Annotated in this window: 50 protein-coding genes and 1 pseudogene (1 of these 51 running past the window's edge); 19 read left to right on the forward strand and 32 right to left on the reverse strand. The window is 60.1% G+C overall.

Annotation, left to right across the window (positions count from 1 at the left end; all coding sequences use genetic code 11):
- Window positions 1–681: 681 nt before the first annotated feature.
- The 11 genes from QVF59_RS17790 to QVF59_RS17840 form a co-directional block, all read right to left on the reverse strand.
- The gene (locus tag QVF59_RS17790; RefSeq protein WP_287881563.1) at window positions 682–1,620 is read right to left on the reverse strand and encodes a choline ABC transporter substrate-binding protein; all 939 of its coding nucleotides are present in this window, start codon (window positions 1,618–1,620) and stop codon (window positions 682–684) included.
- A gap of 257 nt (window positions 1,621–1,877) precedes the next feature.
- Window positions 1,878–2,864, reverse strand: a complete 987-nt coding sequence (locus tag QVF59_RS17795) for a GlxA family transcriptional regulator (RefSeq protein ID WP_159875007.1) — start codon at window positions 2,862–2,864, stop codon at window positions 1,878–1,880.
- 96 nt (window positions 2,865–2,960) lie between these two features.
- Window positions 2,961–3,827, reverse strand: coding sequence for an ABC transporter permease (locus QVF59_RS17800; protein WP_287881565.1), 867 nt, complete (start codon window positions 3,825–3,827; stop codon window positions 2,961–2,963).
- Between the two features lie 80 nt (window positions 3,828–3,907).
- Window positions 3,908–4,957: a quaternary amine ABC transporter ATP-binding protein gene (locus QVF59_RS17805; protein WP_159875006.1), complete on the reverse strand. Its 1,050-nt coding sequence runs from the start codon at window positions 4,955–4,957 to the stop codon at window positions 3,908–3,910.
- 701 nt (window positions 4,958–5,658) lie between these two features.
- Window positions 5,659–6,768: an FAD-binding oxidoreductase gene (locus tag QVF59_RS17810; RefSeq protein WP_287881567.1), complete on the reverse strand. Its 1,110-nt coding sequence runs from the start codon at window positions 6,766–6,768 to the stop codon at window positions 5,659–5,661.
- A 174-nt stretch (window positions 6,769–6,942) separates the two neighbouring features.
- Entirely contained in the window at window positions 6,943–8,208 is a 1,266-nt protein-coding gene (locus QVF59_RS17815; protein ID WP_287881569.1) for an aromatic ring-hydroxylating oxygenase subunit alpha, read from the reverse strand.
- An 84-nt stretch (window positions 8,209–8,292) separates the two neighbouring features.
- Window positions 8,293–9,039: an electron transfer flavoprotein subunit beta gene (locus QVF59_RS17820; protein ID WP_287881571.1), complete on the reverse strand. Its 747-nt coding sequence runs from the start codon at window positions 9,037–9,039 to the stop codon at window positions 8,293–8,295.
- Window positions 9,036–10,142 carry an electron transfer flavoprotein subunit alpha/FixB family protein gene (locus QVF59_RS17825; protein ID WP_287881573.1) on the reverse strand — a complete coding sequence of 369 codons (1,107 nt, stop codon included), beginning with the start codon at window positions 10,140–10,142 and terminating at the stop codon, window positions 9,036–9,038. The genes QVF59_RS17820 and QVF59_RS17825 overlap by 4 nt, the downstream gene beginning before the upstream one ends.
- Before the next feature lie 61 nt (window positions 10,143–10,203).
- Window positions 10,204–12,093 (reverse strand): DUF3483 domain-containing protein, encoded by a 1,890-nt coding sequence (locus tag QVF59_RS17830; protein ID WP_287881575.1) that lies wholly within the window; start codon window positions 12,091–12,093, stop codon window positions 10,204–10,206.
- A gap of 1 nt (window position 12,094) precedes the next feature.
- Window positions 12,095–14,155 (reverse strand): NADH:flavin oxidoreductase, encoded by a 2,061-nt coding sequence (locus QVF59_RS17835; protein ID WP_287881577.1) that lies wholly within the window; start codon window positions 14,153–14,155, stop codon window positions 12,095–12,097.
- 15 nt (window positions 14,156–14,170) lie between these two features.
- Window positions 14,171–14,704, reverse strand: a complete 534-nt coding sequence (locus QVF59_RS17840) for a DUF5943 domain-containing protein (RefSeq protein WP_287881579.1) — start codon at window positions 14,702–14,704, stop codon at window positions 14,171–14,173.
- Between the two features lie 325 nt (window positions 14,705–15,029).
- Between QVF59_RS17840 and QVF59_RS17845 the strand changes: the two genes are divergently transcribed.
- Window positions 15,030–15,665: a LysE family translocator gene (locus QVF59_RS17845; RefSeq protein WP_287881581.1), complete on the forward strand. Its 636-nt coding sequence runs from the start codon at window positions 15,030–15,032 to the stop codon at window positions 15,663–15,665.
- Window positions 15,666–15,669: 4 nt separating this feature from the next.
- Entirely contained in the window at window positions 15,670–16,740 is a 1,071-nt protein-coding gene (locus tag QVF59_RS17850) for an alpha/beta fold hydrolase (protein WP_287881583.1), read from the forward strand.
- Between the two features lie 71 nt (window positions 16,741–16,811).
- On the opposite strand, the gene QVF59_RS17855 is transcribed toward QVF59_RS17850, so the two are convergent.
- The 7 genes from QVF59_RS17855 to QVF59_RS17885 all read right to left on the reverse strand — a co-directional run bounded on the left by QVF59_RS17855 (window position 16,812) and on the right by QVF59_RS17885 (window position 25,734).
- Window positions 16,812–17,657: a glycine betaine ABC transporter substrate-binding protein gene (locus QVF59_RS17855; protein WP_287881585.1), complete on the reverse strand. Its 846-nt coding sequence runs from the start codon at window positions 17,655–17,657 to the stop codon at window positions 16,812–16,814.
- A gap of 217 nt (window positions 17,658–17,874) precedes the next feature.
- A complete protein-coding gene (locus QVF59_RS17860) occupies window positions 17,875–18,846 on the reverse strand; it encodes a dipeptidase (RefSeq protein WP_287881586.1) in 972 nt (323 codons plus the stop codon).
- 40 nt (window positions 18,847–18,886) lie between these two features.
- A complete protein-coding gene (locus tag QVF59_RS17865) occupies window positions 18,887–20,176 on the reverse strand; it encodes an MFS transporter (RefSeq protein WP_287881588.1) in 1,290 nt (429 codons plus the stop codon).
- Between the two features lie 310 nt (window positions 20,177–20,486).
- The gene (locus tag QVF59_RS17870) at window positions 20,487–21,143 is read right to left on the reverse strand and encodes a sarcosine oxidase subunit gamma (RefSeq protein ID WP_287881590.1); all 657 of its coding nucleotides are present in this window, start codon (window positions 21,141–21,143) and stop codon (window positions 20,487–20,489) included.
- A 19-nt stretch (window positions 21,144–21,162) separates the two neighbouring features.
- Window positions 21,163–24,180, reverse strand: a complete 3,018-nt coding sequence (locus tag QVF59_RS17875; protein WP_287881591.1) for a sarcosine oxidase subunit alpha family protein — start codon at window positions 24,178–24,180, stop codon at window positions 21,163–21,165.
- Complete coding sequence (locus tag QVF59_RS17880; RefSeq protein ID WP_287881593.1) at window positions 24,177–24,470, reverse strand: sarcosine oxidase subunit delta; 294 nt, start codon at window positions 24,468–24,470, stop codon at window positions 24,177–24,179. Before QVF59_RS17880 ends, QVF59_RS17875 begins: the two co-directional genes overlap by 4 nt.
- Before the next feature lie 10 nt (window positions 24,471–24,480).
- Window positions 24,481–25,734 carry a sarcosine oxidase subunit beta family protein gene (locus QVF59_RS17885; protein WP_089085813.1) on the reverse strand — a complete coding sequence of 418 codons (1,254 nt, stop codon included), beginning with the start codon at window positions 25,732–25,734 and terminating at the stop codon, window positions 24,481–24,483.
- Window positions 25,735–25,964: 230 nt separating this feature from the next.
- Between QVF59_RS17885 and purU the strand changes: the two genes are divergently transcribed.
- The 4 genes from purU (at window position 25,965) to QVF59_RS17905 (ending at window position 28,439) form a co-directional block, all read left to right on the forward strand.
- Window positions 25,965–26,831 carry a formyltetrahydrofolate deformylase gene (purU, locus tag QVF59_RS17890; protein ID WP_287881595.1) on the forward strand — a complete coding sequence of 289 codons (867 nt, stop codon included), beginning with the start codon at window positions 25,965–25,967 and terminating at the stop codon, window positions 26,829–26,831.
- Window positions 26,832–27,138: 307 nt separating this feature from the next.
- Window positions 27,139–27,522, forward strand: coding sequence for a hypothetical protein (locus QVF59_RS17895; protein WP_287881596.1), 384 nt, complete (start codon window positions 27,139–27,141; stop codon window positions 27,520–27,522).
- A 53-nt stretch (window positions 27,523–27,575) separates the two neighbouring features.
- Window positions 27,576–27,950: a c-type cytochrome gene (locus tag QVF59_RS17900; protein ID WP_287881598.1), complete on the forward strand. Its 375-nt coding sequence runs from the start codon at window positions 27,576–27,578 to the stop codon at window positions 27,948–27,950.
- 63 nt (window positions 27,951–28,013) lie between these two features.
- On the forward strand, window positions 28,014–28,439 hold the full coding sequence (locus QVF59_RS17905) for a GFA family protein (RefSeq protein WP_287881600.1): 426 nt from the start codon (window positions 28,014–28,016) through the stop codon (window positions 28,437–28,439).
- Between the two features lie 259 nt (window positions 28,440–28,698).
- Here the strand turns inward: QVF59_RS17905 and QVF59_RS17910 are convergent, their stop codons facing one another.
- Window positions 28,699–29,019 (reverse strand): type II toxin-antitoxin system PemK/MazF family toxin, encoded by a 321-nt coding sequence (locus QVF59_RS17910; RefSeq protein ID WP_287881602.1) that lies wholly within the window; start codon window positions 29,017–29,019, stop codon window positions 28,699–28,701.
- Complete coding sequence (locus QVF59_RS17915) at window positions 29,013–29,261, reverse strand: AbrB/MazE/SpoVT family DNA-binding domain-containing protein (RefSeq protein ID WP_287881604.1); 249 nt, start codon at window positions 29,259–29,261, stop codon at window positions 29,013–29,015. Before QVF59_RS17915 ends, QVF59_RS17910 begins: the two co-directional genes overlap by 7 nt.
- 872 nt (window positions 29,262–30,133) lie before the next feature.
- Between QVF59_RS17915 and QVF59_RS17920 the strand changes: the two genes are divergently transcribed.
- A complete protein-coding gene (locus tag QVF59_RS17920; RefSeq protein ID WP_287881605.1) occupies window positions 30,134–30,838 on the forward strand; it encodes a hypothetical protein in 705 nt (234 codons plus the stop codon).
- A 200-nt stretch (window positions 30,839–31,038) separates the two neighbouring features.
- Here the strand turns inward: QVF59_RS17920 and QVF59_RS17925 are convergent, their stop codons facing one another.
- Both QVF59_RS17925 and QVF59_RS17930 read right to left on the reverse strand, forming a co-directional pair.
- Window positions 31,039–32,103, reverse strand: a complete 1,065-nt coding sequence (locus QVF59_RS17925; protein WP_287881607.1) for a fimbrial protein — start codon at window positions 32,101–32,103, stop codon at window positions 31,039–31,041.
- 48 nt (window positions 32,104–32,151) lie between these two features.
- Window positions 32,152–32,343, reverse strand: coding sequence for a hypothetical protein (locus QVF59_RS17930; RefSeq protein ID WP_287881609.1), 192 nt, complete (start codon window positions 32,341–32,343; stop codon window positions 32,152–32,154).
- A gap of 94 nt (window positions 32,344–32,437) precedes the next feature.
- Between QVF59_RS17930 and betB the strand changes: the two genes are divergently transcribed.
- The 3 genes from betB (at window position 32,438) to QVF59_RS17945 (ending at window position 36,355) form a co-directional block, all read left to right on the forward strand.
- The gene (gene betB / locus QVF59_RS17935) at window positions 32,438–33,931 is read left to right on the forward strand and encodes a betaine-aldehyde dehydrogenase (protein ID WP_287881611.1); all 1,494 of its coding nucleotides are present in this window, start codon (window positions 32,438–32,440) and stop codon (window positions 33,929–33,931) included.
- A gap of 153 nt (window positions 33,932–34,084) precedes the next feature.
- A complete protein-coding gene (gene betA, locus QVF59_RS17940; protein ID WP_287881613.1) occupies window positions 34,085–35,800 on the forward strand; it encodes a choline dehydrogenase in 1,716 nt (571 codons plus the stop codon).
- 285 nt (window positions 35,801–36,085) lie between these two features.
- Window positions 36,086–36,355, forward strand: coding sequence for a hypothetical protein (locus tag QVF59_RS17945; RefSeq protein WP_287881614.1), 270 nt, complete (start codon window positions 36,086–36,088; stop codon window positions 36,353–36,355).
- On the opposite strand, the gene QVF59_RS17950 is transcribed toward QVF59_RS17945, so the two are convergent.
- Window positions 36,356–38,305: a methyl-accepting chemotaxis protein gene (locus QVF59_RS17950; RefSeq protein ID WP_287881616.1), complete on the reverse strand. Its 1,950-nt coding sequence runs from the start codon at window positions 38,303–38,305 to the stop codon at window positions 36,356–36,358.
- Window positions 38,306–38,555: 250 nt separating this feature from the next.
- Here QVF59_RS17950 and hmpA point away from each other — a divergent pair, with 250 nt between their 5' ends.
- Together hmpA and QVF59_RS17960 are read left to right on the forward strand one after the other, a co-directional pair.
- On the forward strand, window positions 38,556–39,779 hold the full coding sequence (gene hmpA / locus QVF59_RS17955; RefSeq protein ID WP_159874984.1) for an NO-inducible flavohemoprotein: 1,224 nt from the start codon (window positions 38,556–38,558) through the stop codon (window positions 39,777–39,779).
- 148 nt (window positions 39,780–39,927) lie between these two features.
- The gene (locus tag QVF59_RS17960; RefSeq protein WP_287881618.1) at window positions 39,928–40,413 is read left to right on the forward strand and encodes an RrF2 family transcriptional regulator; all 486 of its coding nucleotides are present in this window, start codon (window positions 39,928–39,930) and stop codon (window positions 40,411–40,413) included.
- Between the two features lie 104 nt (window positions 40,414–40,517).
- On the opposite strand, the gene hemN is transcribed toward QVF59_RS17960, so the two are convergent.
- A complete protein-coding gene (gene hemN / locus QVF59_RS17965; RefSeq protein ID WP_159874982.1) occupies window positions 40,518–41,924 on the reverse strand; it encodes an oxygen-independent coproporphyrinogen III oxidase in 1,407 nt (468 codons plus the stop codon).
- Window positions 41,925–42,036: 112 nt separating this feature from the next.
- Here hemN and fnr point away from each other — a divergent pair, with 112 nt between their 5' ends.
- Entirely contained in the window at window positions 42,037–42,783 is a 747-nt protein-coding gene (fnr, locus tag QVF59_RS17970) for a fumarate/nitrate reduction transcriptional regulator Fnr (protein ID WP_159874981.1), read from the forward strand.
- A gap of 132 nt (window positions 42,784–42,915) precedes the next feature.
- Here fnr and QVF59_RS17975 read toward each other — a convergent pair whose 3' ends face one another.
- From QVF59_RS17975 to QVF59_RS17985, 3 genes are read right to left on the reverse strand one after another with little or no spacing between them, the layout of a single operon-like run.
- Entirely contained in the window at window positions 42,916–43,374 is a 459-nt protein-coding gene (locus tag QVF59_RS17975; RefSeq protein ID WP_287881620.1) for a flavodoxin family protein, read from the reverse strand.
- Window positions 43,371–44,303 carry a DUF1853 family protein gene (locus QVF59_RS17980; RefSeq protein WP_287881622.1) on the reverse strand — a complete coding sequence of 311 codons (933 nt, stop codon included), beginning with the start codon at window positions 44,301–44,303 and terminating at the stop codon, window positions 43,371–43,373. Before QVF59_RS17980 ends, QVF59_RS17975 begins: the two co-directional genes overlap by 4 nt.
- Window positions 44,281–45,045 (reverse strand): RNA methyltransferase, encoded by a 765-nt coding sequence (locus QVF59_RS17985; RefSeq protein WP_287881624.1) that lies wholly within the window; start codon window positions 45,043–45,045, stop codon window positions 44,281–44,283. Before QVF59_RS17985 ends, QVF59_RS17980 begins: the two co-directional genes overlap by 23 nt.
- A 142-nt stretch (window positions 45,046–45,187) precedes the next feature.
- On the opposite strand from QVF59_RS17985, the gene QVF59_RS17990 reads away from it, so the two are divergent.
- The gene (locus QVF59_RS17990; RefSeq protein WP_159874977.1) at window positions 45,188–45,979 is read left to right on the forward strand and encodes an inositol monophosphatase family protein; all 792 of its coding nucleotides are present in this window, start codon (window positions 45,188–45,190) and stop codon (window positions 45,977–45,979) included.
- Window positions 45,980–46,045: 66 nt separating this feature from the next.
- Here the strand turns inward: QVF59_RS17990 and QVF59_RS17995 are convergent, their stop codons facing one another.
- Window positions 46,046–47,263 (reverse strand): MBL fold metallo-hydrolase, encoded by a 1,218-nt coding sequence (locus QVF59_RS17995; protein ID WP_287881626.1) that lies wholly within the window; start codon window positions 47,261–47,263, stop codon window positions 46,046–46,048.
- Between the two features lie 489 nt (window positions 47,264–47,752).
- Here QVF59_RS17995 and QVF59_RS18000 point away from each other — a divergent pair, with 489 nt between their 5' ends.
- Window positions 47,753–48,538 (forward strand): substrate-binding periplasmic protein, encoded by a 786-nt coding sequence (locus tag QVF59_RS18000; protein ID WP_159874975.1) that lies wholly within the window; start codon window positions 47,753–47,755, stop codon window positions 48,536–48,538.
- On the opposite strand, the gene QVF59_RS18005 is transcribed toward QVF59_RS18000, so the two are convergent.
- Both QVF59_RS18005 and ugpQ read right to left on the reverse strand, forming a co-directional pair.
- Window positions 48,535–48,837, reverse strand: a complete 303-nt coding sequence (locus QVF59_RS18005; protein ID WP_159874974.1) for a SemiSWEET family sugar transporter — start codon at window positions 48,835–48,837, stop codon at window positions 48,535–48,537. The two genes, QVF59_RS18000 and QVF59_RS18005, sit on opposite strands and share 4 nt — an antisense overlap.
- Window positions 48,838–48,843: 6 nt before the next feature.
- Window positions 48,844–49,611 (reverse strand): glycerophosphodiester phosphodiesterase, encoded by a 768-nt coding sequence (ugpQ, locus tag QVF59_RS18010; RefSeq protein WP_205677480.1) that lies wholly within the window; start codon window positions 49,609–49,611, stop codon window positions 48,844–48,846.
- Between the two features lie 413 nt (window positions 49,612–50,024).
- On the opposite strand from ugpQ, the gene mutS reads away from it, so the two are divergent.
- From mutS to QVF59_RS18025, 3 genes are all read left to right on the forward strand, one after another.
- Window positions 50,025–52,574 carry a DNA mismatch repair protein MutS gene (mutS, locus tag QVF59_RS18015; protein ID WP_287881629.1) on the forward strand — a complete coding sequence of 850 codons (2,550 nt, stop codon included), beginning with the start codon at window positions 50,025–50,027 and terminating at the stop codon, window positions 52,572–52,574.
- A gap of 101 nt (window positions 52,575–52,675) precedes the next feature.
- Window positions 52,676–53,080, forward strand: coding sequence for a hypothetical protein (locus QVF59_RS18020; protein WP_287881631.1), 405 nt, complete (start codon window positions 52,676–52,678; stop codon window positions 53,078–53,080).
- Between the two features lie 194 nt (window positions 53,081–53,274).
- The gene (locus tag QVF59_RS18025; RefSeq protein ID WP_159874971.1) at window positions 53,275–53,715 is read left to right on the forward strand and encodes a hypothetical protein; all 441 of its coding nucleotides are present in this window, start codon (window positions 53,275–53,277) and stop codon (window positions 53,713–53,715) included.
- 109 nt (window positions 53,716–53,824) lie between these two features.
- Here the strand turns inward: QVF59_RS18025 and aceK are convergent, their stop codons facing one another.
- Together aceK and QVF59_RS18035 are read right to left on the reverse strand one after the other, a co-directional pair.
- Window positions 53,825–55,591: a bifunctional isocitrate dehydrogenase kinase/phosphatase gene (gene aceK, locus QVF59_RS18030; RefSeq protein ID WP_287881633.1), complete on the reverse strand. Its 1,767-nt coding sequence runs from the start codon at window positions 55,589–55,591 to the stop codon at window positions 53,825–53,827.
- Between the two features lie 227 nt (window positions 55,592–55,818).
- Window positions 55,819–56,337, reverse strand: a pseudogene (locus tag QVF59_RS18035) (pseudouridine synthase); the annotation flags it as partial.
- Between the two features lie 456 nt (window positions 56,338–56,793).
- Between QVF59_RS18035 and QVF59_RS18040 the strand changes: the two are divergent.
- The coding region annotated (locus QVF59_RS18040; RefSeq protein ID WP_287881635.1) for an NADP-dependent isocitrate dehydrogenase crosses the window boundary (this coding region is incomplete at its 3' end): on the forward strand, window positions 56,794–56,969 show 176 of its 1,430 nt. Its footprint extends 1,254 nt past the window's final position.

Consider the following 56,969-nt stretch of genomic DNA (forward strand, 5'->3'; position numbering starts at 1 on the left):
GAGTTCAGCCGCGCCTTGGGTGGTGCGGCTGGGGCGGGAATTCGACGCGCTGCGGGTCGCCTTTTCTTTGGGTACTTTCTTTTGGCGAAGCAAAAGTAAAGTACCTCGACGGCGGGGCGAGACCCGCGAAGTTAAACGCAGCGGTTCAATACGGCAGTCCGATTGCAGCTACGTAGTAAATACAGGGTTGTATCCGCTAACGCGGATGATGGTTTGGATGCCGCTTCCGCGCGGCGGACGGGAAAGGGATCTTTGCTTGGCCAAAGATCCCCACTACGGGAAAAGCTAGCCGCATCGTATGGCCTGCGGCTGCCCGACAGGCCCCGCCCGGTGCGAGGCGCGCCTGAACTCGCGATTTGCTAACGTCAAATCGCTCAGACATTGCAGGCGCTTAAAACCTCACCCCGGCCACCCGTCGGCATGCTTGATGGGGCCGGTGGGCGCGTCGGTGCGGTAGTTATTTGACGGGAGAAATAGGTTTATTCGGGAACGTTGCGCGGTGGATCGCCCCTTCGGGGCATCCACCCTACGGGGTCGGCGCGTAGGGCGGAAGCCCCAGCCTTACCGGGGCGTTCCGCCGCCGTGCATCCATGCCATCACACCAAGGTGAGCTGCACTCCAGCCCCCAAAGCGAAAGCCCCGACCGTGGCCGGGGCCTTTAAAGATGAGCTACCGATTAAATCAGTGGCCCAGTGCCTTGTTCACTGCAGCCAGGCCCGGCTTGCCATCCAGCGTGGTGACACCGGCCAGCCAGGTTTTCAGGATGTCCGGGTTCTTTTTCAGGTAGTCACGCGCGGCGGTTTCCGGCTTTACCTTGTCCATGATGGGGCCCATCACGCGGTTTTCCACCGTGGTGGTGAAGTGCAGGTTATGCAGCAGCTTGCCCACGTTGGGACAGCGGGTTTCATAATCCGGGCTGATGGCGGTGAATACCTTGGCCTCGCCCAGATTGGGGCCGAATACATCGTCGCCACCGGTCAGGTAGGCCATCTTGTATTTCACGTTCATCGGATGCGGCTCCCAGCCCAGGAACACCACCCACTTTTTCTGGCGGATGGAGCGCTCCACCTCGGCCAGCATGCCGGCTTCACTGGACTCCACCATCTTGAAACCGGCCAGGTTGAACTGGTTTTTCTTGATCATGCCGTCAATCAGCAAATTGCCGTCATTACCCGGTTCGATGCCGTAGATCTTGCCATCCAGCTTGTCCTTGAATTTGGCAATGTCCTTGAAATCCTTCAGGCCACCGGCGGCCACATAGTCCGGCACTGCCAACGTGTACTTGGCACCCACCAGGTTGGGGGTATCCAGCACCTTGATCTGGCCTGCCTTGACGAAGGGCTCGATCACCGGGGTCATGGACGGGTTCCAGTAGCCCAGGAACACGTCGATCTGCTTGCTCTTGATGCCGGAAAAGGTGATGGGCACCGAGGCGATGGTGGTGGTCGGCTTGTAGCCCAGCCCTTCCAGTACCACGCTGGCCATGCCGGTGGTGGCGGCGATGTCAGTCCAGCCTACATCGGCGAAACGGACATTGCGGCATTGCGCCGGGTCATTGGCCAGCGCACTGCCACAGGCAGCCAGCAATATCGTGCCCAGCATCAGCTTGCGAATTTTCATTACACCACTCCCGTATAAATATTTTGATGAAGCCATCGACAGGATTGCCGCGCCGTGCCGCAGGCAGAACGGCCATGAATGTGTGGATAACCAGGATCTGACACATGGCAAGAGTGCCATGAAGCCGTAACAGGACTTGCGCCAGCACGACCGCGATTTGCGAGAAAACGCCGTAGAAAAAAAGCCAGCACTGCAAGGAGTAACAGTACTGGCCGACATGGCCGGCTGCCGGTTTTGCCGCCCGGCAGCCACCAGGCTCAGGCGATGACGGCAGAATCAACCAGATACTGCTGGCGCTCACGGCTGGGCGGATAGCCGAACAGGCCGCGGTAGGATTTGGAAAAGTGCGATGAGGACAGGAAACCACAGGCCACGGTGACTTCCATCACGCTCATATTGGTTTGCAGCAGCAATTCGCGCGCGCGGCGCAGACGCAGGTCCAGGTAGTACTGCGCCGGGGTGGTGTTGAGATAACGCTTGAACAGCCGCTCCAGATGGCGCAAGGACACGCCCAGTTCGTCGGCCAGGTTTTCCAGCGAGCGCGGGTTTTCGATATTGCTTTCCATCGACAGCGCGGCGTCCACCAGCGTTTCGTGGCCGGTGCCGATACGCGCCAGCAGCGGGATGTGCTGCCGGTCGCCATTGTCGCGCAGGCGGTCGACGATGAACTGCTCGGACACATCCGCCGCCAGGCTCTTGCCGCCCTTGTGGCGGATCAGGTGACACATGAAGTCCAGCGGCGCAGTGCCGCCACTACAGGTGAAGCGGTCGCGGTCCAGCACGAACAGGTCGGAGGTGAACTTGGTCTTGGGGAATTCCTCGCTGATGGACAGCAGGTTTTCCCAGTGGATGGCACAGCGGTAGCCATTGAGCACGCCGGCCTTGGCCAGCGCGAAGGTACCGGTACAGATGGCACCCAGCGGCACGCCCTGGGCGGCAAAGCGGCGGATGATGGACAACACCTTGTCGTCCACCGCGTCACGCACCTGCCAGCCGCCACAGACAATCAGCATGTCGTATTGCTGCGGGGCTTCGGGGGAGGTGATGGGCGACAGTTCCAGCCCGTTACTGGCGGCCACCGGTTGGCCATCGGCCGACAGCAGGCTCCAGCGGTAGAGTTTTTTGCGCGACAGGTAATTGGCCATGCGCAGCGGTTCCACGGCGTTGGAAAACGCGATCATGGAAAACTTGTCCAGCAGCAGGAAACCAATATGCGACAACGATGCGATTTGTTGCGGACCCATGGTGACCTCGGTAGGTGATGTGTGATGGATGGTTTTTGTGTTGTCTTGCATCGGCCGGATGATGGTTGCCATCCGGCCTGCTGATACCGGCAGGGTCTAGCTGCCCTGCTCTGCCGCACGCGTGGTGGGCGTGTGGCCAAAACTCTCGGTGATACGGTCCAGAATGATGGCCAGCAGCACCACCGCCAGCCCGCTTTCAAAACCCAGGCCTACATCCAGGCGCTGGATACTGGCCAGTACATCGTTGCCCAGACCACCCGCCCCCACCATGGAGGCGATGATCACCATCGACAGCGCCATCATGATGGTCTGGTTGACCCCGGCCATGATGGACGGCAGCGCGATGGGCAGCTGCACCTTGAACAACAGCTGCCAGGAGGTACAGCCAAAGGCATTGCCAGCTTCTACCTGTTCCTTGTTCACCATGCGGATGCCCAGGCTGGTCAGGCGCACGGCCGGCGGTACGGCAAACACCACGGTGGCCAGAATCCCCGGCACCCGGCCCAGGCCAAAGAACATGGCAGCCGGAATCAGGTAAACAAAGGCCGGCATGGTTTGCATGAAGTCCAGCACCGGGCGCACCAGCATGCCCACCAGCTTGTTGCGCGCACACCAGATGCCCACCGGCACCCCCAACATCAGGCTGACGCAGGTGGCGGACAGCGTCAGCGCCAGGGTGGCGATGGTCTGGCCCCAAAAGCCGGTAGCCCAGATCAAGCCCAGCGCGGCACAGACAAACAGGGCAAATTTCCAGCCCAGCCGCCAGAAGCCTACACAAGCAAAAATCGCGCCCATCACCAGCGGCGGAATGCCCAGCAACAGGAATTCCACCATGGTGGCAAACCAGTCGATGGTGTTGCCGATGGCGTCAAAGGCCCCGGCGTTGTGGTCCAGCATGAAATGAATGACCTGATTGACCCAGTCGCCAATCGGCAACATGTCTTGCGTGCTGATATCAGCCATGACGGCGTACTCCTTCGCTGCGGCTCACGCACCATCCCGGCACTGCGGCCCGGGGACGGCACGGTCTGCCTTTGTCCGGTTCAGTTGGTGGCGGTGCTCTGCAGGCGGTGCTGTGAGATCTTGCTCAGCACGCTGCTGGGCGTGATCAGGCCCAGGCACTGGCCCTGATCGTCGCGTACCTGCAAGGGTTCGGTCTGGCCCAGCAACTGCTGCAATACATCCGGCAGGCTGCAGGACGGCGGCACATGCAGGCCGGGGCGGCCCGAATGCGGCGGGTTGGCCACTTCGATCAGGTCCTTGGCTTGCAGATAACGCGAGGTATCCACGCTCTTGAAGAAGTTGCGCACGTAATCGTCCGCCGGGTTTTCGATGATTTCCTGCGGCGTGCCCACCTGTACCAGGCGGCCGCCTTCCATGATGGCAATGCGGGTGCCGATGCGCAGCGCCTCTTCCAGATCGTGCGACACAAAGAAGATGGTGCGACGCTGCTCGCGCTGCAGCTTGAGCAGGATGTCCTGCATTTCCGAACGCTTGAGCGGGTCCAGCGCCGAGAAGGCTTCGTCCATCAGCATCAGCGAGGGATTGACCGCCAGCGCCCGCACCAGGCCGACACGCTGCTGCATGCCGCCGGACAGCTCGTGCGGGTATTTGTGGGCAAACGGTGCCAGCCCCACCTGTTCCAGCACTTCCATGCCGCGGGCTTCGCGGCTTTTGCGATCCACGCCAGCAATTTCCAGGCCAAAGGCGGCGTTGTCCAGCACCGAACGGTGCGGCATCAGGGCAAAGCTCTGAAACACCATGCTCATGTCGCGGCGGCGCAAATCCACCAGCTGCTTGTGATTGAGCTTGGTGATGTCCTGCCCGTCCAGGATGATCTGACCGTCGGTGGGATCCATCAGGCGATTGATCAGGCGGATCAGCGTGGATTTGCCGGAACCGGACAGGCCCATCAGTACGAAGATTTCACCCTCCTGCACTGAAAACGACACATCGTTCACGCCGACCACACTGCCGGTCTGCTTGAAGATTTCATCTTTATGCGCGCCGGACTTCAGCATGCGCATGACATCCGAGGACTTGCCTCCAAAAACCTTGTAGAGGTTCTTCACCACTATCTTGGCCGACTGCATTGTCTCTTCTCCTTCGTAGCGATCGCACGCTGGACCAATCCTGTCGCCTGCTTCATTCACTGCGCTGTCCGGCAGTGCTGAAATCTTGTGCGGCTGGCTGTCTTCCATCGTGTCCGGTCTGGCAGCCATGCTGCCGGGCCGGGACTGTGGTCTACCCGGATACGACGTGCTTTGTTCCGGGACATCTAAACATGCGTGCCAGGCATCGCTGGCAGACTGCGGTCATCTATTCCCCATGGCCGTTGCCCACCGGTCCGGACGTGGCAGACAGCACGCTGCGCTGCAACAACAACCACCCGTTTCACCGCCAACGCTTTCGAAGAATATTTAATGTAAATCAAGGATCACGATAGGGAGTTAGTGGTATTGAAAATAACTACATTCCGACGCCAAGCTGTCTTGAAACGACATCCGGTCGAAAAATGACAATTCTTCATCCCCCCCAGTAAAATCAGACCTTTAGCCGCCCCTTGCGACAGCCTGAGCGCCATCCATAGCTGTCGTAAAAAAACAGCAATAAACAATCAGTCAATTCTGTTAATGCAGTGTATTTTCCTGACGCAGCGCACCAATGGCATAAGCGTAGGCATTTCCTCTATCCAAAAGATATAAAGCAAGAAAAATGCCTGTTGCCGAAACGACAAGCAGGCATCAAGGGAGCCACACGAGAAGCCTGCCGGGGGAAGCAGGCCGGGGAAAAATCAGCGGTCCACCACCAGATCGCTCAGCGGCTTGCTACAGCAAGGCAGGAAGAAACCCTGGTCCACCTCGCGCTGGCGGATGCCGCCTTCGTGCTGCATGTCCACCTTGCCTTCCAGCAACTTGGTCTTGCAGGTGCCGCACACGCCACGGGTGCAGGAAGCCGGCAGGCGCATGCCCTTGGCCAGGGCTGCGGCCAGCACGGTCTGGCCCGGTGCCACAGACAGGTCATCCCCCATCTTGGCAAAATGCACATTGAAGCCGCCGCCTTCGCAGCTGGCTGATATTTCGTCCACCTCGGCGTCCGGCGGCGCGGCACTCAGCTCGGCAAAGTTGAAGCTCTCTTCGTGGTAGTGCTGCATGTCAAAGCCGCAGTCCTGCAGCATCTGCCGTACCGAGGCCATGTAGGGGGCCGGGCCGCAGCAGAACACCTGGCGGGCCATCAGGTCGGGCACCATGTGCAGCAGGCGCGCGGCGTCCAGCCGGCCGGTAAAACCGGGCCATTCCGGCTCGCCCTGCCGGTTTTCACAGACAATCGCCTGGCTGAAGGTGGCATGGCTGCTGGCAAGCTGGGTCAGCTCCTTGCGGAAAATGATGTCGCGCGGTGAGCGCGCGCTGTGGACAAATACGATGTCTGCGCCACTGGCCAGGTCGGTCAGCGCCCGGCTCATCGACATCAGCGGGGTTATACCGCTGCCGGCGGACAAGAACAGATACGGCGTGCTGGCGTGGCGCACATAGCTGAATTCACCGGACGGCCCCAACACGTTCAGCTGCATGCCGGGACGCAGTGTGTCATGCAACCAGCCGGACACCACGCCGCCGGGAATGCGCTTGACCGTGATGCTGACGCGGTCTGGCCGGGTGGGGCTGGAGGACAGGGTGTAGCAGCGGTTGACGCTTTCACCGTTGATGTCCAGCTCCAGCGTGATGAACTGGCCGGGCTGGTAATGAAAGCGGCGCGGCGGTTCGGCACGGAACACAAAGGTTTTGACGTCGTGGGTTTCCTCACGCACCTGCACGCATTGCAGCGTGCTGTCTTCGCCCGGCTGCCACCAGGGCAGGTCGGCGGCTTGAGGAAGGGTGTCCGGATGGGTGTTGACGCTGCTCATGGCGATTCCTTTGCAGACTGGCTGATCGCCCGTTGGCGGGCTGTTGCTGTAAGACCCGATAACAAACCCCCCGCGCCCTGGGTTCTCTACGCGGTTTTGTTAGCGCTTCCAAGAGTGGCAGGCCGCGCCAGGCAGCCTGCCGTTTGCTACGTTTTTACTGTGCTAAAAACTGGATCAACCCTGTTCCAGACCTGCCCCCAGGCGGCCGATATACCAGTTGGTGAATTTCTCCACCAGCTCTTCGGTATACGGCGAATACGGGCCGGGACGGTAGGCGCTGCTGTTAACGCCCACTTGCGATTCTTCCACCAGATGGCGGTCCTGGCCGTTGGTGGCATTCCACACGCGGGTGAGGTTGGCCACGTCATAATCCACGCCTTCCACCGCGTCCTTGTGCACCAGCCACTTGGTGCGCACCAGGGTGGTGTCCGGGGTCAGCGGCAGCACGGTAAAGGTAACGATGTGGTCGGCCATGAAATGGTGCCAGGAGTTGGGCTGCGTCCAGAAGGACAGGCCACCGGCGTCGGCGTCCTTGATGTCGCCCAGCAGCTTCTTGCAGGCCGAGCCGGTGTCCATGGTTTGCGACTGGCCCTTGCGGTCCAGCGGCATGCGCATGGTGCGGAAGCCGGACACGTCGGACAGCTTTTCGATTTCCGCCGACGGCAGGCCACAGGCCTCCCAGCGTTCATGGCTGTCCTTGACGATGTTTTCGTAGTTGGCCAGGCCCGCGGCCAGCTCGGCCTTGGGCGCAAAGCCGTAGCTGTAGGCATACAGCGAAATGGTCAGCTCCGGATGGTTGCCGGTGCAGTGATAGCACTCGCGGTTGTTTTCCATCGTCAGCTTCCAGTTGCCGGCTTCGATGATGTCGATCTGGGCGGCCACCTTGGTGTTTTCAATCTGGTGCGGGGCGATATAGGGGCCCATCTGCTCCAGCATCTGGTCGATGTCAGCCGGCGGCTCATCGGCCAGACAGACAAACAGCAGACCTTCCAGATTCTTCAGATGCACCGGCTTGAGGCTGTGATGCGACAGGTCGAAGCCTTCTGGCATGTGGTCGGCAAAAATCAGCTTGCCGGCCAGGTTGTAGGTCCACTGGTGATAAGGACAGACCAGATTGCCCACCGAGCCTTTTTCATCGGCACACAGGCGCGAGCCACGGTGGCGGCAGACATTGTGGAAGGCCTTGATCTGCATGTCGTCGTCACGCAGGATCAGAATGGGTTCCTTGCCGATTTCCACGGTGACATAGTCGCCCGGCTCCGGGATTTCCGCTGCCACGGCCACGTAAACCCAGTGCCGCTGGAAGATGTATTTGAGGTCGGCATCAAACACTTCCTGCGAATTGTAGAACGGGGCCTCCAGGCTATGCCCCGGCTGACGGCGGGCAACCAGCTCACGCAGTTTGTGTACCGGCTGGAAGCTAATGGCGCTCTCTTGCATTTCACTCATCTCCAAAACAAGTTTTTGCTCAGGCATCCTGCTAGCCGGTGGGTGGGGTGCTGGTCGGATGCTGCGGGGTTGTTGTCAGAAATCGACGAGCTGATGTTGCCTGAGGTAATCCAGCACAACTTGCGCTTTCTCGACAGAATCACCCTGTTTTACGACCACCCCGGCAGCCTTGCCATCACCCCCGGCAATCGCACCCTGCATGCGGGCATGACCGCTGACCTTGCTGGCGGCCACCAGCGCGCGCGCGCGGCGGGCAGGCTCCAGCACCACCGGGGCCAAAGCCGCGCCAGTGGCGGCTTTGCGCTGGATCTTGCCCTGCTGCAGCCGGGCATAACTCCAGCCCGGCGCGGTGGCCGCACGCGGATTGACACTGGCCAGCAGCGGCAGGCTGGCCTTGAGCGTACGCCGCACGCCCTTGGGCAGGGCCTGCACCGCCTGCCACTGCCGGTCGGATTTGGACAAGTCCAGCACATCCGGCAGCAAGGCCGCGCCCAGTTGCTCGGCCAGCTGATAAGGCAGCAGACCGGAGCCGTCACCGCCTTCGGCGCGAGCACCACACAGCACCATGTCGACACCCTGCAAGACCGTGCCCAGCGCGGCGAGCACATCGCTGTCCGGGCTCAGGCTCAGGCTGTGGATATTGTCCGCACCACGAGCCAGATAATCGGCCAGCGCGGCATCGTCGGCGGCACCGGCATACCAGACTTGCAGCTCACCGGGCAGGCGCTGTGCCAGCGCCAGTGCGGCCAGATCGGCCTCGCCGGCACAGGGACGGCCGCTGACCGGGTGGACGGCGGGGGAAACCAGGACGGCTATTTTCATGCTTGCTTCTCCTTGCGCTCACGCCGTACCAACGCCTCGAATGCGCTGATGAAGGACTGGCAGTCATCGATGATGCTGAGGTCGGCACGCTTGATCATGGGGGCGGCGGCATCCAGGTTCACCGCAATCACATGGCGGCAGGACTTGATGCCTTGCAGATGCTGTACCGCACCGGATATGCCCAGCGCGATATAGGCGCTGGCCTGCACCGTCTTGCCGGTGGCACCTACTTGCTTGTCGCGGGTGAAGCGGCCATCGTCCACCGCCACGCGGGACGCACCCACGGCGGCACCCAGTGCTTCGGCCAGCGCCAGAAAGCCCGGCACATTGCTGACGCCATTACCGGCGGACACAATCAGGTCGGCCTCTTCCAGCGCCAGCTCGGAGGCCGGGCTGGCGGCACTGCCCAGGTCCTGCACCTGCTCGCTGACGGCTGGCAGGGCAGTGGTTTCCAGCCGCTCGCCCTTGCCGACAAAGGGCAGTTTGGCTTCGGCCACGCCGCGTGCCAGCAACAGTAGCTGTGCGCGGTCACGCAGGCTGAAACCGGCACCGGGCTGGCGGCGGCGCACGCCATCGGCGGCGATTTCCACCACATCGGTCACCACCGACAGCCGGGCGCGACAGGCCAGGCGGCGGCCCAGGTCGGCGTCTTCGCCACGGTCGGCAAACAGCACGGTATGCGGGCTTTCCTGCTGCAGCAGTTGTTGCAGCAAGGCCAGTTTCTGTTCCGGCGCATAACCGGGGTCGGCCACGGTCAGGGCGCGGTCCACGGCCAGTTCGGCCAGCGCTTCCGGCGCGGCGTCTTCCATGCCGTACAGCAAGGCCAGTACTTCGCCATCCTTGCCCGCCAGAATGGCCGCGGCGGCAATGGCTTCGCGCGCCGCATCGTCCAGCTGGCCGCGTTCGGCGTGTGCCACCACCAGCAGACGCTGGCTGAACGGCCCCTTGCTGCGCAGCGGCTTGTGGGCCGGGCCGTGGGCCAGCATGGCGGCATCGCGGCTGCCGCTGTCATCGCCCAGCACAATGCGCTTGAGGCCGCTGGGCCCCAGCACCCACGGGCGACGCGGGTCGATGCGCGGAATGGCCTGGGTAGAAAAATCCATCACTTTCTCCTTGTAAGCAGCAGCGGACGGAGCGAAGTCTGTGCTTCTGCCCCGGCTCGCCTCAGGCCAGGCGTTCGGCCACCAGTTCGGCCAGTTCGATCACGTCTGCCCGCTCACCCACCACGCCTTCCAGCATGGCCGTGCAATTGGGGCAGGCCACCGCTACCCGGCCGGTGCCGGTTTCGCGGATGTCGTCCATGCGCATGTCGGGGATACGACGCTGACCGGGAATATCGGTAAAGGCCGCGCCACCACCCCAGCCGCAGCAGCGGGCGTCGCGCCCGGAGCGCTGCATATCGACAACTTTGATACCAATGCCCTTGAGCACATTGCGCGGCGCATTGAAGCCATCGTTGTAACGGCCCAGATAGCAGGGGTCGTGAAAGGTGAGCGGCGGCAGCGGCGTGGCATCGGCCTTCAGCGGAATGGCACGGCGCGCCAGCAGGTGTTCCAGCAGCTTGCTGTGGTGCCATACGTCAAACTGGCCGCCCAGCGCCGGGTATTCATTGGCCAGGCAATGGAATACGTGCGGGTCCGGCGTGACGATGTGGGCAAAGCGGTATTGCGCCAGCGTGGCGATATTGGCCTTGGCCAGCCGCTGGAAACCGGCTTCGTCGCCCAGACGGCGCGCCACGTCGCCGCAGTCGCGCTCGGCTTCGCCCAGTACCGCCACCTTCACCCCGGCGGCCTTCAGTACTTTCACCAGCGCGCGCAATGCACGCTGGTAACGCATATCGAAAGCGCCCTCACCGGCCAGCAGCAGCCATTCGGTGTGTTCGCCCGGCTGCAGCACCGGCAGGTCCAGGTCAATCGCCCAGTGGTAACGCACCGCCAGCGGGTAACCGCCCACGGTGTCGGTATTGCGCAGATTGGCCAGCGCCTCGCTGCCCTTGCCCGGCACTTCGCCACGGCTGAGGGTGACGTGACGACGCAGGTTGACCACGGTGTCCACATGCTCGATCAGCATCGGGCAGTTTTCCACGCAGGCGCGGCAAGTGGTGCAGGACCACAGCGTTTCCGCCGCCAGCACACTGCCGACGATGTCCTCGCCCGGCTTCACCACCACGGCGGCCTCGCGGCCCGGATGCGGGTTGCCGGCATAGGCCGGGTCGGTGCCACGGCTTTGCGCCGCCACCATGTCCTGGATCAGCTTTTTCGGGTTGAGCGGCTGCCCGGCGGCATAGGCCGGACAGGCGGCTTCACACTTGCCGCACTGCACGCAGGCATCAAAGGACAGCAGGCGGTTCCAGGCGAAGTCCTCCACCTTGGCCACACCCAGCTCGCCCGCGGCCAGATTCAGCGGCTTGAGGTCGGAGGATTTACCGGCAAAGCGTTCGGCACGCGGGTGAAAGGCCAGATGCAGCAAACCGGCCACCGCATGTTTCATCGGCCAGCCCAGGCCAATGCCCAGCGCCAGTTCGGCACCGCCCAAGGCCAGCATCAGCAGCGCCACCACGGCAATCAGCTGCCCGGCCATGCCCAGCTGCGGCCCGGCAAACAGCAGGCCGGCGGCCAGCAGGCTGCCCAGCGCAAACAGGCGCAGGCGGGCGGGCAATACTTGCCAGCGGCCCTGCGACAGGCGCGGCGGGGCTTGCAGGCGACGGGCCTGCATCATGCGTGCGCCCAGCAGCATCACCGCGGCCATCAGCACCAGCAGCACGTCCAGCCAGCCCTGGTACAGCATCAGGCCGTAGTTGAGCGCCGACAGCAGCAGGATGGCCACGCCGCCACCGGCTGCCGCCACGTGGGCGCGGGCCACGGCGGGCTCGCGCGCCACCACGTGGTGGATATCGACAAAATAGCGCTTGGGCATGGCCAGAAGGCCAAGCCAGGACACACTGGCGCTGCGCCCCTGCTGCCACAGGCTGGCACGTCTGGCCAGGCCACCCAGCAGCAGGAGAGCACCCAGCCAGAACAGTCCGGTCAGGGCATGGGCAAGGGAGAAGCTCATGTCAGAAATCCTTCACCAGACGCAGGGCGTCGTAGATGGCACCGTGGATGTTGTGCATGGAAATGCAGTCACCCACGCGGAACAGCAAAAACTCACCCGCCGCCAACGGCTGCGACAGGGAAGGCTGCGGCTGCGAAGCAAACAGGGTGTGGACATCGGTCTGACCCTGGTTCTTCGACAATTCCTTCATCTCCCAGTACAGGCTGTCATTGGGCAGAATGCCGTTTTCGATCACCACCTGATCCACCGCCCGCTCTTCCAGCGCCTCGGTGTATTCATTGCGCAGCACGGCGATTTTCTTGTCGCCTTCGGCATACACCTTGTCCAGCCAGAAATTGGGGGTGGGGATGATGCCCTGTGCGTACAGGCGACGGTAGAAAATGGGGAAAGTGGTCCCGCCGGTGTCGTCGCCCACTTTCACGTCCGGGGTGACGATTTCCACCGTGCTGCCACGGCTGGACAGGAAGTCGGCCACGCCGAAACCGGCCTGGGTGCTGACGGCGTCATACACCAGCACGTTCTTGCCCGGTTCCACCTTGCCGGACAGGATGTCCCAGCTGCTGACGGCAATGCCTTCATCCACGCCCCAGTCCGGCACCTGGCTGGTATAGGGAATACCGCCGGTGGCCAGCACCACGATGTCCGGTTTTTCCGCCAGGATCATCGCCTTGTCGGCGGCCACGCCCAGACGGCGATCCACCCCCAGACGCTGGGTTTCCATGTCCAGCCAGCGCACGATGCCGGCCATCTGTTCGCGCTGCGGGGCCTTGGCGGCGAGTACGATCTGCCCGCCTACCTGCGGCTGTTTCTCGAACAGCACCACTTCATGGCCACGCTCGCGTGCCACGCGGGCGGCTTCCAGCCCGGCCGGGCCGGCACCTACCACCACCACCTTGCGCAGCTTGTCGGCCTTGGCAATGTCGTGCGGCATGGTGGCTTCGCGGCTGGTGGCGGCATTCTGGATGCACAACACGTCCTGACCGTGATACTGGCGGTCGATGCAGTAGTTGGCGCCCACGCACTGGCGGATCTGGTCTTCCTTGCCATCGCGGATCTTGATCACCAGATGCGGGTCGGCAATATGGGCGCGGGTCATGCCCACCATGTCCACCATGCCGCTGGCCAGAATGCGTTCGGCCTGTACCGGGTCGCGAATGCTTTGCGCGTGCATCACCGGCACCTTGGACACCGACTTGATGCCGGCAGCCAGATGCACAAACGGCTCCGGCGGCAAGGCCATCGGCGGCATGCAGTTGGCCAGGGTGTTGTGGGTATCAGCCCCGGAACCCACCACCGACAGGTAGTCGATCAGGCCGGTTTCCGACATCGCGGCGGCAATGTCCTTCAGCATGTCGTGGCTCAGGCCGTCTTCATGGAATTCGTCACCGCACATGCGCAGGCCGACGCAGAAATCCGGGCCTACTTCGGCCCGTACCGCATTGAGCACTTCCACGCCAAAGCGCAGGCGGTTTTCAAAGCTGCCGCCCCATTCGTCGGTGCGGAAGTTGGTGCGCGGGCTCCAGAACTGGTCGATCAGATGCTGGTGGGCGGCGGAAATCTCGATGCCGTCCATGCCGGCAGCCTTCACCCGGCGCGCAGCCTGGGCAAAGTCGGCAATGATACGGCGGATTTCATGCTGCTCGATCACCTTGGCGTTGCCACGGTGTACCGGTTCGCGAATGCCGGACGGGCTGACCAGATGCGGCCAGTGCTCGCCGTAATAGCTGGAGCGGCGGCCCATGTGGGTGGCCTGGATCATGATCTTGGCGCCGTGGCGGTGCATGGCCTCGGCCAGCCGCGCCAGTGGGTCGATGATGGCGTCGGTGGCTAGGTTCACCGACTTCCACCAGCTTTGCGGGCTGTCGATGGACACCGGGCTGGAGCCGCCACAAATAGCCAGACCCAGGCCGCCCTTGGCCTTTTCTTCGTAATAGCGGATGTAACGGTCGCCGGGCAGGCCGCCCGGTTCGGCATACACCTCGGCATGCGCGGTGCTCACCACGCGGTTGCGCAGCGTCAGCTTGTTCAGGGTAATGGGCGCAAACAGGTGCGGATAGCGCATGGGACGACTCCCGGCTTACAAGGGATGAACGGTGAAAATGCAGTAGTCGGCCCCCAGGCCGGCACACTGGCTTTCGCGGCTGACGGTGCGGTAGTCATGGCCCAGGTTTTCGCCCACCCAGTCCATGGCACCGGCAAACCAGCCGGCAAACAGATAGCAGGCCATGTGTTCGCTCTGCGGTGCACCGGCCACGCCCTGGGCCAGCACGAAACAGGAGTTGTCCAGGCGGATGCTGGCATTGCCGGTAAGCTCATCGGCCTCGATGAAGCTGAACTGGCCCCAGCCGCGCTGCGACAGGCGGGACAGATAGTGTTCAAACACTTCCATGCCCTTCAGGCCATGGGTTTGCGCTTCGCTGCCGCACCAGAAGTGGGCGGAACGGTAACCGGCTTCGTACAGCGAATCGGCATACACGCGACGGCCCAGTGCCGCCTCGATGGCCAGATGGTTGTTGATGAAGAAATGCCGCGGCACATACAGCATGGGCAGGCCGTTGGTACTCCAGACGCCGGTGTCGGCATCCACGTCGATGGGAAGTTGAGGTTGCATGCCACTCTCCTGAGCAAGATGGGCGAGTCTGTCCGCCATTGCATGCATGGTGCCGGAGCGCATGCTGGCGCTGTTCAGCGCTTGCGACAGGTATTTGCCCCATACCGACCAGGCGGTCGCTTACGGGCAAAGCACAACCGTCGTGGTCGCAAGCACACACACCACCCATTCCAAATGACAGGAGAGTAGAAAACACGACCTGAGATGGCTTGCCTGCTGGTAGGCAAGACCTGACAGTTGCCGAACATCTTGCTTCGGCAGATACGGTTGCCAGGTTTGCAAGACGCCCTCACCGCTGGAAATTCACTTGTTCAGGAGACCCGACATGGACAGTACAACGCTCTTGCTTTACGTCATTGCCGCCACCGCAGCCACCATCACCCCCGGACCAACCATGCTGCTGGCACTGCACAATGGTGCCAACAGCGGCATGCGTGTAGCCGCCTGCGGCATTGCCGGTGCCGCGTTGTCCGACGTTATCCTGATCACTGCGGTTGGCTGTGGGCTTGGCAGCCTGCTATTGGCATCTGAACAGTTGTTTACGCTACTCAAGTGGGTGGGATGCATATATCTGCTCTATCTGGCATGGCAGCTGTGGCAGGCAGCACCCACACTTTCCAGCACTGCCTCAACAAGGGATAACAACAATGGGCAAGGCCGGGCTGCCTTTCGCCGCTCATTGCTGATTGCCTTGTCCAACCCCAAAGGGCTGCTATTTTTCTCTGCCTTTCTGCCGCAATTCATCCAGCCACAGGCCAGTCTGGCCGGCCAGTACGCCACGCTTGCTCTGGTCACTGCGCTGATCGATATCGTCGCCATGAGCGCCTACGCTGCCGGAGGCCATCACAGCATGCGTATTTTGACTCGCAGTGCCCTACGGCGAATCAATCGCAGTTGTGCCGCCATCCTGGCCGGTCTGGCCATTGCACTCAGTCTGTATCGCCGCAGCGCTTCGCAGTGAGCAGGTGAACTTCTCCAACACCAGCAAATTCGGCCAGTCCAAGCGCGCTATCAATCCGGGCATATTCAACGGTCATGTCACCGGCCCGGCCAGTGATGCCTCCCCACCTCCACTTTCCGACAGGTTTTTGACCATGCATACGCTTACCGACGACGGTACCCGCCTGTTCCTCAGCCGCATGGGCGATAGGGGTAGCCCGCCCCTGATCCTGGCCCACGGCACATTTACCAATCAGCGCAGTTGCGCCCCGCTGGCCAGCCACCTGGCCGCACGCGGCTGGCAATGCTGGTTGTTTGACTGGCGCGGACACGGCTACAGCGACCAGCCCCGTGCCTCTTTCAATTTTGAAACCCTGGCCAGGCAGGATGTCCCTGCCGTGCTGCGGGTGGTGGAGGAAAACTGTGGGCCGCTGCGCCCCTTCTGGCTGGGGCATTCAGCCGGTGCGGTGATTGCCGCCATGTGGCTGGCCAGACAAGCGCCAGCCTGCACCCGGCTGGCCGGTTTGCAGATGCTGGCCGCCCAGGCCACCAGTCGGCAGCGCAGTTGGGCGATGCAGAAAAAGATTCGCCTGATTTCCTGGCTGCTGCCCTTGCGCCGGCAAATTGCCAGCCACTGGATGCCACTGGCTACCGAGGCGGAAAGCAGCCACCTGCTGCGTCAATGGTGTCAGTGGAGCCTGCGTGGTCACATGCAGGGCAAGGATGGCTTTGACTACCTTGCTGCACTGGGCAGACAGCAACTGCCAGTGCTGTCATTGGCCGGGGGCGGCGATGACTTCATCTCGCCGCCGGATGGTTGCCAGCGCCTGCTGGAAAGCTTTGGCAGCGCCAGCAAGCGCTATGTGCTGTGCAGCCAGGCGCAGGGGTTTGTGGAGGATTACAGCCACGAGCGGCTGCTGATATCAAAAAATGCCAAGAACGAAATCTGGCCCTTGCTGGAAAACTGGCTGCACCAGTATGCCCATCAGTCCCAGCCGCCGGCACCAGATCAGGAAGCCGCTTTTCTGTTGCCATCAAGCGCTCCACCACCAGTGCACGCCAGCGCTGATGACATTGATTTGCAACAGCAGCTGTAATAGCAGAGCAAAAGCAAACAGCCCGCCGCCATCATCAAGGGCTGCGGGCTGTAACAAGGGTTAAAGCGCTATCAGTGCGTCCACTCGTTTACCTTGCCGGCGTTGGCCTTCACCCAGCTATCCGCCGCGGCTGCCGGTTTGGCACCGTTTTCCACATCCAGCATCACCTTGCCGATTTCCTCCGGCTTCCAGCGGAATTTCTTGAAGAAGGCCACCACTTCCGGAGCCTTGGCAGTGAGACCGGGGTTGATCACGCTATCCACATGCTCGGCATCGCCGTATACCTTCTGCGGGTCTTCCAGGAAGCGCAGTTTCCATTTGGCAAACATCCAGTGCGGAATCCAGCCGGTGACGGCAATGGCTTTCTTGCTGTTGATGGAGCGGGCCAGTTCGGCCGCCATGCCGGTACCGGAGCTGGGCAGCAGGGTGTAGTCCAGCTGGTATTTCTTGATGGCTTCTTCGGTTTTCTTCATCACGCCGGCACCGGCGTCGATACCGACAATACGGCCCTGGAAGGCGGCCTTGTTGGCGTTGAGGTCGGCAATGGAATGCGCAGCCACATAATCAGGCACGATCAGGCCGATCTTGGCACCCGGGTAGTTCACCGCCACATCCACCACCTTGTCCTTGAACTGGCTGTAATACGCCTCGTGGGTGGTGGGCAGCCAGGCCGACAGCGTGGCATCCAGATCGCCACGGGCCACACCCTGCCACATGATGCCGGCGGCCACCGGCACGATTTCCACCGGATAACCCAGCTTGTTGCGGATGATGTTGGCCGCCACATTGGTGGTGGCCACACTGTCCGACCAGCCTTCTACATAGCCGATCTTGATGGTGGGCTTGTCAGCCGCATGGCTACAGAATGGCAGGGCCACACCGGCCAGCAGCAGGGCAAGAAATTGGCGTTTCAGCATTGCGTTCTCCAAAGATAGACAGGTTGAATCAAGGATGAACATCACAGAGCGGGTGCGGCATCATGAAAGTGCCGTGTTGTCAGCCCGCTTCCGTTACAGCACCGCACCAGAGTCTGCCTAAGGCAGCCCGGCGTTCTTGTTGTAAACGGCAGCCCGCTGATGACGGGCACAGTGGCAAGCGAATAAAAAAGCGGGGTCTTGCGACCCCGCTCAAGGCTCAACTACCCCAGACGTCTGCAAATACACGCAGCCAGTTTTCACCCAGCACCTTGCGGATCTTGCTCTCGGACCAGCCCGCCTTTTCCATGGCCGCGGTCAGATTCGGCGTTTCGCCGATGGTGCGGATGCCTTCCGGATTCAGGATGGTGCCAAAGTTGGTGAGGCGGCGATGACGGCCCTTGTCGTGGGTGATCCAGTCAAAGAAGCCCTTGTCATAGCCCTGGGTGAAGTCGGTGCCGTAGCCCACGCAGTCCTCACCCACCAGGTTGATGATGTAGTCCATGGCTTCGACATAGTCGTCCACCGTGGCCTCGATGCCGCGCTTGAGGAAAGGCGGGAACATGGTGACGCCGATGAAACCGCCATGGTCGGCAATGAAGCGCAGTTCTTCATCGCTCTTGTTGCGCGGGTGTTCTTTCAGGCCGGACGGCAGGCAGTGCGAGTAGCACACCGGTTTTTTGGATTCCAGAATGGCCTCGCGCGAGGTGTTGCCACCCACATGGGACAGATCCACCATGATGCCCACGCGGTTCATCTCGTTGATCACTTCGCGGCCAAAGCCGGACAGGCCGCCGTCACGCTCGTAGCAGCCGGTGCCCACCAGGTTTTGCGTGTTGTAGCACAGCTGCACCACGCGCACGCCCATGTCGGCAAAGGCTTCGATATAACCCAGGTTGTCTTCAAAGGCGTGGGCGTTCTGGAAACCCAGGATGATGCCGGTCTTACCCTCGGCCTTGGCGCGGCGCACGTCATCCGTGGTGCGCACCAGGATGAGGATGTCGCTGTAATCGCGAATCTGCTTTTTCATCTCCGCAATATTGCCCACGGTATCCTGGAAACCTTCCCACACCGACACGGTACAGTTGGCGGCAGACAGGCCACCGCGGCGCATGTCGTCAAATACCTCGCGGCTCCATTTGGCAATGATCAGCCCGTCAATCACCAGCGCATCCTGATGCAGCGTCGTCATACAGATACTCCCGAACAAAAAAGGTGGAACAACAAGCGGCTCAGGACACCTCGGCCAGCCGCACATGAACGGTTTCCGGCAGGCGCAAGCCGCCTGCCAGGGCAAACAGGGCCACCAGCAGCAGATAAACAGCGGGAGCCAGATGGCTGCCGGACACATCAATCAGCCAGGTGGCCATCAGCGGCGCAGTGCCGCCAAAGATGGTGTAAGCCAGGTTGTAGCTGATGGCACCTGCGGTATAGCGGATGCGGGTGGGAAAGCTTTCCGACAGCAAGGGGGCCGTCACCACGCCGGACAACACCGCGGGCAAGGCCTGCAACATGCCGCCCAGCACCGCCAGCCCCAGCTGGCCGCTTTGCGCCAGCCAGAACGAGGGAAAGATGGTGAGCACGATCAGCACGCATACCGTGGCCATGCTGCGCCGCCGCCCTACCCGGTCGGAATAGCGCCCGGCCAGCGGGCACAACAGCGCAGCAAACAGCAGGGACAGCACCGACACCAGCAGGGCATTGCCACGGCTCATGCCCGCCACCTGCTGCAAGTAAGTACTCAGATAAGTGGTGAAGGTATAAAACGACAGCGCCGTCACCGAGATGAAGGCCGACAGCCAGGCAATGGGCCGGCCATGGCTGGCAAAGGCTTGGCGCAGCGGCGCGTGCTCGGTTTGCTGGCGCTGCTCCAGCGCGCGAAAGGCCGGGGTTTCCGCCAGACGGTTACGCAGATACCAGCCCACCAGCCCCAGCGGCGCGGCAATCAGGAAAGGCAGGCGCCAGCCCCAGTCGGCCAGCGCCTGCGGGCTGAGCCACTGGTTGAGGGCAAACACCAGCACCGCCGCACAGGCAAAGGCGGAAAAAGTGGAAACCGGCAGAAAACTGCCATAGCGCGCCCGGTGATGGCTGGGCGCGTGTTCCATCACATAGGCGCAGGCCCCGGCGTATTCGCCACCGGCAGAAAAACCCTGCACGCAACGCGCCAGCGTCAGCAGCACGGGAGCGGCCAGACCGATGCTGGCGTAGTCCGGCAACAGGCCGATCAGCGTGGTGGCACCGGCCATCAGCAAGATGGTGATGGCCAGCGTGCGCTTGCGGCCGATACGGTCGCCCAGCATGCCGAATACCACACCACCGAGCGGGCGGAAGGCAAAGGCCACCGCGAATACGGCAAAGGTTTTCAGCAAGCTGATGTCGGCACTGCTGCCCGGAAAGAAATGCTGGGCAATCACCGTGGCCAGGAAACCATAGACGGCAAAGTCGAACCATTCGACGAAATTGCCGACCGAGGCGGCCAGAATCACCTTGAACAACACTTGCTGCTCGGCGCGATCAGTCATGCTGGCTCCCGATAAAGCCGGATCGACATCGATGGAAGTTGAGGCTCACGCTACTCTCCTGAGCAAAATGGCCGAGTCTGTCCGCCATTGCATGCATGGTGCCGGAGACTAAACCGCTGCTGTTCAGCGCTGGCGACAGGTATTTGCCCCATACCGACCAGCCGGTCGAAGCAGGACAAACACCGCCGCCGTACTGAGCAGGCAAAGATGCCTGACGGGAACACAAAGATGGGGACCGGACGACAGCGGGATGGGGGAGACGGTCGACAACAAAAATCGGCCCTGCCAATGGCAGGGCCGCGGAGCGGTTTCAGGCAAGGATCAGGCTGGGCCTGGGCGCAGCCAGCTGGGCAAACAGCGGATGGTCACTACGCGCTTCCAGCTGGCACACGGCAAAGCCGTAGGGCTGGGCGGCGCGGCGCAGCAGACGCCACACATAGTCGGCAAAGCTGCGGCGGAACACCACGAACACGCCGTCGCTATCCAGGCGGATTACCTGCACGGTGGCCTTGCCCAGCACGGTGCTCACCATATGGCCCAGCGGGATGGCTTCGAAGTCGTACACCCCCAGATGACGCAGTACGGTGATGTGCTCGGCCCCGCCCAGCCAGGCCAGGGTGAGGCCGCCGCTGGAATCCACCGTCTGGGCAAACAGCTGTTGCGCGGCAAAGCCGGCATCCAGCTGCGCCGTCCAGTCGGCCAGGCGCTGGCGATGGCTCACCAGCAGCCATTCATCCGGCGAAGTCCACATCAGCACGCCTTGCGGGCCTTTGCTGACCACCCCGGCCTTCAGCGGCAGGGCAAGACCGGTGACTTGCTGCACCAGCTCGGCAAAGCCGGCTTCGGCGGTGTCACCACGCAGCACGGCATAGCCCAGGTGCGGCAGTTCGTTGCACCAGATGCGGCCATCGGCACGGCGCGGCTGCGCCTCGGCATCCAGCTTGAAGTGTTGGAGCGGCGACTCCATGAATGGTTGGAAACCTTGCTTAGGCATGTTGACGCACCCCTTCCTTGTCCACGAACACTGACGACACCACCTGCGCCGGCACACTCTTGCCATGCGCCCAGACGAACACCGTGTCGCCCTCACGCTTGCTGCCATCCTTCAGCACGGCCATGGCAATGGAGCGGCCAAGGAAGGCACTGTGATAACTGGAGGTGACATGGCCCTGCATGGCAGCCGGCACCGTGTCATCGGTATTGCTGAGAATCTGCGCGCCTTCGGCCAGCACCACTTTCGGGTCCAGCGGCAGCAGGCCCACCAGCTGCTTGCGGCCTTCACCCGCGGTGTGCGAACGCAGCAGCGAACGCTTGCCGAGGAAGCTGAACGGCTTTTTCATGCCCACTGCCCAGCTCATGGCCAGATCGTTCGGGCTCATCGAGCCGTCGGTATCCTGACCGACGATGATGAAGCCCTTCTCGGCCCGCAACACGTGCATGGTTTCGGTGCCGTAGGGGGTGATGTCGAACTCGGCACCCGCCTTCATCACTTCTTCCCACATATAGCGGCCATAGTTGGCATCCACATTGATTTCGTAGGCCAGCTCACCGGAGAAGCTGATGCGGAACACCCGCGCCGGCAACCCGGCCACGGTGCCGCTGCGGCCATCCATGAACTTGAAGGCGTCCTTGTCGAAGTCGATGTCGCTGCACAGCTTTTGCAGCACCTTGCGGCTGTTCGGCCCCACCACGGCCACGGTGGCCCAGTGGTCGGTAGTGGTGGTGAAACGTACTTTCAGCTCCGGCCATTCGGTCTGGTGCCAGCGCTCCAGCCAGCTGTACACCCGCGCCGCGCCGCCGGTGGTGGTGGTCATGTGGAAGTGGTCGTCTGCCAGGCAGGCGGTTACACCGTCGTCCATCACCATGCCGTTTTCGTCCAGCATCAGGCCGTAGCGGCACTTGCCGGGGTCCAGCTTGCTCCAGGCATTGCTGTAGATGCGGTTGAGGAATTCACGCGCATCCGGACCCTTGACGTCGATCTTGCCCAGGGTGGAGGCATCCATCACACCGACGCTGTTACGGGTGGCCAGGCATTCGCGGTTGACCGCGGCATGCAGATCCTCGCCCGGCTTGGGGAAGTACCAGGGGCGCAGCCACTGGCCCACCACTTCGTACTCGGCCTTGCGTGCATCATGGCTGGCCTGCATGGCGGTGTAGCGGCGCGCATCGAAGGTTTCGCCCACGTGCGGGCCTGCCAGCGCACCAAAAGTCACCGGGGTGTAGGACGGCCGGTAGGTGGTGGTGCCCACTTCGGCAATGGGTTTGCCCAGCGCTTCGGCGGCAATGGCAAAGCCGTTGATATTGGACAGCTTGCCCTGATCGGTACCGAAGCCCAGCGCGGTATAGCGCTTGACGTGTTCGATGGAGCGGTAGTTTTCGCGAATGGCCGTGTGGATGTCGGCAGCCGCCACATCGTTCTGGTAATCGACAAAGGCCTTGGCACCATGGCCTTCGGGCTTGCCGTCCGGCAGACGGAAGATGGCACGCTGTGCGGCCACTTCTTCGCTGGCGACTGCCGGGGCCTTGCCGGTGCTGCCACGACCATGGCCCAGCAACAGGGCGGCCACGGCGGCGTGGGTCTGGCTCAGCGCATCGGACAACTCCCAGCGGCCGGTGATGGCGCCGACGCAGGCAATGTTTTCGCGGCCTTCATCCGGGCAGACAAAGGACAGCTGCTGCTGATTCCACACCGGTCGGCCACCGTTGTGGCAGAACAGGTGGACAGTAGAGGTGAGGCCGCCGGAGGACAGCACGGTGTCCACGCTCAGGCGCGGGCCGGAGCCAACCACCTGATTGTTGCGGGCATCCAGCTTCACCAGCTGTGCGCCGCTGACGCTCTTGTCGCCCAGCACCTTGGCAATACCGTGGCCCAGCAGCAATTCGGCACCGGCGTTTCTCAGCGCCTGCTGACGCCATGCCGCAGCACCGCCCTGACGGGCATCGGCCAGCGTTACCTTGACCCCGGACAGCGCCAGGTCCAGCGCGGCTTCGTAAGCGGCATCGTTCTGGGTTTGCACCAGCACTTCGCGGCCCACGGCCACGCCGTAGCGGTTGAGGTAGCTGTGACCGGCGGCGGCAGTCATCACGCCGGGCACATCGTTGTAGCCGAACACCAGCGGGCGTTCGATGGCACCGCTGGCCAGAATCACCTGATGAGCGCGAATCTTGTGCAGACGCTGGCGCGGCAGCGCGGCATTGCGCTCGGTCAGTGGCAGGTGGTCTTGCAGCAATTCCACCGCCTGCACCAGGTTGAGGTCGTGCAGGGCAAAGGCAGTGGTGCGTGGCAGCACGGTGACATTGGGCAGGCTGGCCAGTTCGGCCAGACGCTGGTTCACCCACTCCATGCCGGACAGGCCGTCGATGCGGCTGCGGCGTTCGGTCAGCAGCCAACCGCCCATTTCGGACTGTTCGTCCACCAGCAGGGTTTTCTGTCCGGCACGGCCCGCCAGCGTGGCGGCCCACAGGCCGGCGGCACCACCGCCCACTACCAGCACATCGATATGGTGATGCAGGTGGTCGTAGCTTTCCGGATCATCCTCGGTCGGGGCGCGGCCATAACCGGCGGCCTTGCGGATGAATTTTTCATAGAAGGGCCAGGCTTTCACCGGTTCCATGAAGGTCTTGTAGTAGAAGCCCGGCGGCATGAAGCGGCCAAACTTGCCCAAGAGGCCCTTGAGGTCGAAGTCCAGCGAGGGGTAGCCGGTGGTGCTGCCGGCCAGCAGGCCCTGGTACAGCTCCACTTGCGTGGCCTTGAGGTCGGGCACGGTATGCGCGCCGGTTTCCAGCTGGATCAGCGCATTCGGCTCTTCGGCACCAAAGCCGACGATGCCGCGCGGACGGCCATACTTGAAGCTGCGGCCGATCAGGCGCACGCCGTTGGCTAGCAGGGCCGAGGCCAGGGTGTCACCGGAGAAAGCCTTGTACTGCACATTGTCGAAGATGAAGCTCAGCGGCTTCTGGCGATTGATGCGCTCGCCCGGGCGATGGATGCGATAGCCGCTCATGCTTGTTCCTCCAGATACAGTGCCTTGCCGTCGGCCAGCGTCCAGCTGCCGGCAATTTCATAGCTGACGGTGTGGCGCTTTACGGCAAACACCTTGCGACAGCCCGCCACGTGCTGCCATTGCTCCCAGTGCCAGCCACGCGGGTTCTTGCGGTGGAACACGTAGTCGCCCCAGGTGGCGTCGTCTGCTTCTTCCGGCACGGCCGGGCGGGCGATATAGGCTTCGCCGGCATAGCTGAATTCTTCTTCTTCCCGCGCCTCTTGGCAGTACGGGCAGGTAATGATCAACATGAGCCTCTCCCTAGTGAGCCACGGCAGCTGCGCCGTGCTCGTCGATCAGATGTCCGGTGGCAAAACGGTCCAGCGAGAACGCGCGGTTCAGCGGGTGCGGATCGTCATGGGCGATGGTGTGGGCAAACACATTGCCCGAGCCCGGCGTGGCCTTGAAGCCGCCGGTGCCCCAGCCACAGTTGAAATACAGGCCCTTGATGCGGGTTTTGCTGATGATGGGGCAGGCATCCGGCGACACATCCACAATGCCGCCCCACTGGCGGTTCATCCGCACGCGGGAGAAGGACGGGAACATCTCGATGATGGCGGCGGCGGTGTGTTCGATCACATGCGGGCTGCCGCGCTGGCCATAGCCCAGATAGCTGTCGATACCGGCACCGATCACCAGCTCGCCCTTGTCGGACTGGCTGACATAACCGTGCACGGCATTGGACATCACCACGGTGTCGATACAGGGCTTCATGGATTCGGACACAAAAGCCTGCAAGGGGTGGCTTTCCAGCGGCAGGCGCAGCCCGGCCATCTTGGCCAGTACCGAAGAATTACCCGCAGCCACACAGCCCACGCGGTCGGCCATGATGTCGCCACGGCTGGTATTCACGCCCTTGATGCGGCCACCTTCAATGATCAGGCCGGTGACTTCGCACTGCTCGATGATGTCCACACCCAGTTCGGACGCGCCGCGGGCAAAGCCCCAGGCCACCGCATCGTGCCGCGCCACGCCGCCACGCGGCTGGAAGCTGGCCCCCATGATGGGATAGCGGGTGCGATTGCTGATGTCGATCAGCGGCACCATGTCCTTGATTTCCTGCGGGGTCATCACCACCGCGTCCACGCCATTGAGCAGGTTGGCATTGGCGCGGCGTTCGATGTCGCGCATGTCCTGCAGGGTATGGCCCACGTTCATCACGCCGCGCTGGCTGAACATCACGTTGAAGTTGAGGTCCTGCGACAGGCCTTCCCACAATTTCAGGCCGTGTTCGTACAAGTGCGCCGCTTCATCCCACAGATAATTGGAACGGATGATGGTGGTGTTGCGTGCGGTATTGCCGCCGCCCAGATAGCCCTTCTCCAGCACGGCCACATTCTTGATGCCATGCTCCTTGGCCAGGTAGTAAGCCGTGGCCAGGCCGTGGCCGCCACCGCCGACGATGATGACGTCGTAGTTTTTCTTCGGCTGCGGGCTCTTCCAGGCCGGCTGCCAGCTTTCATGATGCTTGAGCCCGTTCTTGATCAGGCTCCACAGGGAGTATCGGTTTGCCATCTGCGGCTCCAGCGGGGTGGATGTATTCGGACAAGGCCCATTCTCCAGACCTGAGCCCCAAGCCGTTTGGCTGAAAAGGACAAGCACTTGCCCAGACACGACACTGCGTCACATGTCTGAAATGGACGTAAAGCAGACGTTTTAGGGCCAGTCAGCCAGTCTGCCAGGGCTTAGGGTTAGCGCACACACGACAGGCAGCGCGCCTGCCGTACTACAAGGGAAGACCGCTCATGAAAGCCGCCACACCGTCCTACATCCTCAGCTTCACCTGCCACAGTGCCTCCGGTCAGGTGGCCCGCTTCTCCGCCCTGCTGGAATCGCAAGGCTGTTATATCGACGAACTGGCCGTGTTTGACGATGCCGCCAGCCAGCGCTTCTTCGTACGCTGCGTATTCCACCCGCAAACCGAGGTGTTCGACCCGGCACGGCTGAACCAGGGCATGCGCGACATGGGCAGCCACTACCAGGACCTGCGCTGGCAATTGCAGGACCGGCGGGAACAGGCGCGGGTGATGATCATGGTGTCCAAGCTGGACCACTGTCTGAATGACTTGCTGTACCGCCAGAAAATGGGCGATCTGGACATGACCGTCACCGCCGTGGTGTCCAACCACCGCGACCTGGCCCCGATTGCCGAAGCCTACGGCCTGCCCTTCCACCACCTGCCGCTGGACCCGGCCAACAAGGCCGAGCAGGAATCCGCCCTGCTGGCGCTGATCGAGGAAACCGGCTCCGAGCTGGTGATTCTGGCGCGCTACATGCAGGTGCTCACCAGCGCCACCTGCGCCCGCCTGTCCGGCCGCGCCATCAACATCCACCACTCCTTCCTGCCCGGCTTCAAGGGTGCACGCCCCTATCTGCAGGCGCATGAGCGCGGGGTGAAGCTGATTGGCGCCACTGCCCACTACATTACCGACGATCTGGACGAAGGCCCCATCATCGAACAGGTGGTGGACCGGGTGGACCACGCCTACACCCCGGAAGACCTGCAAGCCACCGGCCGCGACATGGAGTGCCAGGCACTGGCCCGCGCCGTACGCTACCACCTGGAGCGCCGGGTGTTCCTCAACGACAACCGCACGGTGGTGCTGCGCTAGAAGTGCAACCGGAGCGGCTTGCCCCCTTGGGCACTGTCCATAACAGTGATCTCTTACCCAGATGCCACACCATGACAGGAGCAGCGGCCATCAGGCCGTTTGCCTCCTGGACAAGCTCTTTGTCTCGCTACCTGCCAAACGGCAAGCGACCACGACCGCTCCAGCATGCTGCGCTTCGCCACCAGCGCTACCGACGCCAGCAATGACATTGTGTTAAATTAAGCGTTTTGACGCGCTGAATCGCTCGCGTCAACGGCGATGCAGCCGAGCGTTCATGTTGCTCAAGCGGACCTTTATGACAGCCATTGTGAAAAAATATGCTTGGCTCACCCTGCTAACTGCAGCCCTGCTCTCTGGTGGCACGGCACATGCAGCAACCCAGCCCAGCCCACCACTGGCCATCACCGTGCGCTTTGATTTCTATCCCGCAGACAGCACACAGATTCACCAGCTGGAAAAGAAACTGCAACGGGCGATACAACGAGCCCGTGTGGGGGAACTGGGCGAGACCGAATTTCATCTGGATGGCAATGAAGGCTTTTTCTACCTGCAGGGCCCGGATGCCGAACGGCTGTTTGCCGTGGTCGGGCCCATCCTGCGTTCCTCTACCCTGATGCAAAATGCCGAGGTGGAAGAACGCAACGCCCGCCACAGAAAAACCTTCCTGCTCGTACCGGATGCCAAACCCTGAGGGTGCGCACCCCCACCATGCAAACCGGCAGGACACCAGGAAAGGACTGTGCAATGCAAGCCTGCAAACAACTGACGGCGGTAGCAGCCATGCTGCTATTACTGAGCGCATCCGCCGCAGCCGATATACGTAACGGAAAAAACCTGTATCAAAGCCGCTGTGCCATCTGTCATGGCCCACAGGCCAATGGCAGTGGGCCATTAGCCTCCAAAAGCAGCCCTGCCACTCCTGATCTGACCACGATGGCGTTCAAAAAACGCCTGACTGATTACCCCGGCGTGATTGTTTCCTCCATCATCCTGCGCCCCAATGGCGATCTGATCCCGAGAACCCTCAGGGACAATGGCATCAAACTGCCACCTCATAACTGGACGGTACAGGACTTGCGTGATGTAAATGAATACATGCGCAGCGTGATTGGCAAGTAATCAAGCAGGTCTGCCGAACTGCCACGGGCGAGATGATCCTGCACATGCGTGATGGAGAAAACCATGTATAAACTGACCGGAGCCTGCCATTGCGGCAACATCCACCTCCAGCTTGAATTAAGCCAGCCGCTGGCCGACTACACCCCCCGGGCATGTGATTGCGACTTCTGCCGCAAACACGGGGCGTCTTACCTGTCCGACCCACATGGCAGCTTGCAGCTGGACGTGCGCGATGCAGCCTGCATGGGCAAATACCGCCACGGCAGCCAGACGGCCGACTTCCTGTTCTGCACCCGTTGCGGCGTGCTGATTGGCGTGTTGTATCAGGATGGCAGCCGCCTGTATGGCACGGTGAATTGCGCGGCCCTGCATGAGGCCGCAGCGCTTGGCATGCCGGTATCGGTGTCGCCCAGGCTATTGGCGAGTAGCGAAAAAACAGCCCGCTGGAGCGCGCTGTGGTTTCCGGATGTGCATATCACCACCCATTAATTCTGAAACCTGACACCAGCTTGCCAGGCAGTGACCGGGGCAAGGTAAGTAATCGCCTGCAATGTCTGAGCGATTTGACCTTGGCAAATCGCGTGTTCAGGCGCGTCTCGCACCGGGCAGGACCTGTCGGGCAGCCGCAGGCCATACTTGCCTCAGGACCTAAGGGGGTCGGAAGCGGAAACACAAAACATCATCCGCGCTGCGCATGCAAACCGGCTTTCCTGCCCTGCTAGCCAAGAGATGACGGCTAGCACAGCACTCACATGGCAAACACTTCCTGCAAGGTTTCCAGTGTTGCCGTCAGTGTTTCGTCCTCCACCTCACCTAGTTTCTTGACCAGCCGTGTCTTGTCCAGCACCCGGATCTGATCCAGCAGAATCAGGCCTTGCTTACCCTGAAAGGTAAGCGGTATCCGGTATGGTGCTGGTTTGCTGCCGGTAGTCATGGGTGTAACGATGACAGTGCGCAGATAGTCATGCATCTCAGCTGGCGACACTACTACACAGGGACGCGTTTTTCGTATTTCACTACCCACGGTCGGGTCAAGATTGATCAGCCAGACTTCACCTCGCCTCACCATTTCAGCGCCTCATCACCCTCATTGCCAAATTCCGGGTAAACCAGCCCATCGTCTCCGGCCTCTGCCAATGCCTGACTGGCTGCCGCCCAGCCTGCCCGGACTTGTTCTTTGGGTTTGGCCAGCATGATCCCTTCTGGCGTCACCGTCATTTCGACTTCGCCGTCAAAGCCGAACTGGGTAATCAGCGCCTTGGGGATGATGATTCCCTGCGAGTTACCCATTTTCCTTAGCATGGCTTTCATCACTTACTCCTTGTATGTGCGCAGGCAGCGCCATCAGCCAATGTTATAACTTTGTTATTACAGCAGCAAATACTGCGAATGTGATATGACATCCCACCGACATGCGTCATCAGCACAGATGCAAGTGTTTCAGGGCAGAAAATGACTGTGCTGCTTTCGAAATTTTTGGGCGATGGATGTCTTGCGGTGGAACGCCCCGGTCAGGCTGGGGCTTCCGCCCTACGTACCTACCCCGTAGGGTGGATGCCCCGCAGGGGCGATCCACCGCGAAACGCTCTCGAATAAATCCATTTTCTCGGCTGGAAAACTACCGCACCAACGCGCCCACCTGCCCCGTCAAGCATGCCGACAGGTGGCCGGGGCGAGTTAAGTAAGCGCCTGCTTTGTTTGAGCGATTGGACGTTAGCAAATCGCGAGTTCAGGCGCGCCTCGCCCCGGACGGGACCTGTCGGGCAGCCGCAGGCCATGCTTGCCGGGGTGGCCTTGGAGGTGAAGGAGGGCTTGGCCAGGCAAGCCCTCCTTCCCGTCCGCCGCGTGGAAGCAGACATCAAAACAAGCCCCTTACCTGCACCTCTTGCCAGTGTTTCCCCGTCCCTCTACCCTTGCTGTCCCCGGTGGTGCTGATTAGCCTTGTCCCGTTGCGTGTTCAAACGCAGCCAGGTTTGGCGACCTGATCTGCACCCACCGGGAAAGCCGTGTCAAAGCGGCTTTTTCTGCTTGCGTCTGTCTCCTCCAATGGCAGGCCAGGCGGGGAGACCTATACGGTCTGCCGGTCAATGGTGGTGCTGCCGGTTCGCCAACCCCGCTTTGGCCTGCCACCCGCGTTTTCTTGCGTGCGTGGCAGCCTTCATTGTTCAAAGGAGGGCAGAACCATGACGCATCCCGACCCCAACATCCCCCAGGCCCCGCCCCTGACGCTGTACTACCAAGGCAAACCCGTCCGGGTGCTGCTCCACCACGGCCACTGCTGCCTGCTGGCGGACGACATCCTCGCCCTCTCTCCACCCCGCCTGCGCCACCAGCTGCAACAGCAACTGGCCGAATACCCCGGCTGCGCCCTCACCCTGCCGCAACACGACAGCCCGCAATGCGGCTGGCCAGAAACTGCCTTGCAACGCGCACTGCAACAAAGCAAACGCCCTGCCGCCCGCCAACTGCAACGCTGGCTGCAACAACAGGTACTGCCTGCCCTGCAGCAACTGCCACCCGATGCCCCGCGCTGGGAACAGGCGCTGGCCATGGCGGCCGAGGCCGGACAGCAGATCAGCCATGCCGTACTCAAAGCGGTGCTGGAACACGGCAGCAACTGGCAGCACAGCCACTGGCTGCTGACACTCAACTACACTGCCAGCCACCCGCGCCGCCATGCCCATGGCCGACTGGTGGCACTCAACAGCAGCGCAACGTCCTTGCAGGCACTGGCACAACACATTGCCGGGCCGGACGGGCTGGCCTGCAACAATGGCGAGCTACTGCGCCTGGCCAGTGCCTGTTACCAGCAATTGGCCAAACGCATGGAAAAACAAGCGTGGCGGGCGGAGGCGGCGCAAGCAGGGCGAGCTCCCCCACAGCGTTAACACATGGCATTAATGTTTGCGGATATATTTTGGTGTCAAATCGGCTCCACAATTGGCTTATCGGCAGCCCCTTGTCCAAATCATGCGCAATGGCTGGATAAACAGCACACCGGCCAAGCTCCCGATAGAAGTGGTATTTAACGTAATAAATTATTGGTTTAAAAATGGAAAATCGTGAATTTACCTATTCATCAACATACCTACTGATAACTCATGGTAAAGGTGGTACGTGCAATCACGTTTCCGGCACTCACTGGCTGATTACTGACACGGATATATTCCACATAAAAGCGGAAAGTTTGGTAGCCACCGCTCATATTGGCTAACCACAGCTGATTGGTATTACCTGCTTCGCTGGAATCGGGACCAAAGCGCACCGGTTGCAAATTATGCAATATCTGCAAACCGACACCCTGTGCACTGGATTCCGGCCCAAGGCTGAGAATATTGCTGGTATTGCCCTGATTAGTGTTGTCAGTGAAAGTAACGTAGATATTGGCCTCCGGCAAAACGGGGCAGTTAAACGAAAAAGAAAAATAAGTTCTACCGGCAGTACTGCCACTGACGGGCAGGCTGAGGCTGGAAATAGTGGGCAAGTTGACTGAAGAGCCATGCATGGCGGTATCACAAGTACGACGTTGTATAAAAAGTCCACTGGTATTGATAGATGTACTCGCTATGATGGTTTCATCCCCGCCACCTACCGACTGCGCGGTGATATTGACCTGAATAGGCAGGGATAGTGCAGGAACGTAGTAGTTAGACATACGGGGGCTGATCTTGATAAATCTGGCAGAGATATAGCCGTCAATCGTGGTTTGCCTGGGGGCTGGGGTAAAGCTGGCTTCCGCGCCACCCACAACAAGAGGGGCAGCCCCACCCAGGCTGTAACGCAGCACATAGCCCACTTCCGAACCAACAAAAGCCGGATACACCGGGTAGGTGACACCGCCTTCGCTGTAGTTGCCAACCGGTAGTCCACCCAGCCCGCTGCTCAGCATCACCCTGACCGGCTGACTATTAGAGTCGTCCAGCTGCAATTGGGCACAGGCAGCCATACCACGCGGTCCCCCCACCGCTACTGTAGGTGACCAACCACCCAAAGGTGTGAAAATGGCTTGGTTTTCCGGCACAACAATCGGTGTCGTCCCTTGTGGAAAATTGATGGTAAAAAAACTCAGGCCCGTGGCATTCCAGGGTGCACAGTTTGCTGCTGCGCCAGTCAACCAACACAGTGTTACCAATATCAAAAATAGTCTGATCATGCTGCCTCCTGGTGGTAAGCCTGCCTCACGGTTTTATCAGGGCTGGCTCTACCCAGAATATATGATCAAATTTTTACGAATACTCACAATATATTGATTATCAAAAGATTTTTCACAAATAACCTCTGAATAATCTCGATAATGCGCCAGCCCGCGCAGGAGTACCGGCCCCTGCTTGGCCAGCACCGCCTGGAAAAACATTGGCAGTCCGCCAGCCACCCAGGCAGGATGGATGCCCATAATCCCCCTGTCATGTCGCCACAATTGGCCCCCATGTCGGCTTTTGACACGCAAGGCGTCTGCCGTCGTGGCTCAATGAGCGGCATCACGGGCAATGCCCCACCCAGAACACAAGGAAGACAACGTGCAAGATGGCATCCTGAAAAGCTATATCGGCGGTCGCTATATCGATAATCCGGCCCTGCCGCTGGCCGACAACTTCAACCCGGCCAATGGCGAACTGCTGTGCAAGGTGCAGCAGGCTGGCGCGGCCGAGGCCGAACTGGCGGTCAAGAGCGCCGAGGCCGGTTTTGCGGTGTGGAGCGAGATGACCGGTGCCGAGCGCGGCCGCATCATGAACAAGGCGGTGGGCATTCTACGTGCGCGCAACCGCGAACTGGCCGAGCTGGAAGTGCGCGACAACGGCAAGCCCATCCAGGAAGCCGAGGTGGTGGATGTGCTGTCCGGCGCGGACTGCATCGAATACTTCGCCGGCATGGCCGCCGGGATTCACGGCGAACATTTCCCGCTGAAAGGGGCGTTTGCCTATACCCGGCGCGAGCCCTTGGGCGTGTGCCTGGGCATTGGCGCGTGGAACTACCCCATCCAGATTGCCTGCTGGAAATCCGCCCCGGCGCTGGCCTGTGGCAATGCCATGATTTACAAGCCGTCGGGCATGACGCCGATGAGCGCGGCCCTGCTGGCGGAAATCTACAGCGAAGCCGGGGTGCCGGATGGCGTGTTCAACGTGATTCAGGGCAGCTCGTCGGTAGCGCGCCAGCTGATTGCCGACGAACGCGTGGCCAAGGTGTCGATTACCGGCTCGGTGGATACCGGCAAGGCCATCATGAAAGACGCGGCAGGCACGCTCAAGCGCGTCACCATGGAGCTGGGCGGCAAGTCGCCACTGATCATCTTTGACGATGCCGACATCGAACAGGCGGTGTCCGCCGCCATGCTGGCCAACTTCTACACCCAGGGCGAAATCTGCACCAACGGCACCCGCGTGTTCGTGGCGCGCAGCATTCACGCCGCCTTCATGCAGCGTCTGAAAGAACGCACCGCGCTGTTGAAGATTGGCGACCCGATGCACCCGGACACCCAGGTGGGCGCACAGGTTTCGCCCAGCCATGCGCAAAGCGTGCTCAAGTACATCGACATCGGCCAGAGCGAAGGTGCGGTGCTGGCCGCCGGTGGCCAGCGCGTGATTGTGCCGGGTTGCGAGGCAGGCTGGTTTATTGCCCCCACCATTTTCGACCAGTGCCGCGACGACATGCGCATTGTCAGCGAGGAAATCTTTGGCCCGGTGATGTCGGTACTGGTGTTCGACGACGAGGCGGAAGTGATCCAGCGGGCCAATGCCACCCGGCTGGGGCTGGCGGCGGGGGTATTCACCCGCGACCTGGCACGCGCCCACCGCGTGGTGGCCAAGCTGCAAGCCGGGGTGTGCTGGATCAACAACTACAACATCACGCCGATTGAAATGCCGTTTGGTGGCTACAAGGAATCCGGCCTGGGCTATGAAAACAGCCTTACCGCCATCGACTGCTACACCCAGCGCAAGAGCGTGTATGTGGAGCTGACCGGGGTGGCCAGTCCTTACGCCTGAGTGCTGCCAGCAGAATTCCTGTTGCAGCGTTTCCGCAGAGACGCTGCGCGCTTGTCAGCCGCGCCAGGCGGCTCACCCTGTCATCCACACGATAACGGCAGACCTCACGGCCTGCCCTTGTCTTGTCTGAACCATCCGTAGCAAGGAGCACCCATGTCGCAACAGTTCGATTACATCATCGTCGGGGCCGGTTCTGCCGGTTGTGTGCTGGCTGCCCGCCTCACCGAAGATGCCGATGTCAGCGTGCTGCTGCTGGAAGCCGGCGGGCCGGACTGGCGGCTGGACTGGCGCACCCAGATGCCGGCGGCGCTGGCCTACCCGCTGCAAGGCACCACCTATAACTGGGCCTACACCACGCTGCCGGAACCCCACATGGGCAACCGCATCATGACCCAGGGCCGGGGCATGGGGCTGGGTGGTTCGTCGCTGATCAACGGCATGGTGTACATCCGCGGCAATGCGCTGGACTTTGACGGCTGGGCGGAAAACGCGGAGCTGGAAAACTGGAGCTATCTGGACTGCCTGCCCTATTTCCGCAAGGCGGAAAGCTACGACAAGGGTGCCAATGACTTCCACGGTGCCGCTGGCCCGCTGCATGTCACCACGCCACGGCCGGACAACAACCCGCTGTATCAGGCCTTTATTGCAGCAGGCGAGCAGGCCGGTTACCCGCGAACCGACGACCTCAACGGCTACCGCCAGGAAGGCTTCGGGCCGATGGACCGCACCACCACGCCATCCGGCCGCCGCTGCAGTACCTCGCTGGCCTATCTGGACCAGGCGCGCACCCGCGCCAATCTCACGGTAAAAACCCGTGCACTGGCCGACCAGATCCGCTTTGCCGGCAACCGTGCGGTGGGCGTGAGCTATTTGCAAGGCGGAACCCTGCATCAGGCCGAAGCGCGGCGCGAAGTCATCGTCTGTAACGGTGCCATTGCCAGCCCGCAGCTGTTGCAGCGCTCCGGCGTGGGCAATGCCGACCAGCTCAAGCAACATGGCATCAGCAGCGTGGTACACCTGCCCGGCGTGGGCGAGAACCTGCAAGACCATCTGGAAATGTATTTGCAATACCATTGCACCAAGCCGGTTTCCATCTACCCGGCGCTGCAATGGTGGAACAAGCCGCCCATCGGCGTGGAGTGGTATCTGAACGGCACCGGCCTGGGTGCCACCAACCATTTCGAGGCCGGTGGTTTCATCCGCAGTAGCACCGAGTTTGCCTGGCCCAACCTGCAATACCACTTCATTCCGCTGGCGATGAATTACGACGGCAGCAATCCGGTAAAGGCACACGGCTTCCAGTGCCATGTCGGCTCCATGCGCTCGCCCAGCACCGGTTTTGTGCGGCTGGCCAGCCGCGACCCGCGCGTCAAACCCTTGCTGCAGTTCAATTACATGGCGCATGCGGTGGACTGGCAGGAGTTCCGCGCCGGGGTAAGGCTGACACGGGAAATCATCGCCCAGCAGGCGTTTGACGAATTCCGTGGCGAGGAAATCAAGCCGGGCATGAAGATTCAGAGCGATGCCGAAATCGATGCCTTCGTGCGCGAACATGCCGAAACCGCGCTGCACCCGTCCTGTACCTGCAAGATGGGCTACGACGACATGGCGGTGGTGGACAAGGACGGCCTGGTGCACGGCGTGGAGGGCTTGCGCGTGGTGGATGCCTCCATCATGCCGCGCGTCACCACCGGCAACCTCAATGCGCCGGTCATCATGATGGCGGAGAAGCTGGCCGATGCCATTCGCGGCCGCACGCCGCTGCCGCGCTCACAGGCTGCTTACTTTACCGCTGGCAAACAGCCGGTACGGCTGATGGGTACGGAGGATTTCCCCTGGCCGACTGCCAGCACGCCTGCCGCCCATTGATTTTGAGGGATGTCGTGGAAGGTGGAAGGATGATGCGGCGCTTGACTGCGCCGCCGCACTTTCTACAATGCCATGCAGCGGCTGTTCAGGCTGCTGACAAAGTGATTTGGTACGATGTCACCGGACCCGGCAAAGCCGGGCCTTTCGATGAAGTGACTCATTCCACAGCCTTTCCATCTATTCCCTATCCCCCCGCCCTTACCCTGTAAGGGGGCCTCTCTTTCTTAAATGAAAGCGAGAAGGGGTTTAGCGGCTGCACCGCAGCCGTCTTCATGGAGATTGAAAATGCACACCCTGAAACCGCGTAATCCCTACGCCTGCTCACCCTTGCTGAAAAAGGGCGGCGCCCACCGCAGCAGCCGCTCCGGGCAGCGCCAGAATGCCCGTCAGGCCATGTTGGCCGAACTGGATGATCTGGACTGGGTCGATCAGCACCTGCCAACCCAGGCTGCTGAATCCACCCGGGAGGATGATGTACCCGGCAGTTTTTCTCGCCAGCCCACCATGACAAAGGCCGCTTCCCAGCGGCCTTTCACTTTGTTCAGCCCGGCCTGATCACACGGTAAAACGCCTGGCCAGCACACTCAGCTGTTCGGACAAGCCCTTCAACTGTCCCACCGTTTCTGCCGTCCCCTTCATTGCCCGGCTGTTTTCCTCCGACATCTGTGCCACCTGCTCCACATTCTTGGCCAGTACCTGGCTGGTATGGCTCTGTTCGTTCAAAGCCATCTGGATTTCTGCCACCGCCTGCTGTACCTGATCAATCTGCTGCTGGATGGAAACAATGGCAGCGCCCGCATCCTGGGCATGTTGCTGGCCGGCTTCCACCGTTTGCATGCCGCTTTGCATATTGCCCGCCGCCTGCCGTGCTGTGTGCTGGATTTGCTGCACGATCCCGCCGATTTCGGTGGTGGAGTTGGCGGTGCGCTCTGCCAGCTTGCGTACTTCGTCGGCCACCACGGCAAAGCCGCGTCCCTGCTCACCGGCCCGTGCAGCCTCGATGGCGGCATTAAGGGCCAGCAGATTGGTCTGATCCGCCACATCTCGAATCACATCCACAATGCTGACAATCGATTCCGACTGTCTTCCCAGTTCCTGGATGGTTTCCGATATGGTCGAGATTTCACGCACAATGCTCTGCATGCTGCGCCCGGCACCCTGGATAACCTGGGTACCACTACCTGATTCGTCCACCGCCGAGCGCGACAGAGCGTTGGCTTCCACCGAACGTTCGGCACTCATCGACAGGCTGGTGCTCAGTTGCTCCACCGCAGCGGCCATGCTGGAGGCCGCCTCGGACTGGCGATCGCTGCTGCTGGCCACCAGGCTGGCTCCCTCGGCAACATCATGAGCAGCACCATCCAGTTGCTGCGATGTCTGCACCAGTTGGCTGACCGTATCGCGCAACTGGTTGCGCATCTGGCGGATGGCCGCCAGCAGGCTGGAGTCGTCATTCGCCAGCAAGGTAATGCTGGTATCCAGCCGTCCGGCAGCAATCTGCGCCACCACTTCCTGTACATAGAATGGCTCACCACCCAGTTGTGCGGTAATCGACATGTACAGCGTGATGAACAAGGCAGTTGTTACCAGCAAGGCCAGACCAGCACAGATCAGGTACACATTCCTCTGCCACTGGATGCGAGCAATCCGCGCATCCAGCAGGCTGTCCAGACGACTCAAGGCCAGTTGCTGGAATTGCCCCGCCACGTCCAGGCTCGCGGCCTGCAGACCAGCTGGGCGGTAGGGCTGCCCACCGATGGCCTTGGCCAGTTCACCCGCATTTGCCCTGGTTTGTGCCGCCAGTTTCTCATCCAGGCCGGCAAAGCCGGATTTCAGCGTGGCGTTATACTCCACGGCCTTTGCCAGATCATGCTGCATGTTCTGCAAGCTCTCGCTGATTTGCGGAGCCAGTCCCAGAGCTTTGTCCCTGGCGGCGGCAGGCAGCGGCTGCCCTGCGGATACTTGCAGCAGGCCGTTGGCCTGTGTGGTGCGGGTCAGCCAGACAGGCCACTGCACGGTCAGGATATCCATCAGGTAGAAGGTATCAATGTCCGGGTCCAGCGTCAGATTGGACTGGTCGCTGGCCATGCCGCTCAGGTCTACCAGGCTGTTGGCCATGGCTTGATAGTTTGCTGGCTGCGGCGCAGCCTGCAGCTTCTTCCAGGAAGCATCCAGGGCCGACCAGCCCGCATCAAGCTGTAACTGCGCATTCAATGCGGTATGTGTCTGCTGCAGCGCCTGCCATTGCTGTTGCAAGGCGTCGGACACCTTCCCTCCGCTGTCAGCTGCGGTCTGTGCTTGCTCAAGAGCCAGCAGCAAGGACATGGCTGGCTGCAGATACTGCACGCCCACGCGCTCCTTGCTGGAAAAATCCACGCTGTCCTGATTGCTGCGGTACAAGCCGTAGGTGAGATATGCCAGCGCAACAACAAATACGGCCCCAATCAGGGCAAAACGGGTGGGGTAGCTCAAACGCTGCATCCGGCGTGAACAGTAGCGAAGCATGCAAAACTCCTTGGCAACAAGCAAAACAGCGGTCATTCGGTAAAACGTATTGTTTGTTTATAGCGCCACCATTTCGCATCGCAACAAGCAAATCCATCTCCCTTTTATGGTTAATAAGCAGTACTTGCCGGTGTGGTATTACTCCGTATAAAATGTATTGCAAATACACTTTAATTTTCCCAAACGCGTTGTGTCGAGACTTCAAACTCGCCCAATAAAATGTATTTAACACACACCTTAAGGATCCACCATGCTCAGTAGCGAAATCCGCCAGCTCGTCAAATCCACCGCCCCCATCCTGAAACAGCATGGTGTGCTGCTAACCAGCCACTTCTACCAGCGCATGTTCCAACACAATCCGGAACTGAAAAACATCTTCAATCAGGGGCACCAGCATGCCGGCCAACAGCAGCAGGCACTGGCCATGGCCGTGGCTGCCTATGCCGAGCACATCGACGCCCCCGAAGTACTGCTGCCGGTGCTGGAACGCGTGGCGCACAAACATGTCAGCCTGGGTATCCGTGCCGAGCACTACCCCATCGTCGGCAAGCATCTGCTGGCCTCCATCCGCGAAGTGCTGGGTGAAGAAGCCGCCCCGGACAGCCTGCTGGATGCCTGGGCTGCAGCCTATCAGCAACTGGCTGACCTGCTGATCAATCTGGAAAGCAGCCTGTATCAGCGCGCAGCCACCCAGCCAGGCGGCTGGAGCGGCTGGCGTCCGTTCCGTGTGGTGAAAAAACAGCAGGAAAGCACGGAGATCACCTCGTTTTACCTGCAGGCAGCCGATGGTGGTGCCCTGCCCGACTTCCAGCCGGGCCAGTATGTATCGGTACAGCGCTTCATTCCCGAGTGGGGCCTGAGTCAACCGCGTCAATACAGCCTGTCTGATGCACCCGGCAAGGACTGGCTGCGCATTTCGGTAAAACGTGAAGTTGCCCAGGGTGATGCACCGGCGGGCAAGGTGTCAGGTCAATTACACACGGCATTGCAAGAGGACGACATCTTGCAGGTTTCGCCGCCGTTCGGTGACTTCGTGCTGCATCAGGATCGCGATACCCCGGTGGTGCTGATCAGCGCCGGAGTAGGCCAGACTCCGCTGCTGTCCATGCTCAAGCATCTGGTGGAAAGCGGTAGCCAGCGTCCCATCCGCTACCTGCACGCCGCGCGTCATGGCCAGGTACATGCCATGAAACAGGAGGTCAGCGCGCTGGTGCAGCGCTACCCGCAGCTGCAACAGGCCGTGTTCTATGAAACACCATCGGCCAGCGAAAAAGCCGGCAAGGATTTCGATCAGGCTGGCCGTATTGATGCCGCCGCCATTCAGGCGCATGCGCTGCAGCAGGATGCCGACTACTACCTGTGCGGTCCGGTTGCTTTCATGCAGCAACAACGACGCCAGCTGCGTGATGCCGGTGTCCTGGCCGACCGCATTCATATGGAAGTGTTCGGCTCCAACGCCATCGCGGCCGATTAGGAAAGGCGCACCGCAACTGGTCTGGCCGTCCTGACGGGCGGCTGCCAGCGGCCTACCGCCTGCTCGTAGTTTGTTTGTCATCGCGCATTGTGAGGCAGCGCCGTGCGGAGTATCCTGCGCGGCACTGTCCACCCCGCCTTCCCGCCCAATGCAACTGAACCGATTTACCGATCTTGGCCTGCGCGTGCTGATGTATCTGACGCACCGCGACCGCGCCCAGCCGGTCACCATCAGCGAGATTGCCGAACGCTTTGCCGTGTCGCGCAATCATCTGGTGAAGGTGGTGCATTTCATGGGCCAGCAAGGCTGGCTGAACAACAGCCGCGGCAAGGGTGGCGGGCTGGCGCTGGCCCAGCCGCCCGAGCATTACCGCCTGGGGCAAATCATCCGGGTGCTCGAAGGCAATGCTCCACTGATCGACTGCGCCGAGCCGCCTTGTGCGCTACGGCAGGACTGCCAGTTGAAGGCACTGCTGGATGTTGGAATGCAGGCATTTTTCAGCACCCTGGACAGTTACACCCTGCGTAACATCATGGCCAGCCCCACCGGCGAGGCCATCATTCGCCTGCATCGCCAGCCCAAAGGGCTGCAAGTGGAGCCTAGCCCTGAGGATGACGCTGATCATCAATCGTAATGTGTTGTAAAAAACCATCACTTTTCAAACAAAAAGCCCGCTAAAAGCGGGCTTTTTTCCCTGTTTTTTTAAGGGATTCCCCTTGGAAAACAGGGATCAATACATCAAATTGTCTTCGAATATCGTGCCTTGGTCTCACGTTCTCGCAGGTGACGGTCAAACAGCATGGCGATATTGCGGATCAGGAAGCGTCCCTTGGGCTCAACCATCAGGAAGTCACCATCAAAAGTCAGCAGACCCTGCTTGTGGAACTCGCGGATGGCAGGCAGCTCGGCGGCAAAATAATCGGCGAAATTGATGCCGTGCACCTGTTCGATCGCCTCTACCGACAAGGAGAAACGACACATCAGCGCCTGGATGATGCCACGGCGCAGGATGTCGTCCTGATCCAGCACCATGCCGCGCATCACCGGCAGCCGGCCTTCATCAAGCGCTGCGTAATAGCTGTCCACGTCTTTTTCGTTCTGGCTGTAACAGGGGCCAACCTTGCCGATGGAAGACACGCCAAGGCCGATCATGTCGCAATCGGCATGGGTGGAATAGCCCTGGAAATTACGCTGCAGACGGGCCTGACGCAGCGCAATGGCCAGATCGTCCTCCGGCTTGGCAAAGTGGTCCATACCGATAAAGACATAGCCGGCATCGGCAAGGCTCTTAACCGCGTCCTGCAGGATATCCAGCTTGGTGCTGGGCAGCGGCAGATCAGCTTCGTTGATACGCCGCTGCGGCATGAATACGGTGGGCAGGTGGGCATAGTTGTACAGCGCCAGCCGGTCCGGACCAATGGCAATCACCTTGTCCAGCGTGCGTTTGAGTGATTCACGCGTCTGCAGCGGCAGGCCATAGATCAGATCAACGCTGACCGACTTGAAACCGGCCTCGCGCGCTGCTTCTATCACCGCTACCGTTTCCTCCTCGCTCTGCACCCGGTTTACCGCCTGCTGCACCTGCGGATCGAAGTCCTGGATGCCCACGCTCATGCGGTTGAAACCCAGGCGCGCCAGATGATGCACGGTCTCGCGACCGACCTTGCGCGGGTCGATCTCGATGGAATATTCTCCCTCCGGCAAAAAATCGAAGTGCGCACGCAGCATTGTCATCAACCGGTCCAACTGCTCGTCGGACAGGAAGGTCGGCGTGCCGCCACCAAAGTGCAGCTGGATGAGTTTTTCCCGACAGCCAAGGGAGGCGGCAACCAGCTTGATCTCTTTTTCCAGATAGTCGAGATAGCGGTCGGCGCGGGTTTTGTCCTTGGTGATGATTTTGTTACAGCCGCAGTAGTAACAAACCGTGTTGCAGAACGGGATGTGAACGTACAATGATATTGCGTTCTGATGCATGCCCAGGTGGCGTTGCTTCAGCCAGTGTTTATAGTCCTTCTCGCCAAACGCCGGGGTAAACCGGTCTGCGGTCGGGTAAGAAGTGTATCTTGGGCCTGAGCCATCAAGACGTTCGATCAACTCTCGGTCGAACTCACAGTGGGTAGGCGAAAACGGATGGGTGGTGTGCATGTCGTCGGGTATTGATAGTCAAACGTCAGGTGGACTGGTAAATTTGCGGAAAACGTGTGAATTCCGCTTTGACAAGGGTCAAGCTTCTTTACAGGGTTGTACAAAACACTCGATGTCAGACCAAAACCAACACACTCTGCACGCACTGAAGGTGTCCTGCTCCAACTGCAGCCTGCGCGAACTCTGCCTGCCCATCGGGCTGAACCGCGACGAAATGACACAGCTGGATGCCGTGATCCGTCAGAGCCGCCGCCTCAAGCGTGGCGAGTACCTGTTCCGCAGCGGCGAGGCATTCAAATCGCTGTTTGCCGTGCGCACCGGATTCTTCAAGACCAGCGTCGCCAGCCAGGATGGCCGCGAGCAGGTTACCGGCTTTTTGATGTCCGGCGAACTCATGGGCCTGGACGGTATTTCCTCCAACGTCCACGGTTGCGATGCCATCGCGCTGGAAGACAGCGAAGTATGCGAACTGCCATTTGGCCGCATGGAAAGCCTGGGCCGTGACATCCCCAGCCTGCAGCATCACTTTTTCCGCTTGATGAGCCGCGAAATCGTGCGTGACCAGAACGTCATGCTGCTGCTTGGCAACATGAAGGCAGAAGAACGTCTGGCTGCCTTCCTGCTGAATCTGTCACAGCGCCTGTCTACCCGTGGTTTTGCTGCCAATGACTTCATTCTGCGCATGAGCCGTGAAGAAATCGGCAGCTTCCTTGGCCTCAAGCTGGAAACCGTCAGCCGTACCCTGTCGAAATTCCAGCAGCAAGGTTGGCTGAGCGTAGACCACAAGCACATCCAGCTGATCAAGGCAGATGCGCTGAAAGACCTGATTTCCGGCTGCACCCACGCCAACGGCGTGTAAGCAGGCACTTCACTCCAGGGGCGATGGCTGCGGCAAGCGGCGCATCGCCCTTTTTGCATCTTGCCCCTTCGGGCAAGAATCGACCATTCACCGGAAGACCTACACCTTTTGGCGACGGTGCGCTAACTGAGCCTACCAGCGGCCAATCAGCATACCGGCAGCCAGGTATTCCCCCTGCTGCTCTGCGGCCGCCAGATGCTCCGCCGTGACTTCACCGCAGGCCAGCACCGGCGGTAATACTTCTTTCCAGCCATACCCGGTAGCAATACGGCGCATGGACTGGATCGCGCCCTGTCCATCCGTCCCCGCCGACACCAGCATCAAATAGGGCAGGCCCGCGGTCAGCCCCTGTGCCGGGTAAAAAGTCCGGTCGAAAAAATCCTTCATTTTGCCAGCCATATAGCCGAAATTTTCCGGCGTTGCCAGCACAATGCCGTCCGCACTCAGCAAGTCGTCCAGCGTGGCCTCTTGTGCCGGCATGCGGCACAACTGCAACTCCGTCGACAGAACAAGCAAGGGGCGACAAAAGGCCTCGACCAACTGCAAGGTATGGCCAGTCTGGCTGGCATGCACAATCAGCAACTGTTTCATCCGAGGCTGCACCCGGCCATGCTGGCCAACAGCTGCTGCAAGGCCGCCTGCTCCGGCCAGCCGCTAGGTACCACAAAGCCGCGCGCCACTTCTTCCCAGTAGCCATCGCCCACCGGCAGGAGTTCTGCCACCAACTGCGGCACCGCCGCCTGCAGCAACTCCTGACGCAAGCTGTGCTGCTCGCGCACGGTATCGTCCCTTACACGTGCCGGAGCCAGCCACTGCAAGCGGGGCAGCCAAATCCAGCGCGAGGCCGGACTGCAACTGGGCCAGTCCTGCCATACCGGGCTGATCCAGCCTTGCAGCTGATCAGCAGCCAGCGGAGGCTGCGGTGCCAACATCTGTGAGTAGAAGAACCAGCCGGCCAGCCTTGCCTGACTGGCACAGTCGGCAAAGCCCGCAGGTAACACCCGCCGGGCAGCGGGGTGATGCACCAGACGCAGTTGCGCCTGCAATTTGGCGGCCTTGAGCAGCCAGGCATCACGCAGGCTGGGGCCAATCAGCGTGTCCGGGCCACGCCCAAGTTGCAGATAGAATTTGCTGGCGGTTTCCACGTGCAGCGGTTCGCCATCCAGCCGGACCAGAAAATCGAACTCCCCCACCGTACGGCCACCAGCATCAGATACTGGCAAATTAGCTGCCACCAGCTCGATATGTGGTGCCAGCTGAAACCAGAAGGCCAGCAGGCGCTCGGCATAGTGGCCCAGGCGTCGGCAGGGCTGGGCGGCCAGCCAGGCATTGAGCGGAGCGGGGTCCTGTTCCAGTGCCGCCAGCAAGGCCGGGCCATCCCGGCCCAACAGCCGCTGTGGTGAAAGATTGCTGCCACTATCCCATGGGGCCGGGGCGGTTAGCAGGAATGCCAGATCACGCAGCGCTGGCTGCGTGAAGGGCAGATAAAAACTGCGCTCAGGACTCGCCGTCGTGCTCATGGCCGTCTGCCACGCGCTGGATCTGTTTCATCAGGCCACGCAGGATGTCCACCTCATCGCGCAGCATGCCAGAACGATTGAACAGTGCACGCATGCGGCGCATCAGCCGTTCACTGTTGCGGCGACGGTAATAGCCGATGGCGTCCATGGTCTGGTCCAGATGCTGGCAGAAGCCCTCCACCTCGCCCAGGCTGGCGGTTTCGCTCTCCGGGCGCAGGTATTCCACATCCACCTCGGTGTGGCTGAACAGCTCGTAGGTCATCACCTGTACTGCCATCGCCAGATTGAGCGAGAAGTAATCCGGGTTGCCCGGAATGGTCACCAGCCGGTTACATTGCTCCACTTCTTCAATGGACAGGCCGAAGGTTTCATTGCCGAATACCAGCGCCACCTGCTCGCCATCGCGGGCGCGGGCCACCAGTTCCGGCGTGGTTTCGCGCGGGGTGGACAAGGGAGTGGTCAGCTCGCGCCGACGGCTGGTGAGCGCGCAGGCCACGGTGACGTCGCTCAGCGCTTCGCTGAGGCTCGCCACCACGGTAGCGCTCTCCAGCACGTCAACCGCGCCGGATGCCAGCGCATTGGCCTCATCGCTGGGAAACACCTTGGGTTCAACCAGATAAAGGCGGGTCAGCCCCATGGTTTTCATCGCTCGTGCGGCGGAGCCGATGTTGCCCGGATGGTTGGGTCTGGCCAACACAACGCGAATGTTTTTCAGAAAATCAGGTACTTGGGGTTTATTCATCAGCAGTTTCACATTAAAATGTCGGGCATATCAAAAAGCCCGCGCGTCCGCGCCGGCTTTTTTTGTTCCTTAACCCAGATTGTTACTGTCAGATGTCGAGCCATGCAGGCTGGCATCTGCATTCAAGTTCTAGAGGCCGTCAATGCATCCGATGCTCAATATCGCGGTTAAAGCCGCCCGCCGTGCTGGCAGTGTAATCCAGCGTGCGTCGCTTAACCTCGATACCATTCGTGTTGAGAAGAAAAAGCACAATGACTTTGTGACCGACGTGGACCGCGCTGCCGAACAGGCCATCGTGGACATGATTCTCGAGGCGTATCCCAAGCACGCCATTCTAGCAGAAGAGTCCGGTGCCAAAGGCGTGGGCTCCTCCGAGTACGAATGGATCATCGACCCCATCGACGGCACCACCAACTTCCTGCACGGCCACCAGCAATACGCCATTTCCATCGCCCTGGCGCACAAGGGCCAGGTGCAGCAGGCCGTGGTGTACGACCCTAGCCGTAACGATCTGTTTACCGCCTCGCGCGGTGTTGGCGCTTTCCTCAACGACCGCCGCATCCGTGTTTCCAAGCGCTTCATGATGAATGAATGCGTGATCGCCACCGGTTTCCCGGTATCCGACCAAAGCTATATCGACCAGTATCTGGGCATGCTCAAAGACGTGCTGGGCAAGACGGCCGGTGTACGTCGCGAAGGCGCTGCCTCGCTTGACCTGTGCAATGTGGCTTGCGGCCGCGTGGACGGTTTCTGGGAAATGAACCTGAAGCCGTGGGACATCGCCGCGGGCAGCCTGATCGTGCAGGAAGCCGGTGGCATCGTCACCGACCTGACCGGTGAGCAGGAATGGATGGAGTCCGGTGACATCGTGGCCGCCAACCCCAAGGTGCTGGCCCAGCTGCTGGCTACCATCGCGCCGCACCTGAACAAGTAATCATTGCCTCGGTGCAGGCAGCAAAAACGGCAACCCGCGGGTTGCCGTTTTTTTACTTGCTCGATCTTATCCGTTCTGCACGGCCAATCTGCCATCCATGTGCAAGAACTGGCCATCCGTTTGCGCAATATTGGTATAGACAATACCGCTTTCGAAGTCCTGGACATGGACCACATTGGAACCGGTCTTGGGTTCATGCCAGTACACCATGAAAACCTGCGGACGAATCTGCACCGCGGTGTATTGCACATCATCCCCCATGCCCTTGAACATGCCGGCAGTCCCGACATAGCTCATCGACTTGTCATCATGGAAATTCAGTTCGAAAGTGGTTTCGCCAAAACTGACTGCCACCTTTTTACCAGCTGCCGGATAAGCAGGCTTTGCTTCCGCCGCCGGCCACTGCATTTCACCTTTGATTACCTTGGCACTCATCTCAAGCAGACTGTCACCCGCCAGACCCGGATATAGCTTTTTCATGGCTGAAATCAATTCAGCGGCGTCTTTGCTTATGTTTGCCTCTTTATCAAATGCTTTGAGATAATCACGGGTAAACTGCACGGACTTAATAGTAAACGGCTGACTGCCATCTTTATTCAGCATATAATGCCCCGGCACCACCATTGCTGGCTTGAGCGCTTCGATATCCGCCAGGGTTTGCAGCCAATCCTGTCGAGATTTCTCAGTCTGGGTATCGGCAATCCAGACATGCTGATTAGCCATCACCACCACACCACCGACGACTGCCTTGATGGACGGAATCCACACATAACTGCGATCCGGGGTTGGACCTTTCAAGCCCATCACTTCCAGTTTATTACCATCTACAGTCAAGGAATTGCCTTGCAGCACGTCAGGGGTAAACACTTGCTTGGGTGCATTTTCCTTGAGAATCGGCCCCCAGAAAGCCAGTTTGCCATCTTTGCTGGCACGGATGGCTGCCACCGTTTCAGGCGTGGCAACCACATGGACTTCCGGGAAGGCTTTTTTAATAGCCTCCAGACCAAAATAATAATCCGGATCACTATGACTGATATAAACCGTGGTCAGTTTCTTTCCAGTTGCCTTTATTTTTTCCACCAGATTATTGGCATCGGCAATAGAAAACTGCGCATCAATCAGCACAACTTCTTTATCGCCATAAATTATTTCAGAGGAAACTGCAAAAATACCTTTCACACCGGGGTTATATACCTGAACATTCAAGTTGGCAGCGGATGCCTGCGAGAAAGGAACAACACCAAACAAGGCAATCGAAGTAGCAGCAGCAAACAGAGATTTCATGGTAGCAAGTCCTAGCAAGAGTGGGCAGGGAGAACAGGAATGGAACTCCTGGGCACATTCTTGTGGATTACCCATCCTTTAGGACAATGTAAATTCCTAACAATGCATAGGAAATTTCTTAACCATTGCATTTTAAACCACAGCCATGAATACACGGCACAACATACCGCTGCAATTTTGGTTTTTCCTTAATACTGCCAGATTGTTTCTGCTCCGCCATTTTAGTGCCCTGACTCTTTCCTGTTGGTCAACAGACAAAACCTTCCCCAGCAACAACGGCAAAGTGGCATGGTGAGAAAACGACAGTCAACAAGGCAATCTCGCCGGGAGACAAGGGACATTGCATGCCGACGCATGCTAGCCAACGGCGCTGTTATGGGTGCCAGGAGCAAGCCTGGCCCGCCTTGTCTGCGTAATGACAAGGCAAAGACGTTTCACTTAAATCTGTATCTGCTATTCTGAGCAAAAATCAGACTGCAAAGCACACCAATGCCCAGATTCTTTCCGCCTGTCATTCTGACTGCACTACTGTGCACTTCCGTCATGGTGCAGGCCGCAGGACCAGACTGCAGCCGCAGCTATACGCTGGCGTTGCATGAACACGGCCTGCTGTACAACGCCAGCACACGCACCGGCATTGACAAGGATGTAGCTGACGAGCTGATCAGGCGTAGCGGCTGCAAGGTAGAAGTCAGCCTGCTGCCACGCTCGCGCATCTGGAAGCTGCTGGAAGTCGGCAACCTGGACTTCAGCCTGTCCGGCATCACCAATGAAGAACGGGAACGCTACGCGGCCTTTGCCTGGTATTTTGCCGACAAGTTCAGTCTGATCGTGCGCAAGGATAGTGGCATCCAGAGTCTGAGCGAATTTGACAGCCGCAGCGATGTGAAGCTGGGCGGTATTCTCAGCTTCCGCTACAGCGACACCATCAATCAGCTGGTCGACAAGCTGGACCGTAACGGCAGACTGGTCGGGAGTTACGACTACGACATGCTGTACCAGAACCTGCGCCAGGACCGTACCCAGGCCATCATCATCGAGCCTTTTGATTATTCCGACCTGGAAAAATACCAGGTCAGCAAACTGGTACGCATTCTGGAGACCAACGACCAGCCGACACCGCATGGTCTGATCATGTCGAAAAAAACCATCTCCCCGGAACAGCAGGAACGCTGGCGTGAACTAATCAACAACATGCGCCGGGACGGCACGCTGCTGAAAATTTTCCGCAAGTACTTCAACCGTGAAGAAGCCTTGCAAATGACCAGCTTCTAGACAGTCCCCGGCTGCTTTGCCGACATACCGCGCCGACGCAAGTCAAACAGCAGCTTCATCACCAGCACAGCGCCGCTCAGCAACAGGGTAAGGCCGTTGGCCAGCACCACCGGCCGCGAGTGGATCAGCACGCCATAGGCCAACCACATGGCCACGCCACTACACATCAGCAGATACATGCCCAGTGAGATATCGCTGGCAGAGCGCTTGCGCCACACCAGCCAAACCTGCGGCAAAAAGGACACGGTAGTCAGACACCCGGCCAACAGGCCCAGCCACTCCACCAGATCAGCAGCCATACCGCGTCACTCCGCCAGCCATTGTGCTGGCTGCAGTAAATCCAGCCGGTCGGTACACACGCTGTCCACGCCCCAGGCCATGATTTCACGTGCCCTTGCTGCGTCATTTACCGTGTAACACAGCAACTGGTAGCCAGCCGCCTTGATGGCTGCCGCTAAAGCCGGGCTCAGGGTCGTGTGATCGCAATGCAGGGCGATGCAGTCCAGCTGCTGCAATCTGTCCTGCCAGTCTGCCGGAATCTCCTCCACCAACCAGGCACGGGGCAGTCCGGGTTCAGCCTGCTGCGCGGCCTGCAAGGCTTCGAAGCTGAAGGATGACAACAGCGGCGGTACTGCCGCTCCGGCCCATAAGCGCGCAGCCTCTTGCGCCACCATACGGCCGGTTTCTGCATCACGCCCCGGGCAGGGCTTGATTTCCACATTCAACAACATGCCATGCGCCCGACAACAGGCCGCCACATTGGCAAAGCTGGGCAATGCCTCGCCAGCAAATGCCGCCCCTTTCCAGCTGCCGGCATCCAGCAAGACCAGCTGCGCCATACTGAGCTCGGCGGCCAGGCCACGGCCATTGCTGGTGCGATCCACACTGTCATCATGCAGCAGGAAGCACACATTATCGGCCGACAGTTTCACATCACATTCCGCCCCCCGATATCCATAGGCAAGTCCAGCACGAAAGCCGGCCACGGTGTTTTCCGGTGCCAGTGCGCCACCGCCACGGTGTGCAAGTAGTGCAGGATAAGGCCAGCCAGAACGGGCTTGCAGTTGGGACATCGGTTATCTCCATCAGAGTGAGTAAACGGGCAGCGCTACGTGGCCAGGATCACAGCAAGGCGGCAGATCCATCCGACATACTAGCCTGCGGCGCAGGCAGCGCCAGCCCTTGTTTGCGGTTTTTTCATCAGCCACGCCAAATAGTCATGCATACCGCCATCAGAAGGCAAAACCGGCAAATTATCCTGAGCCCAGGTGACGCAGGCATGACAAAAAGCGACCATGTCCCACGCGCGTCAACGGTAAGGGCAGCGGAAAAACGGCAAACAGGCCACTTCAGCAGAATGTACGCTGGCAACAGCGTCCTGACACCGCCCCACGGCTACGGTAAAATCGGCAGCCTTGCTTCAACGCCCCGTCTTGCGGGGCGTTGTCATCTGCACACCAACGGCACCAATAAGAGCACCACGCGCATGAGCACGCCCCAGCACACTCCAATGATGGCCCAGTATTTCTCCCTTAAAAGTCAGCATGCCGACAAGCTGCTGTTCTACCGCATGGGTGACTTCTACGAGCTGTTTTACGAGGATGCAGAAAAGGCTGCCCGCCTGCTGGATATCACCCTGACAACACGGGGCAGCAGTGGCGGCACCCCTATCAAGATGGCCGGCGTGCCTTACCATGCAGCCGAAGGCTATCTGGCACGGCTGGTGAAAATGGGCGAATCGGTGGCCATTGCCGAACAGATTGGCGATCCGGCGCTGGCCAAAGGGCCGGTGGAACGCAAGGTGGTACGCATCGTCACCCCCGGCACCCTTACCGATGCCGCGCTGCTGGACGACAAGCGCGACAACCTGGTGCTGGCGGTCAACATGATCAAGGGCACGCTGGGCCTGGCCTGGTTGTCGATGGCCAGCGGTGAATTCAAGATCATGCAAACCAGCGTGGAAGAATTCGCCAGCGAAATGGAACGGCTAAAACCAGCCGAACTGGTCTTGCCTGACGATAGCGGCCTCAATATCTTCGAGCAGGTCAACTGCCCACGCAAAAAGCTGCCACCCTGGCAGTTTGACCACGACTCCGCCCAACTGGCGCTGACCCGCCACTTTGGCACTCACGATCTGGCCGGCTTTGGTGCCGATACCCTGCCGGTTGCCGTCAGTGCCGCCGGTGCGCTGCTGGAATACGTCAAATCCACCCAGAGCGTGAACCCGGCCCACATCGCCCAACTGGCGGTGGAAGACGCTGGCGAGCTGATCCGCATGGACGCCGCCACCCGGCGCAATCTGGAACTGACCGAAACCATACGCGGCGAACCGTCCCCCACCCTGGCGTCCTTGCTGGACACCTGCGCCACCAGCATGGGCAGCCGCCTGCTGCGCCACTGGCTGCACCACCCCATCCGCCGCCACGACAAGCTGCAACGCCGGCTGGAATCGGTACGTGCCCTGCTGCCGGTGCATCAGGACATCCACGCCCAGTTGCGCGAAGTGGCCGACATCGAACGCATCACCGCCCGCATTGCCCTGCGCAGTGCTCGCCCGCGCGACTTGGCCGCCCTGCGCGATTCACTCAAGGCATTGACTGGAGCCAAGCAACTGGCCTCCAGCCTGGATGCCCCGCTGCTGGGTGAGTTGGCGCGCCTGCTGCCGGATAACTCGCCGGTGGAAACCCTGCTGGCAGCCAGCATCCTGCCAGAACCGGCTACCTTTCTGCGTGATGGCGGGGTGATAAACCACGGTCTCAATGCCGACCTGGACGAACTGCGTGCCATCCAGACTGACTGCGGCGATTTCCTGCTGGCACTGGAAGCCCGTGAAAAGGAACGCACCGGCATCACCACCCTCAAGGTGGAATTCAACCGCGTGCACGGCTTCTATATCGAGGTTTCGCGCGCCCAAGGCGACAAGGTGCCGGATGACTACCGCCGCCGCCAGACCCTGAAAAATGCCGAGCGCTACATCACGCCGGAGCTGAAAGAGTTCGAAGACAAGGCACTGTCGGCGCAAGACCGTTCGCTAGCGCTGGAAAAACAGCTGTACGAGCAGTTGCTGGATCAACTGGCACCCTCCATTCCCGACCTCAAGCTGATTGCCCAGGCCGTGGCCGGACTTGACGTATTGGCTGCTTTTGCCGAACGCGCCAGCAGCAACAATTACGTTGAGCCGGCGTTCGTCAACGACACCCGGCTGGAAATCATCGAAGGTCGCCACCCGGTAGTGGAAGCCGAAGTGGAACGCTTCATTGCCAACGACACCCGACTGAGCGACGCGCGCAAGCTGCTGTTGATCACCGGCCCCAATATGGGCGGTAAATCCACCTATATGCGGCAGAATGCGCTGATCACCCTGCTGGCCCATATCGGCAGCTTCGTACCGGCCAACCGTGCGGTCATCGGCCAGATCGACCGTATTTTCACCCGTATCGGTGCCTCCGACGATCTGGCAGGCGGGCGCTCCACCTTCATGGTGGAAATGACCGAGACGGCAAATATCTTAAACAACGCCACCGCCCAGTCACTGGTGCTGATGGACGAGGTGGGCCGGGGAACCTCCACCTTCGACGGCCTTGCCCTGGCATGGGCCATCGCCAAGGCGCTGATTGAAAAGAGCCAGGCCTATACCCTGTTTGCCACCCATTATTTCGAGCTGACCACCCTGACAGAACAATACCCGGCGGTGGCCAATGTCCATCTGTCCGCTGTCGAGCACAAGGACCGCATCGTCTTCATGCACCATGTGGACGAAGGCCCCGCCAGCCAGAGTTACGGCCTGGCCGTGGCCCAACTGGCGGGCGTGCCACCCAAGGTCATCCGCGAAGCACGACGCTATCTGGTGGAGCTGGAGAACCAGTCCGCGGCAAAGGTTCAACCCGACCTGTTTGCCGCCACCCCAGCCATGACTGCAGCAGTAGAGATAGAGCCCAATCCGGCACTGGACATGCTGGAAGAAATCGACCCGGACGAGCTGACACCACGTCAGGCGCTCGACTTTCTCTATCAAGTGAAAAAAGTGCTGAAATGATTCAGCAAAATTCCCGCGGTCTTCTATGATGAAAAAATCATGACAACCAGAGAACAGGAGTAAAAATCATGTCGTCGCAGAGCACTGCCAGCAATCCGGGCTTGATTCGTCTGTTTGGTCATACTGGAGATGATGGCAGCATTTCCCTTCAAGCAATTCGTGAAAGAGCTTCAAAGCAACTGTCGCGTTTCGCCGCCCAGGCGGAAGAAGAACTGGCAGCCCGTCAGATCAGCATGCCCCCGGCCATCAGTCTGGTCAGCTGCCCCGGCTGTAGCCTGACACTGGAAAACAATCATCCGCAGGCCGATGACATCCTGACCTGGCTTGCCAGCGATGCCAGAATTTCCAGCTTGTTCAAAGAAGTTGAAGTTTTGTTTGAAATCATTCGTGCCACTGAATCCGCAGGTGAAACCTTCCCCGAATCATCCTGCTTCCATATCGGGTTGACCAGCGCTGGTCCCATTGCTTATTTCGAGGACCACATTTGTAGTCCGCGTTCTTCCTGATCCAGTAGTACCCCATGCAAAACCAGAACAGGGAGACTTCGGTCTCCCTGTTTGCTGTTCAGCATAATGCTGCCGTCTCGGCATGCAGCAGGGAATTTACCATCAATCAAAATGAAAATTCTCAGCCAATCATCAGACTCCCATTCGCGCATGGCCTTCTACCATCAAGGTATTAACCTTCCGGGAGTAAAACCATGCCACTGACCGAATCCCCCAGCTCGCAACCCTTCATCCAGCCAGCCATGTCCACCGCACCCAACCCAACCCTTGCCGACAATCTGTCATTGCAGGCACGTACCCTGCTGGGCAACGTCGGGCTGCTCGCCCGGCAGGATCTGCAAGCGCGTGGCATTCACATTCCGCCAGCCATCTGCCTGGCAAGCGATGATATGGGCAGGCTTCAATTGCGCGGTCAGCACCCGCAGGCCAAGCAGATCCACCTGTGGCTGAGCAACAGCCAGACTTTACGCGGCTTGTTCAACGAGGCAAAAACCCTGTTCGAACTGCTACACACCTGTGAGTCATCTTCTTCGCGCTGGAATGACGACTGCTTCTGTATCGGCATTACATCTGCCGGGCCACTTGCCTATTTCGAGTCCCAACTGCCAGCCCTGCCCCTTGCTGCAGCCCATTGACCCCTGCTGCCTGTCTTACACCACAGCTCAAATCAAAAGGGAAGCTCTGGCTTCCCTTTCTTTATTCTGCCAAAGCATTTAACCGCAGCCGGACCCGGACCATGGACAATCAGCCTTTCCTCTGTGCGGCTGTGCACATATTGGTAAAACGCATTTCCTCGGGATAGGGGTAGAAGTCCTCGATCACTCCATCCCTGATGCGCTGCTGACGCTGTTGCCAGAAGCGCGGCTCCAGCAGATCCCGGTGATATTTAAGAAAGGTCTTGCGCACCTGTGGATCTCCCAGCAGGAAGGTGCCGAACTCCTCGGGAAATACATCATTGCGGGCCACCGGGTACCATACCTCACCCGACATCTCCATCTCTGGATTAGGTGCCGGCGGAATGCTGCGGAAATTGCAGTCCGTCATGTACTCGATTTCATCGTAATCATAGAAAATCACCCGTCCGTAGCGCGTCACGCCAAAGTTTTTGAACAACATGTCACCGGGGAAGATATTGGCGGAAGCCAGCTCCTTGATTGCCAGGCCATAGTCGCGAATCACGCGTTCCTTTTCCGTATCGTCGCACTGCATCAAGTACATGTTCAGCGGCTTCATACGCCGTTCGATATACAGGTGGCGAATGACAATGCTGTCCTCCCCCTCCTCCATCATGGATGGGGCCAGCGTGCGTAGCTCCTCGATCAGTTCGGCAGTAAACCGGCTGCGCGGGAACGCCACATTGGAGAACTCCAGCGTATCGGACATCCTCCCGACACGGTCATGCCGTTTCACCAGCCAGTATTTGCGCTTTACCGTATCGCGATCAACTTCCTTGGGGCCGCCAAACACGTCCTTGATCAACTTGAACACATAGGGATAAGACGGCAGGGTAAACACCAGCATCACCAAGCCACGGATACCTGGGGCGATGATGAACTGATCATTCGAGTGCTGCAGATGCTGCATGAAATCACGGTAAAAGGTGTTCTTGCCCTGTTTCTGCAAGCCCAGCATGGTGTACAGCTCTGCCTTGGTCTTGCTGGGCAGCATGCTGCGCAGAAACTGCACATAAGCGGAGGGAACCTCCATATCCACCAGGAAATAAGCCCGGCTGAAGGAAAACAGCACGCCGATGCGCCATGGCTCCAGCAGCAAGGTATCCAGATACAAGCGTCCGGCTTCATCGTGCAATACCGGGATGGCAAACGGGTAGCTGATGCCACCGTTAATTACCTTGCCAAAAATATAGGCGGTCTTGTTACGGTAGAAAGCAGATGACAGCACCTGGATTTGCAGATTGGCTTCTGCCGCAGGCCAGTGACCATCAAAAAAGGTGGCGATACAGCGCATGAGCAACGCCAGATCATGCCGCAGATGGGCAAAGGGCCGACACCAGCCAAAATCCAGAATGATGTTGCGCATTACCGCCCGCATACTGCGACTGGCGGGGTAATAGCTGCGGTAACTGGGCGGGTCGGACTCGATGTACTCGGTGGAAATGGCAGGCCGGATAAAGATGAAATCGTTGTTGAAGTAATCCCGGTGCAGCATACGGGTGAACACCGAGTTGAAGAAGGTTTCCGCCAGCTCCGGTTGCTTGTGATTGGTCAGCAGGCCGATGAAGTAGAGCTTGGCCTGTTGCCAGATTTCATCATCCAGCAGATCGGCATGAAACTCGTGGTGCAGGCGAGCCACGGTTTCCAGCACCCGCTCATCGTAAAACTGGATCCGGTCCCGGATGGCCTGCTGCACCCCCTGCCAGTCTGCCCGTTCAAACAGGGATTTGGCCTGCTGGTTACAGGCCCGAAACAGGCGATAGTGCTTGTCGAAACCATCGACCAACACCTGTGCCATGTCGCGCGCTACCGGGTTGTAGTACTCGGGAATCTGCATGCTGCGGCCTCGTATTTGCCACTCTCAGTTACACCCGCTCCTTTAGCGGCAGAACGGGCCCGCATGCATCATGGCTTGTTCTTGTGCGCAAAACGGAAAGAGGCCTGCGGGCGCGGCTTACCTGCGGTGGGCGCAGTTTTTGCTGTAGCCACTGCCGCAGGCTTGCCCAGACGCTCAGCATGGGACAGTGCCGGCAAATCTTCAAGACTTACCTCGATACTGCGCAGCTCGCCAGGCTGCATGTCACCCAGCTGCCACGGCCCGATGGCCGCGCGTACCAACCGCAGGGTGGGCAAGCCCACCTTGGCCGTCATGCGGCGCACCTGGCGGTTTTTACCCTCGCTGATGATGATTTCCAACCAGCAGTCCGGCACGGTCTTGCGAAAACGTACCGGCGGCTTGCGCTCCCACAGGGCGGGCGGGTCGATCTGGCGCACCTGCGCCGGACGGGTGACAAAGTCGCCCAGATCCACCCCGGCGCGCAGCGCATCCAGTTGCACCTCGCTCACCCTCCCCTCTACCTGCACCCAGTAGGTCTTGGGCAGTTTCCAGCGCGGGTCGCTGATACGATGCTGCAAAGCACCTTCACCGGTCAGCAACAGCAAGCCTTCACTATCGGTATCCAGCCGCCCGGCCGGGTAAACGCCGGGAATGGCGATATGATCCTTCAGCGTGGGGTGCAGCTCATGTTGAGAAAACTGGCAAATCACCCCGTAAGGCTTGTTGAACAGGATAAGTTCGGGCATTGCAGACAAACCATGCAGGAAAATGTAATGCCCGGATGATAACAAGGAGTGGCGCTGGCGGTCATGCCGGTCTGCGGGTAGGGGTAGGAGGTATTGCTGCAGCCTCGGTCCTGCAACAAAGGCAGACGGCAAAATGCCCTGGCTGGAACTATGCTATGGACTGCAACTCACAGTACCGGTGCGAAAAATTCACATTCGAACACTTGTTTACCTCGCCAGGATGGCAAAGTTCGGATACTTACAAACAGTACGAACATTTGAGGGGTATAATTCACTTCCGAAAAGTCACCCGCAAGTCTACGGGCCGCGCTGCCACGCACAGGCTGCTTAACGCAGTCCGGCAAGCCGCCCGCCTTATGCAGTGCCTTTACACGCGCCTAGCGGAACATCCCCCGGTGTGCGAAAGCCGCCTCGCGTAGTCGTTCTGACGTCAAAATAATCATTGGAGATAGAGCAATGCCTTCGGAACAGCCGACCATCATCTACACCCTGACCGACGAAGCACCTGCGCTGGCCACCAGCGCCTTCCTGCCAGTCATCCGTACCTTTACCGGCACCGCCGGCATCAATGTCGAAACGGCAGATATCTCCGTAGCAGCCCGCGTACTGGCCGAATTTCCCGAATACCTGAC

The organism is Aquitalea sp. (assembly GCF_030150775.1).
Taxonomy (GTDB): Bacteria; Pseudomonadota; Gammaproteobacteria; order Burkholderiales; family Chromobacteriaceae; genus Aquitalea; species Aquitalea denitrificans.

What these genes read in the sequence shown, in the direction of transcription:
- QVF59_RS18005 (WP_159874974.1), bottom strand. Translation starts at nt 48,837, where the DNA reads ATGGCTGCTGATCTGGTGGAGTGGCTGGGCCTGTTGGCCGGGTGTCTG.
- QVF59_RS17910 (WP_287881602.1), bottom strand. Translation starts at nt 29,019, where the DNA reads ATGGTGAGGCGAGGTGAAGTCTGGCTGATCAATCTTGACCCGACCGTG.
- QVF59_RS17945 (WP_287881614.1), top strand. Translation starts at nt 36,086, where the DNA reads ATGCACACCCTGAAACCGCGTAATCCCTACGCCTGCTCACCCTTGCTG.
- QVF59_RS17930 (WP_287881609.1), bottom strand. Translation starts at nt 32,343, where the DNA reads ATGGGCATCCATCCTGCCTGGGTGGCTGGCGGACTGCCAATGTTTTTC.
- QVF59_RS17835 (WP_287881577.1), bottom strand. Translation starts at nt 14,155, where the DNA reads ATGCGCTATCCGCACCTGTTTGCGCCCATTACCCTGAACAAGCTGACG.
- QVF59_RS17870 (WP_287881590.1), bottom strand. Translation starts at nt 21,143, where the DNA reads ATGGAGTCGCCGCTCCAACACTTCAAGCTGGATGCCGAGGCGCAGCCG.
- QVF59_RS17825 (WP_287881573.1), bottom strand. Translation starts at nt 10,142, where the DNA reads ATGGATTTTTCTACCCAGGCCATTCCGCGCATCGACCCGCGTCGCCCG.
- hmpA (WP_159874984.1), top strand. Translation starts at nt 38,556, where the DNA reads ATGCTCAGTAGCGAAATCCGCCAGCTCGTCAAATCCACCGCCCCCATC.
- ugpQ (WP_205677480.1), bottom strand. Translation starts at nt 49,611, where the DNA reads ATGTCCCAACTGCAAGCCCGTTCTGGCTGGCCTTATCCTGCACTACTT.
- QVF59_RS17875 (WP_287881591.1), bottom strand. Translation starts at nt 24,180, where the DNA reads ATGAGCGGCTATCGCATCCATCGCCCGGGCGAGCGCATCAATCGCCAG.
- QVF59_RS18025 (WP_159874971.1), top strand. Translation starts at nt 53,275, where the DNA reads ATGCCACTGACCGAATCCCCCAGCTCGCAACCCTTCATCCAGCCAGCC.
- QVF59_RS17915 (WP_287881604.1), bottom strand. Translation starts at nt 29,261, where the DNA reads ATGAAAGCCATGCTAAGGAAAATGGGTAACTCGCAGGGAATCATCATC.
- QVF59_RS17920 (WP_287881605.1), top strand. Translation starts at nt 30,134, where the DNA reads ATGACGCATCCCGACCCCAACATCCCCCAGGCCCCGCCCCTGACGCTG.
- QVF59_RS17810 (WP_287881567.1), bottom strand. Translation starts at nt 6,768, where the DNA reads ATGAGCAGCGTCAACACCCATCCGGACACCCTTCCTCAAGCCGCCGAC.
- QVF59_RS17975 (WP_287881620.1), bottom strand. Translation starts at nt 43,374, where the DNA reads ATGAAACAGTTGCTGATTGTGCATGCCAGCCAGACTGGCCATACCTTG.
- QVF59_RS18000 (WP_159874975.1), top strand. Translation starts at nt 47,753, where the DNA reads ATGCCCAGATTCTTTCCGCCTGTCATTCTGACTGCACTACTGTGCACT.
- QVF59_RS17900 (WP_287881598.1), top strand. Translation starts at nt 27,576, where the DNA reads ATGCAAGCCTGCAAACAACTGACGGCGGTAGCAGCCATGCTGCTATTA.
- QVF59_RS17815 (WP_287881569.1), bottom strand. Translation starts at nt 8,208, where the DNA reads ATGCAAGAGAGCGCCATTAGCTTCCAGCCGGTACACAAACTGCGTGAG.
- QVF59_RS17805 (WP_159875006.1), bottom strand. Translation starts at nt 4,957, where the DNA reads ATGCAGTCGGCCAAGATAGTGGTGAAGAACCTCTACAAGGTTTTTGGA.
- QVF59_RS17960 (WP_287881618.1), top strand. Translation starts at nt 39,928, where the DNA reads ATGCAACTGAACCGATTTACCGATCTTGGCCTGCGCGTGCTGATGTAT.
- QVF59_RS17830 (WP_287881575.1), bottom strand. Translation starts at nt 12,093, where the DNA reads ATGAGCTTCTCCCTTGCCCATGCCCTGACCGGACTGTTCTGGCTGGGT.
- QVF59_RS17845 (WP_287881581.1), top strand. Translation starts at nt 15,030, where the DNA reads ATGGACAGTACAACGCTCTTGCTTTACGTCATTGCCGCCACCGCAGCC.
- aceK (WP_287881633.1), bottom strand. Translation starts at nt 55,591, where the DNA reads ATGCAGATTCCCGAGTACTACAACCCGGTAGCGCGCGACATGGCACAG.
- QVF59_RS17790 (WP_287881563.1), bottom strand. Translation starts at nt 1,620, where the DNA reads ATGAAAATTCGCAAGCTGATGCTGGGCACGATATTGCTGGCTGCCTGT.
- fnr (WP_159874981.1), top strand. Translation starts at nt 42,037, where the DNA reads ATGTCAGACCAAAACCAACACACTCTGCACGCACTGAAGGTGTCCTGC.
- hemN (WP_159874982.1), bottom strand. Translation starts at nt 41,924, where the DNA reads ATGCACACCACCCATCCGTTTTCGCCTACCCACTGTGAGTTCGACCGA.
- QVF59_RS17865 (WP_287881588.1), bottom strand. Translation starts at nt 20,176, where the DNA reads ATGACTGATCGCGCCGAGCAGCAAGTGTTGTTCAAGGTGATTCTGGCC.
- QVF59_RS17800 (WP_287881565.1), bottom strand. Translation starts at nt 3,827, where the DNA reads ATGGCTGATATCAGCACGCAAGACATGTTGCCGATTGGCGACTGGGTC.
- QVF59_RS17980 (WP_287881622.1), bottom strand. Translation starts at nt 44,303, where the DNA reads ATGAGCACGACGGCGAGTCCTGAGCGCAGTTTTTATCTGCCCTTCACG.
- QVF59_RS17905 (WP_287881600.1), top strand. Translation starts at nt 28,014, where the DNA reads ATGTATAAACTGACCGGAGCCTGCCATTGCGGCAACATCCACCTCCAG.
- QVF59_RS17880 (WP_287881593.1), bottom strand. Translation starts at nt 24,470, where the DNA reads ATGTTGATCATTACCTGCCCGTACTGCCAAGAGGCGCGGGAAGAAGAA.
- QVF59_RS17840 (WP_287881579.1), bottom strand. Translation starts at nt 14,704, where the DNA reads ATGCAACCTCAACTTCCCATCGACGTGGATGCCGACACCGGCGTCTGG.
- mutS (WP_287881629.1), top strand. Translation starts at nt 50,025, where the DNA reads ATGAGCACGCCCCAGCACACTCCAATGATGGCCCAGTATTTCTCCCTT.
- QVF59_RS17925 (WP_287881607.1), bottom strand. Translation starts at nt 32,103, where the DNA reads ATGATCAGACTATTTTTGATATTGGTAACACTGTGTTGGTTGACTGGC.
- QVF59_RS17995 (WP_287881626.1), bottom strand. Translation starts at nt 47,263, where the DNA reads ATGAAATCTCTGTTTGCTGCTGCTACTTCGATTGCCTTGTTTGGTGTT.
- QVF59_RS17795 (WP_159875007.1), bottom strand. Translation starts at nt 2,864, where the DNA reads ATGGGTCCGCAACAAATCGCATCGTTGTCGCATATTGGTTTCCTGCTG.
- QVF59_RS17985 (WP_287881624.1), bottom strand. Translation starts at nt 45,045, where the DNA reads ATGAATAAACCCCAAGTACCTGATTTTCTGAAAAACATTCGCGTTGTG.
- QVF59_RS17820 (WP_287881571.1), bottom strand. Translation starts at nt 9,039, where the DNA reads ATGAAAATAGCCGTCCTGGTTTCCCCCGCCGTCCACCCGGTCAGCGGC.
- betA (WP_287881613.1), top strand. Translation starts at nt 34,085, where the DNA reads ATGTCGCAACAGTTCGATTACATCATCGTCGGGGCCGGTTCTGCCGGT.
- betB (WP_287881611.1), top strand. Translation starts at nt 32,438, where the DNA reads ATGCCCCACCCAGAACACAAGGAAGACAACGTGCAAGATGGCATCCTG.
- QVF59_RS17990 (WP_159874977.1), top strand. Translation starts at nt 45,188, where the DNA reads ATGCATCCGATGCTCAATATCGCGGTTAAAGCCGCCCGCCGTGCTGGC.
- QVF59_RS17950 (WP_287881616.1), bottom strand. Translation starts at nt 38,305, where the DNA reads ATGCTTCGCTACTGTTCACGCCGGATGCAGCGTTTGAGCTACCCCACC.
- purU (WP_287881595.1), top strand. Translation starts at nt 25,965, where the DNA reads ATGAAAGCCGCCACACCGTCCTACATCCTCAGCTTCACCTGCCACAGT.
- QVF59_RS17885 (WP_089085813.1), bottom strand. Translation starts at nt 25,734, where the DNA reads ATGGCAAACCGATACTCCCTGTGGAGCCTGATCAAGAACGGGCTCAAG.
- QVF59_RS17855 (WP_287881585.1), bottom strand. Translation starts at nt 17,657, where the DNA reads ATGCTGAAACGCCAATTTCTTGCCCTGCTGCTGGCCGGTGTGGCCCTG.
- QVF59_RS17860 (WP_287881586.1), bottom strand. Translation starts at nt 18,846, where the DNA reads ATGACGACGCTGCATCAGGATGCGCTGGTGATTGACGGGCTGATCATT.